The organism is Paenibacillus oceani (assembly GCF_014705615.1).
GTDB lineage: Bacteria > Bacillota > Bacilli > Paenibacillales > NBRC-103111 > Paenibacillus_AB > Paenibacillus_AB oceani.
Map to the genome: position 1 here is coordinate 1 of NZ_JACXJA010000057.1, position 54,169 is coordinate 54,169.

Genomic DNA, 54,169 nt, shown 5'->3' on the forward strand with positions numbered 1-54,169 from the left:
TTAATAGGTTGCATCTATGGATTCCTCTTTTTGGCACAACTATACCATATTCATCCAACCTATACTATTAGATTTGAGAGAGTACTAGTTCCCGTTCGGCATATAACCACCTTGCATCGGCTGGTACGTGTGCAGAAACGTTTTGGCCGTGTGGTCCTGCATCGTCGGCACTTGATATTCGCCTTGCCGGTTCATGAAGAGGAACACTTCATACGCTTGGTTCGCACAGGCGACTGCACCGTTCACGAGCATTTGCCTAACGTTCGGGTCGGCGCATTCGAGCGAGCCGGCCATATGGTTTTTGGCTGAGTTTTTGTGACAGCTCAGCATCGCCGCAGCGATCTGGCGGTCATCGAACTGTCCTTGCATCGGCGTGTGAGGGGCTGGTTGACGAAGCCCGTACATCACTTGCTGAGGCTGAACCTGCGGCATTCCGTACGGCTGCATCCGGCCGGAGGCGGTGCTGTAATCGTGCGTATACGCAACCAGCTGGTCGTAAGCTTGCGCAGCCGACTGCAGATGCCGCTCCAGCATCGTACGCAGCTCCGGGTTCTGGACTTGCATGGTGTAATACGAAAAATGATTGATCATGTTCATCGTTCCGTTAAGGATCTCATGGACTTCCATCGTTTCGTGCGCGCCGAATGGCATCGGTTCGTTCATCTCCTTCGAATTCGGTTCGGTAAGCCAGTAGTAGCAGCTTCTACCTCTGTTACTGTTCCCGCTTCAAAGGAAATTATGTGAAGCAGCATGGCTTGCACGCAGCCTCCTTCAGACTGCTTGTCCGATCCCTGTCCCGCTCCTGGTCCGCTCCTGTCCCGCTCCCGTTTCCGCTTCCCGCCTGCGCGGATCTACAAGCCGTCATGTCACCGGCTGAAACTGGGCCCGGTGCAGCCCCGCGAAAACGCCGCCGCCTTGAACCAGCTCCTCGTAACGCCCTTGCTCGGCGATCCCGTCTTCGGTGACGACCACGATGCGGTCGGCATGACGGATCGTCGCCAGACGGTGGGCGATGACGAGCGTCGTCCGGTTGACCGCCAGCTCCTCAAGCGCCTGCTGGATGACGGCTTCCGTCTCCGTATCCAGAGCCGAGGTCGCCTCATCCAAAATTAAAATCGGCGGATTTTTCAGGAACATCCGCGCGATCGCCAGACGCTGCTTTTGCCCGCCCGACAGCTTAATGCCGCGCTCGCCGATCTGTGTGTCATAGCCGGCCGGCAGCGCGCCGATGAACGACTCCAGATGCGCCCGTCTCGCGGCGTCCCGGATATCCGCCTCCGTCGCATCCAGCTTGCCGTAAGCGATATTTTCGCGGATCGTGCCGGTGAACAGAAAAACGTCCTGCTGCACAATCCCGATATTTTGGCGGAGCGAGCGCTGCGTCATCGAGCGGATATCGGTTCCGTCGATCTCGATCGTTCCCCCGTCAACCTCATAAAACCGCGGGATCAGGCTGCACAGCGTCGTTTTGCCCGCCCCCGACGGACCGACGAAGGCGACCGTTTCTCCGGCGCGAATCCGCAAATCGATATGCTGCAGCACCTTGGCGTGTCCCTCGTAGCCGAAAGTCACGTCGCGGAACTCGATATTCCCGCGCAACTTGCCGGCGTCGACCGCATGCGGCGAATCGGCCACGTCGGGAGCCGTATCGAGCAGCTCGGTCAGCCTTTTGAAGCCGGCCATTCCTTTCGGATACATCTCCAGCAGGGCGTTGATTTTCTCGATCGGCTTGAAAAACAGGTTGACATACAGCAGAAATCCGATCAGCTCCCCATAAGTCAGCTCACCCTGGAAGCTGAACCATGCACCGAACATAAGCACGAGAAGCGAGAAGAGTCGCGTCATAAAATAAATGCCGGACGAACTGAACGAAATGATCCAATACGACCGCAGTTTCGCCTTGCGGAAGTTGGCGTTGTCGCGCTTGAATTTCGTCGTCTCGAACGCTTCGTTTGTAAACGATTTGACGACGCGGATGCCGGACATGCTGTCCTCGACGCGGGCGTTCACTTCCGCAATCTCCGCATACATCCGATTCGCCGCCGTGTGCAGCTTTTTGTTGCAGACGCCGATCAGCCAGACGAGCAGCGGTACCGCGACGAACGTAATAAGCGCCAGCTCCGGATTAATCGACAGCATAATAACGAAGGCGGCGACGAAGGTCATGCAGGCTATAAACAGATCCTCCGGCCCGTGATGCGCCATCTCCCCGATATCGAACAGATCGTTGGTCATCCTCGACATCAGATAGCCGGTTTTCGTATTATCGAAAAAACGAAACGAAAGCTTCTGCACATGCTGGAACAACTGCTGCCTCATATCGGTTTCGATATTGATCCCGAGCTTATGTCCCCAATAGTTGACGATAAATTGCAGTCCCGTACTGACGACATACAGCGCAAAAAGCCCGGTTCCCGCCAGCACGATCGTTCTCCATTCGCCCTGCGGCAGCAGCGAGTCGACGAACCATTGCACGGCAAGCGGAAAGCCGAGCTCCAGGACGGCAACGACGCACGCGCTGCCGAAATCGAGCATAAACAGCCGCTTATGAGGCTTGTAGTACGAAAAAAAACGTTTGTATACGTTCATCTCTCTCTAGTTCTCCTATCGGTCGGATATCGTGCCCATTATAAAGGTTCCGGACCGCTCCGACAAGGGAAAAAACAGCTATATCGCCGTCTTTCCCGCATCCGGTTGCCTAAATCCCGGCCTCTTCCTCGGGAGCCGGCTGTTTGTAGATGCGCTGCAAAATCCACTTGACCTCTTCGATCCTGTCGCCCAGCTCCGGCTCCGACTCCGGCGCAACCCGGCTCGCGCACAGGTCAAGCGCGTACAGGTAACCGTCCAATTGCCGCTCGTTCATCCGAAGTTTCATCCTTTCGCCATCCTTTCGCCCGCCCCCTTTATCTGGAGGCTTCTCTAGAACTACATTTTGCAATTTCAAGGGATTCCATACTTGGCCTGGTTCATCCGTTCCGCCGCCTGCTTGCGGTATTCGCTTGCGGTCAGACCCTTCGTATCCCGGAACACCCGGCTGAAGCTGCGGAACGATTCGAAGCCGGTTTCGAACGTAATGTCGGTAATCGGCATATTCGTATGGGCAAGCAGACTGCAAGCGCTGTCAATTCGGATTTTCTGCAAATATTCCAGAAAACTGAGACCCGTCTGTTTTTTGAACGTTCGGCTAATGTGGGTGACGCTGATATTAAATTGCCGGGAAATCGATTCGAGCGTGACACATTCGGCGTAATGGACGTGGATGTAAATTAAAACATGCCAAAACCAGTTGTCCTTCTGTTCATACACAGGCCCCGAAGTAGCGGAGCCGTTGCCGGCGCGGACGAATAGCAGCAAAATTTCGGTCAGAATCGACCGGATCATATCCCGGTAACCCGCTTGACCGGGAACGTTGTATTCGACTTGAAGCTCCTGGAACAACCGCCTGATCCGCTCGTTGCGCTCTCCTTCCACTTGAACGAAAGAGGAGCTGCTTGTGCCTACTCCGTACAAAAGCCTCGACAGCTCGGAATCGTCACGGCCGCCCAGAAGAAGCTGCAGATCGAACATACAACAGATCCGGGCGCTGGGCTCATCCGATACGCGGCGCATCTCATGCATATGATGGGGCAGCACGAACGATAAAGTGCCTGGCCTAAGCTGTCCGGCGATTCCGTTAATCATCTGAATCCCGCTTCCCTCCAGCACATAGTTCAGCTCCACGTAGTCGTGATGATGGAGCCGGACATCCTTGACGACCGTCCCGGCCATAAAGAACCGGTGCTTGCCCGTAGTTTCCCCAAGTCCTCCGATGTGCAGCTGATACTCCGGATACACGATTTTACTCACCGAAAGTCCTCCCGCATGTTAAAAATTAACTTGTTTTGGATACGATCCGTCCTAACGTTTTCGCCTGGTTCTGTATGATTATAATCATATTCGAGACGCCGCCGCTCCAGCAAGTGCCTAAGGAGATTGTTCTCCCGCACCGTTGTAAGCGGATACAGAAAGATTCGCTCTCGGCATATATTCCTTGAGGAGGTCATTATCCCTATGAAAACCAAAAATGCATGGAACTTGATCTGGCTCCCCTTGCTGGCCGTATCTTTAACAGCCTGCGGCAGCGGGCCGAGCGGCAAGGACGCGGACACGAGCCAGAGCGCGTCTTCGCCGCTTCAGGGAGCGGCTCCCAAGCAGCCCGAGCCGGTGACGCTTACGTTTTTCGAGCCGTCGAGCGGCCGCTCCGTGGAATGGTTCATGGATCTGTACGGGAATGCGATCCAGAAAAAATTTCCGCACGTCAAAGTCGAATTCAAATATACGCAAAAGATCAACGACAAAAATGTCGGCCTGCAGGAAATGATCGCAAGCGGCTCCAACGACATCGACGTCATCGTAACGTCCGTAGGGTCGTTTATTCCCGCGATTATCGATAACGGCCTCACCTTCGATCACAGCGAGCTGATCAAAACGAACAAATACGACCTGTCGCTGCTTGATCCGACGCCCATCCAGCTGCTGCAGGAGCTATCCGGCGGCGGTCTGCTCGGGTTGCCTGTCGGTACGACGGCCAACGCTCTCGTCTATAACAAGGATCTGTTCGATAAATTCGGCGTCAGTTACCCAAAGGACGGCATGACTTGGGACGAAGTGTACGATCTTGCCGTCAAGCTGACCCGCAAAGACGGCGAGATCCAATACCGGGGATTCGTCGCCTCCCATTCCCATGTTGCGCTCGTAAACCAGTTCTCCGCCAGTTACGTAGACCCCCTCACGAAAAAAGCGCTGATGAATTCTAATCCGAACTGGGCCAAACATTCGCAAAATTTAAAGCGGTTCCATCAAATTCCCGGCAACGAGGTTACCGCCGCCACGGTCGGTTTGGCTCACGCCCAGTTTACGGTCGAGAAAACGGCCGCGATGTATGTCAATTCGCTCGACGCGACTTTTCTGAATCCGCAGACGTACGGGATCAACATGGACGCCGTCTCGATGCCCGAATACAAGGAGCTTCCCGGTATCGGCTCCCAGCTGTACCCGACCTACTTCAGCATCATCAATACGAGCAAAAAGAAAGAAGCGGCGTTTCAGGTGCTGGCTTATCTCACGAGCGAGGAATGGCAGCTGGAGCGGGCGAAGCAAGGATTCACGCCGATTGTCAAAAGCCAGGCCGTACGCAACGCCGTCGGTCAGGATATCCCCTACCTGCAGGGGAAAAATGCCAAAGCGTTTACGCCGGCCAAACCCGCCAAGCCGAGCAAGCTGACCGAATTCAACGCGACCGCCAACTCCCTGTTTCTCACCGAGCTCAGAAAGTATATCATCGGCGATATCGACCTGAACACGATGCTGCGCAATACGGACGAACAAATTAACGCCAAAATCGCCGAGGCCAGCGCCGCCAAAAAGTAAAAACCTATAGGGTATGGGCAAGCCCGGTCGGGATACGTCCGCGAGGCTGCCGCCGAACAGGAAGTCATTTTCATCTCTTCATTGATCCTATCTATCCTCTGTAAGACGTCATTCGTATATGGATACAAGGAAGCTTCCTGTCCCGCTTTTGGCGGCTGGAAGCTTTTTTCGCCTCCGGTTATGATAATGATTACGATTAAGAAACGGTTTGCCCCGCGTTTCCTGTAGTGCGCTCCTCTTGATTTTCATTTCTCCGCTAATGACAAGCCGGGCTTTTCCTTGGTACGATAGAAGCAACACTGCCGCAAGGCTTAAGGATGTGTCACCATGATCTTGGCCCAATATCCGATCACGCGTAAAACAGCGCTTGCCACCCTTCTCTCTTTCGGCCTTCTGGCCGGCTCAGGGTCTCCGCTGCACGCTGCGGAGGAACACCCCTGGAATTTGCATCTGAAGGCCGAAGCTTACCGGGACGCCGGACAATCTGCGCTGGCCGTGCCGATCTGGGATTCGCTAATGCGCAGAGCCGAAGCGGAAGCCGACTGGAACACCGCAGCGTTATACGCCGGGAGCCTCAACGAGTATTACGATTCGGTGCGTGATTACGACAAGGCGATCGAATATTACGAACTGGAGAACCTGTTCTGGCTGAACGACGGCAAGGACTGGGGCTCGAACGACTGGGAGCGCGCTTATCAGCTTCGCACCACGATCGAACTGTACGCCTCCGCACGTCCGGATTCCGCACAGCTGGAGCCGTACAAGCCGAAGTCCGGGAAGCTCGCCAAGTTCGAACCGGAATACGGCATGTACGTGGGCATCTACTCGGAGCAGGATGAGCAGATGGGCAACCATTTCGACCGATCCGCTTCGATCTATGGCAAAAATCACGCAATGTACCTCGCTTATGCTACCTATGGAGAATCGTTTCCGTCGCGGTATGTCTCCAATGCGAAGGAGGCGGACGGCGCCCTGCAGATCGCCTGGCAGCCGCTGAACGGACTCGACCCCGTGTTGGATGACAGCTATTTGCGTAAATGGGCGCGGGACGCCAAAACGGCCGGCATTCCGATCTTCCTGCGCTTCGCCGGCGAGATGAACGGCGACTGGACCCCGTGGGCGGTCGATCCGGCAACGTATATCGAGAAATTCCGCACCGTAGCGAACGTGATGCACAGCGAAGCGCCCAACGTGGCGATGGTATGGAGTCCGGGAGACGTGCCGAGATATAACATGGACCGTTATTATCCCGGCGACGAATATGTCGATTGGGTCGGCGTCAGCTTGTATACCGAGCCGTATTCGCACGGAAATCCGGAAGTCAGCATGGAAGCGACTACGCCGATCGAACGGCTCGACGAGCTGTACAGGCTGTACGCCGACCGCAAGCCGGTCATGCTAAGCGAATCGGCGGTCGCCCACTACACGAACAGCGACGGCAAATCGCATACGGAATTCGCTCTCATGAACCTGGACCGGCTGTACCGCGTGATGCCCAAAAAATATCCGCGTCTGAAAGCCATTACTTATTTCAACGTGGACTTGTTGCATAAAGAATCCCGTAACGACTACCTGCTGCGCGACAATCCGGATATGCTGGAACTGTACAAGACGGTGATCGCCGATCCGTATATGCTGTCGAAGGTGGAGACGGGCGCCAAGCCTGCGGACTCGATCGGGTATGTGGACGCCTTGACTCCGTTCGTGCGGGAAACGGAAATCGTGCCATTCGTCCGCATCCCGGACATCTGGATCGGCAGGCTCGATTATGTGCTGAACGGACGGACGATCGCGAAGCAGACGAAGCCGCCCTACGGCATCCGGCTGAACGCCGGCGAAGTTCCCGAGGGCTCGGTGCTGGAGCTGCAAGTATTCAACCGCGCGGGCGACAAGGTCGCCTCCAAATCAATTCCCGTGTCGTCGCAGGTTGCGGTCCGGATCGACGGCGAGCAGCAGCAGTTCGAACAGCCGCCGGTTATTCAGGACGGCTCCACGCTTGCTCCGCTTCGCGCCATCTTCGAGCGGCTCGGCGCGGAAGTAAAGTGGGACGCCGCCACGAGCGTCGCTACCGGCAGCAGGAACGGGACAACCGTCTCGCTGAAGATCGGCGACGATACCGCCTATGTGAACGGCAAAGCCGTCAAGCTGGAAGTTGCCGCCCAACTGGTGAACGGGTATACGATGGCTCCCGCCCGCTTCGTCGGCGAGACGTTCGGAGGCACCGTAACCTGGGAAGGTGATTTCCGGACCGTCCAGATCAAGACGAAATAAACCGGGCAGCCACGTTCGGAAATAAATCGATAAATCCCCGGGAAAAAGTCTGCTGAGGCTTTTGCCCGGGGTTCTTTCGTCTTTCTGCAAACCGCCCGGCCGGCCGCTGCGTCAAGCCGTTTTAAAATATTATCGGGCACCGCTATGGTTGTCCCCTTCCGGAGACATGCTATAATGAAAGTTATGTGAATGGTACGTTTTTGCATTCGGGGGAAGACAGAGGAGTGAAACGATTGTGAGCAACTGGAAGCTTAACCTGGGTGTGCTCTGGTTCGGTAACTTCCTGGTGATGGCCGGAATGACGATGATCATTCCGTTTTTGCCGTTGTACATCCAAGAGCTCGGCATTACCGACCCGAACCGGGTCGCTTTTTGGTCCGGCATCATCTTTGCGGGCAACTTCGTCACCGCCTTTCTGTTTCAGCCGCTGTGGGGCAAGCTTGCGGACCGGTACGGACGGAAAATGATGCTGCTGCGGTCAGGGTTCGGCATGGCTGCCGTGATGATCCTGATGGGATTTGCCGGAGACGTGTGGCATCTGCTTCTGCTGCGCGTATTAAACGGAACGATCTCCGGGTTCGTCCCGGCGGCGGTCGCTCTGATGTCCGCCAGCACGCCCCGCGAGAAGATGGGCTTCTCCATGGGGACGCTCCAATCGGGAGGAACGGCCGGCAGCATACTCGGCCCTTTCATCGGAGGTTTGCTCGCCGACTGGATCGGCTTCCGGCCGATCTTCTACATAACCGGCGGTTTGCTGTTCGCCGCCTCGATGCTCGCCATGTTCGTCGTCAAAGAAAAGTTCGACGCCGGCAAAGCGGCGGTCCAGCCCAACGTATCGGTCGTCGCCGGACTGAAGGAACTGGGCAAAATTCCTCAGCTGTCGTCACTGTTTACCGTTACGTTTCTGATTCAGTTCGCCATGCTCAGCTCGATGCCGCTAATTCCGCTATTCGTGCAGCATCTTCATCCGAGCGGAGAAAACCTCGCCTTTTTCTCCGGGCTGGTCGGCTCGATTACCGGCTTCTCGAACATGATCGCTTCGCCGCTGCTCGGCAAGCTCGGGGACAAGATCGGGCAGGAGCGGGTGCTCGCCGTATCCTTGATCGGATCGGCGATTATGTTTATCCCGCAGGCGCTCGTCCAGAACGTCTGGCAGCTGTTCGCGGCCCGGTTTATGCTCGGCATGTTTATGGGCGGCTTGCTCCCGTCCGTCAACGCCTTGATCCGCAAATATACGCCTGACGGGATGGAGAGCCGCTCTTACAGCTTCAATAGCAGCTTCCTGTCCTTGGGCAATATGATCGGTCCGACGGTAGGCGGCGCCTTGTCCGGCTTGATCACGATTCGCGGTATTTTCCTGATCGCCACAGTGATGCTGTTCGCCAACGCAGCCTGGGTCAACCGGACGCTGATCTCCCGGAAAAACCGGGAGGTGCAGTCCTGAACAGGCTCCGCTCTCCGGTCCGACGAACAAAAACTCTAACGGACACAGCGGTCATTATTACGGTGAATTCAGATCCATCTGATTTCTAACGGACATGGATGCAACTATTTGGTGAGAAATGTTACTTTTAGAGGTAGTTCGGAGTAAATAAGCGCTGTGGTGACCGTTACATTTTAAAAAACTGTTATTTAGCGAAAATAGCGTCACCATGTCCGTTAGAGTATAGTTTAGCTTAAATTCCGGGCTTATCTACGCCCTTAATACGCTGAAGAACATAAACATTCTATTCTGATCTCTCAAGGACAAACGCCTACAGGCGTCTTTTGACGCTGGCGCTCACCGAGATTTAGAGCCACTCCCACGATATACTTTCTGCTAAATTAATAAAGACGCCTCGTTCTCTCTTCCAAGAGAGTGGAGGCGTCTTTACTTAGGTATGCGGACAGTGAGAATACGGCGATTAACGCGCGGAAAGCTGAACCGTTTGACCGCCGGGAATTTCTACTACATGATTCTCTGCGCTAACCCATACCGAAATCGCCGACGGATTATGAACCCACTCGCAGGAAGCGGACCAGCGCAGCCGGCCTAGAGCCGTCATATATTCGACGATCTCCGCGTTCGTCGCGTACCAGATGTCCTCCCGTCCTCCGGCGATTTCGCCAAACCGGTCGACCAGCTCCCAGTTGTTGTCGTTATCGAATTCGTAGCTGTGGCCCCATACATACAGCAGCAGCATTTTCGAATGCCTCGGCTCCAATGCGACAAACTTCTCGGCATGCTCCACCATCTGCTTATGGTGGCAAGTCGGGTGCCACTCCAGGAAATTGGCCGGCGTCTCATAGGTGCCGTGGCTTCGGGTCGTGCGCGCATATTCGATCCCGAGCGACGGCAGCATCGCCGTGACCTTCTCGTTCCACGTGCCGAACGGATAGCTCATTCCTCGGACCGGGTAACCCGCAAGAGCTTCCAATGCCTCGCGGTCTTTCGTAATCTCGCGGACGATCTGCTCGGGCGGCGCCTGCTCCAGGAACGGATGGCTCACCGTATGAACGGATATTTCATGCCCCGCATACAAGGACGCAATCTCCGCGCTGTCCAGCTTGCCCTTGTTGTCCAGAAATCCGGAATTGATATGAAACGTGCCGCGGAGCCCATACTTGTTCATACTCGCTACCAGCCGGCGGTCATGGACGACGCCATCATCATAGCTCAACGTTACCGCTTTGATTTTGCCGCCCGGAAAACGGTCATACCGGATACGCATCCCACTTCTCTCCTATTCAGCGGACGATCTATGAATTCTAACTAACCTCTATGAAATTGAACGATGATTTGGAGGCCCATCCATCCGTATCGGATGATTTTCTGTAAAGGCCTTCTATTCGGTTCGCTTATTCTTAGGAGTAATGGGTTCAATTCCTATAACGAAACCTTACTGCATTCCCCAGGTGAGGTCAACCCTTCACTCTCGCTATACACAACCCGTCATACGCAGGGAGAATCGTCCCTTCCAGACGCGGATCGGTCGCCATCCGTTTATTGAACTCGCGCACGACCTGGACCGAGTTGCCTTTGGCGGCCGGGTCCATCGTCTTGCCGTGCAGCAGGGCGTTGTCGCCGACGATCAGAGCGCCGGGATTCGCCAGCCGGATCGCCCACTCGAGGTAGTTGACATAATTTCCTTTATCCGCATCGATAAAGAAGAAATCGAACTTCTCGCCCTCCTCGCCGAGCTTCTCCAGAGTTGGCAGCGCCTCTCCGATCCGGTATTCGACGATCGTTCCGAGACCCGCCGCCTCTACGTTGGCCCGGGCGACAGCCGCGAACTCCTCCTTCAGCTCGAGCGAAACCAGCTTGCCTTCCCCGTTCAGACCGCGCGCCAGACAAATTCCACTGTATCCCCCGAGCGCGCCGATCTCCAGCAGCCGCTTGGCACCGGTCATTCCGACGAGCAGCGTCAGCAGCCTGCCGTACCCGGGCGCAACCGATATTTCGGGCATGCCGTTATCGGCGATCGACTGCCTCACCCGCTCGAGATCGGCATCCTTCTCATACAAAGATTCGACGTACAAATCCGCCGTCTGAAAATATCGTTCCTCCATAACCGTTCCTCCCGTTCCCGCCCGAAAGCGCGTTTGTGTACTTCCGGCGTTTCGCCTATACTTAATTCTGAATCCGTTACATGGTCCGGGCTCGTTTACTGAATCCGTGTTCTTTTTTACGGTTTCATGATTATTGTAAGATTTTACGGGAATGGCTGCAATCGAAATGCGGAACTACCGGGAAAATGGAGTGAACCTATAAGTGGATACGAAAATTGAACTGATTGCAACCTCTCCGATGGGGCTGGAAGCGGTCGTCGCCCGCGAAGTCCGGGAGCTTGGGTACAACGAAGTCAAGGTAGAGAACGGGAAAGTACTATTTCTGGCGGACAAGTCGGCGATCGCGAGAGCGAATCTGTGGCTGCGCACAGCCGACCGGGTGCTGGTAAAGATGGGAGAATTCCCGGCCACCACGTTTGACGAGCTGTTCGAGGGCGTCAAAGCGTTGCCTTGGCCGGACTGGATTCCGGAGGACGCCGAGTTCCCCGTCGAAGGCCGCTCCCACAAATCGCAATTGTCGAGCGTTCCCGCCTGCCAAGGTATCGTCAAAAAAGCAGTTGTAGAAAAAATGAAGCAGCGCTATGCGACCGAATGGTTCCGGGAAGAAGGTCCGCGTTACGTGATCGAAGTAGCGCTGCTTAACGATATGGCAACCATCACGATCGATACGACCGGACCGGGGCTGCATAAACGGGGATACCGCAAGCTCATCACCGAAGCGCCTCTGAAGGAAACGATGGCCGCTGCCATGGTGCTGCTTAGCCGCTGGCGGGCGGAACGGCCGCTGATCGATCCGTTCTGCGGCTCGGGGACGATCCCGATCGAAGCCGCCATGATCGCCTGGAATATCGCTCCGGGACTTCGGCGCGAATTCCCAGCCGAAGCGTGGCCGACGCTGGACCCGGCGATCTGGGAACAGGCGCGTGAAGAGGCGTACGATCTGGTGCGCGACGACGAACCGCTCGATATTATCGGCTCCGACATCGATCCGGCCGCCATCGAGGTCGCGAAAGCCAACGCCAAAAAAGCCGGGCTGTCCGGGGAGCTGAAATTCCACGAAGAGCCGGTCGCCAAGCTATGGCCGCAGAGCGACTACGGCTGTATCATTACGAATCCGCCGTATGGGGAGCGGATCGGCACGAGCGATGAGGTGGAGAAGGCGATTCGTCAGCTCGGTACCGTTTTCGAAAAACTGCCGACTTGGTCGTTATTCGCCCTTAGTCCGAGCAAGCAGTTCGAGCATTACTTCGGACGAGCCTCCGATAAGAAACGGAAGCTGTTTAACGGCCGGATCGAGTGTCAGCTGCTGCAATATTTGGGTCCTCTGCCTCCGAGGCGCTAGCTGCCGGAAGCGTACCGGGCGAGTGCCCTCTTCCCTGCTTGTTGCATATGATGGATCATATCGCTATAAGTGCGAGTTCAAAAAGTCCGGTTTTCAGCACCGAGAAGATGGGATGAAACCTGGAAATGAGGAGCGGAGCGTAGTGGGTGCTTTTGCGAGCACCGGAAGTTCCGGCTGAATTCCGTATTCGATGTCGGAGTGGGCTTTTTGAACAACCTCTACAAGAAGGGAAGAGAGGCATGAGTCAGGTAGAGCAGCAAGCCACGAATGCGGCGGTTCATGGAACCGGCAGCGGAACGCCGGATTCCAGACCGCCTGCCGTGAACCCTCACGGCGGATATCACGGCGGATATCACGGGGGATACCACGGCGGGTATCCTGGCGGTTACCACGGAGGATACCACCCTTGGAACTTTACACCGGTCGTCCTGCCCGTTCCATACCCATATCCTTATCAGCCTTATCCGTACCCGCCTACCCCGTATTCGCCCTATCCGTACAACGGATATCCGTATCCCGGCTACCCGTACATCCCGAATCCGATCCAGGTGTACCGGATTCCTTGCGATCCGCCGGCTGACCCGAACGGATCATTGCACCGAATCGGCTGATGCCCAAAGAAGCGGTCCCCTTGTTGACAAGGAGCCGCTTTTTTTGTGGATTCCGGGCAGCGGTGCGGCGACACAAAACATACGTCCATGCCCCATCTATGGAGCAAACGACTCCCGCGTCCGCTCTTCCGCAAACCGTTCCAGCAAGCCCAGCTGGTCCGCCAGCTGCAGCACCGTATAGCGGCTGCGTACTTCCTTGGCAACCCGCAGCGCGTCAGACAACTCCTGCCGGGCAACTCCGATCTCGCGCGGCCCCGCAGGGGCGCCGGCATCGCGAAGCAGCGCTTTGAGGTCGGGTACGAGTCCGAGCAGCGTCCGAAGCTTCGGCTTCAGCTCCGGCCAGCCCCGGACAAGCCTGTTCATGCGGACGTCCAGCTCTGGCTGGCTCAAAAGCAGGCTGCGGTTCTCAGTGATCATTTCCTCGGCCAGAGGACCGTAACAGCGCCGCAGGTTCGTTTCCCACTCGGCGATTTGGACCGCGTCCTTTTCAGTCATGTTCCACTCGCCCATATCCGCTTCCAGAAGCTCGGCGTACAGCCGGGCGATCAGCGGCGTGGCGGCGCCTACCTTGATCCCGTGCAGCTCCGGGCGGTGACCGGCGGCAAAGTGAAGCATCTCCCAATAGTGGGAGATATGATGCTCCGCACCCGAGGCCGGGCGGGAATTGCCAATCATCTGCATGGCGATGCCCGACAGGACAAGCCCTTCCATCAGTTTCTTGATCCCAGGCACCCCGCCGGTGCGAATCGCGGTCACCTCGCTCGCCACGTTCGTCAAGGCGCGAGTCATTAATTCCGCCGTCACTTCGCAGTAATGCTCTTCCTCGACGACCGCGGCCAGCAGCCAGTCGCACAGAGCGGTTATTTTCGCCGCCATGTCCCCGACTCCGGCCGCGATCATCGCCGGGGGCGCGCACCGGATCACGTCCAGATCGCCGATGATCGCCAGCGGAGATTGCAAGCTATACGTTTTCTTGTATCCGTTCACCAGAATCGGCGACCCGGTCGAGGCGTATCCGTCCATCGAAGGCGCCGTGGCGACGACCAGATACGGAATTCCGGCTTTGCAGCTGACGAATCTGGCAATGTCGTTAATCGTGCCCGACCCGACGGCGATCATAAATTCCGTGTCCTTCTCAAGCTCGATCAACGCCCGTACCAGTGCGGTCTCATCGGCATACAACTGGTCCTCCGGAAATACGCAAAGCGAAACGTCAAATCCGCTGCTGCCCAATTGTCCGGCCAGCTCATCGCCCGCTGCTGCGAAGGAAGCCGGATCGGCGATCAGGAGCGCCTTCGTGCCGAGCCCCATTTGACGGATCGTATCCGGGACTTTGCGCAGCGCCCCTTGCTCGAGAATAAGCCGTTCGATCTCGACGCGGTGAGTCCGGCCGCACGTACAGGCGAACTCGATTCCGGTCAGCCGTTCGACATCGCTCTGCAGAACCGACTCGGCCGTTACGGTTGTTATAGATCTCCGCTCTATCATATCCAGGTAAACGCCTCTTTTCGTTGATGTTGGGTGATCCAGGTCCAAATAGGTTTCCTTCCATTATGTGCGGTTGCGGCTCCGGTTACAAGTCCTCGTCCAAACAGGCGGTGGCCGTGCCGGCAGCTTCCACGAGTATCCGTTCCCCAGCCCTCTTCGTCTGCCGGAAGCCGCTCATCAAAGAAACAAAAGAGCCCGCCGCCCCACAACCGTGGTTTGGTGAGCTCCGACTCTTTACTCTATCCTTTACCCTACCCGTCTCTTTACTGCTCCTACCCGTCCCGATTCATCGCGGCAACGAGCTGTTCGAGCACTGCATCCGCCGTAGCGTACTCGACTTGACAAGTCCCCGCAGCCGCATGCCCTCCGCCGCCATAGGTCAGCATCAGCGATCCGACGTCGGTCTTCGCCCCGCGGTTTACGATGCTGTGGCCGCAGGCAAAGACGCAGTTTTGCTTATTTTTCCCGTCAACGATCCAGATCGAGATGTTCTGCTCCGGATAAAGCGCATAAATCATGAAACGGTTGCCCGGATATATGGTCTCCACGCCGCGCAGATCGGTGATGATCACATTCCCTTCCGTGTGCGTATGAGCGGCCAGCATCGTCCGATACGGGGCATTCAGCTCGAAATACCGCTTCACGCGCTCCTGAACGTCGGGGAGCTGCATCACTTCGTCCACCGTCTTCGTCATGCAATGCTCGACCAGATCCTCCATCAGCTGGTAGTTGCTGATCCGGTAATCGCGGTAACGGCCGAGGCCGGTACGGGCGTCCATAAGGAAGGATAGCAGATCCCAGCCGCGCGGGTTCAAGATGTCGTCCTTGCTGAATTGGGCGGAGTCGGCCTTGTCCACGCCCTTCATAATATCGTCAAGCTCCGGCCCGAACTTCTCGCGCCCTCCGAAATAATCGTAAACGACGCGGGCCGCGCTTGGAGCGATACGGGTTTCCCCCTGATATACGATGTCCTGTCCGTTGCGCTTCAGCTCGCTGGAATGGTGGTCGAACCACAACCCGCATCCTGGCACATAAGGCACATTTGCCAAAATATCGTTCTCGTTTACCTCGATCAAGCCGTCCTGCATATCTTTCGGATGGACAAACTTCATTCCGTCGATCATTCCGAGCTTCCGGAACAACATGGCGCATACGAGTCCGTCAAAATCCGACCTGGTTATGAGTCTCATCGTGTTCTCCCTCTCCTATGTATAGTTCTTATGGACTACTACATTCGCGAAAGCATGTCTTTTTTCCTTCAACGCACATGCTTGTTTTCCGGGTTTTACGAGAATAACAAAAAAGACGCCCCATCCCCATAAGGACAGAGCGCCTTGCATCATGTGCTGCTGTATAGCTTTACTTCACGATCATATGGATCGGATGGCCAAGCGCGCCCTCCGAAGCATCCATTACGATCTCGCCCAGCGTCGGGTGAGCGTGGATCGTTAGCGAGATGTCTTCGATCGTGGCGCCCATCTCGATGGCGAGCGCCAGCTCGGCAATCAGGTTGGACGCTTCCGCGCCCACGATTTGAGCTCCGATCAAGAGCCCCGTGTCTTTGTCGCCGACCAGCTTGACGAAGCCTTCGTTAGCGCCGATCGATTGCGCGCGTCCGTTCGCGCCGTAGCTGAAGCGTCCGGAGAAGACGTTGACGCCTTTCTCTTTCGCTTCGGTTTCGCTGAGGCCTACGCTGGCGATCTCCGGCTCGGAGAAGACGACTGCAGGAATCGCTTTGTAGTCGACTGCGCTCGCTTGTCCGGCGATCGCTTCCGCCGCTACTTTCGCTTCGTAGCTCGCTTTGTGAGCCAGCGCCGGACCCGGCACGACGTCGCCGATCGCGAAGATCGCAGGAACGCTCGTACGGCCCTGGCTGTCGACCTCGATAATGCCGCGGTCGCTCATCTTCACGCCGATCGCCTGCAAGCCGAGCTCGTCGGTATTCGGCGTGCGGCCCACCGTTACGAGAACGTAATCTGCCGTAACCTGCTTCTCTTCGCCGCCAACCGTATACGTAACCGTTACGTCCGAGTCCGTCTGCTTCGCTTCTTTGGCGAGCGCCTCGTTCACAACATCCACGTTCGACTTCTTCAGGCTGCGTCCCACATAACGGGACAGCTCCTTCTCGAAGCCCGGCAGGATCGTATCCGAGCCTTCCAGTACGGTGACTTTCGTGCCAAGCTTGGCGAACGTCTGACCGAGCTCGATCCCGATATAGCCGCCGCCGATAACGATCAGGCTGTTCGGAATTTCGCTGAGGTTCAGAGCTTCCGTCGAGGACATAATCCGTTTGCCGAACGGGAAAGCTTTCAGCTCGACCGGACGGGAACCTGTCGCGATAATGCAGTTGTTGAACTTATATTGCGTCGAGTCGCTTTCGGTAGCGACACTGACAACCGAATCGCTGACGAAAAACGCTTCGCCGGTTACAAATTGCACTTTGTTGCCTTTCAGCAAGGAACCGACTCCGCCGCTTTGCTTTTTGACGATGCCGTTTTTCCATTCCTGCACCTTCGCCCAATCGACTTTTACGTCGCCGACGTTAATGCCGTATTCGGACCCTTGCAGCGCCGACTCGTAGCGGTGAGCCGCGGAGATCAACGCTTTCGAAGGGATACAGCCGCGGTTGAGGCAGACGCCGCCGATTTCGGCTTTGTCCACGCATACGACCGATTTGCCCAATTGTGCCGCTCGGATGGCTGCTACGTAACCGCCCGGGCCGGAACCGATAACCAGCACGTCAATATCTACAGTAAGCGTTCCGACTACCATGCGCTTACACCTCCATAACCATTAATTGCGGATCTTCGAGCAGGGACTTGATATAGTTCATTGCATTCTGAGCGGTCGCGCCGTCGATCAGACGGTGGTCGAAGCTCAGGGACAGCGCCATAAGGTTGCCGATGACGATCTGCCCGTCGCGGACGACCGGCTTCTCGGAGATCCGGCCGGTGCCGAGAATCGCAACTTCCGGATAATTGATAACCGGAGTAAAGAACATGCCGCCTGCCGATCCGATATTCGTGATCGAGATCGTGCTGCCTCTCATCTCGTGCGACTGCAGCTTGCCTTCGCGGCCGCGGGATGCGAGATCGCGAATCTCGTTGGCTACCTGCCATACGTTTTTACGGTCGGCGTCCGCCACGACCGGTACGATCAAGCCGTTGTCGGTATCGGTAGCGATCCCGATGTTGTAGTACTTTTTATAGACAATTTCGCTCTTCTCGTCGTCGATCGAAGCGTTAAGCGCCGGATATTGCTTCACAGCGGCTACGAGCGCCTTGACGATGAACGGCAGATAGGTCAGCTTGACGCCTTTTTTCTCGGCCAGCGGTTTTGCCTTCTGACGCAGCTCAACCAATGCCGTTACATCCACTTCGTCCATAATCGTAACGTGCGGAGCCGTGTAAACCGATTTGACCATCGCATTCGCGATCGCCTTGCGGATGCCTTTCAGCGGTACGCGCTCTTCGACGCGATCGCCTGTCGGTGCGACAGCTGCGGAGCCGCCTGCTTGCGGGGCCGATGCGCCTTCGCCTTGAGCCGCTTCTGCAGGGGCTGCAGCCGCTTGGCCGCCGGCTTCGAAAGCAAGCACGTCGTCCTTGGTCACTTGGCCGTTGCGGCCCGTTCCTTTAATGGACGCCAGGTTGACGCCTTTCTCGCGGGCAAACTTGCGCACGCTCGGCGTTGCCAGCACTTGGCCGGATGCTGCGGCCTGCTCAGCCGCTTCCGCCGGCTTCGCTTGCTCTGCAGGCGCTGCTGCCGGAGCGGCAGCAGCAGGTTGCGCCGCCGGTGCCGGTGCCGCAGCAGGAGCCGCTTGGCCACCGCCGGTCTCGGATGCCGCAGCCTCGCCTCCGCCGTGATGAATCGACTCCGGCGGAATTTCGCCGACGACGTCGATAACGGCGAGCGGATCGCCTACGTGCGATACCGTTCCTTCTTTTACCTTCAGCTCGACAATTTTGCCGGTAACCGGAGAAGGTACTTCAACGACAGCCTTGTCGTTTTGAACGTCCATAATGATTTGATCTTCTTTAATCTCGTCGCCTGGCTTTACGTGCCATTTGACGATCTCGCCTTCATGAAGACCTTCGCCGAGCTCGGGGAGCCGGAATTGCCAGATCGCCATAGTATTACCTCCTGGGCGTTTTGCTTATGCAAATAAGTGGATACGTCTCGTCGAACCTCGTGCGCACCTGCTTCGTCATGTCTGGTTATGCTGAGTATGCTTGGGTATGTCATAACCGTTATTTCGTTACCGTTGTCCTTATCCCAAAGTGCGCCTGAGCCTGGTTGTTTAGTTCATGCAGCAGGACGGCAACCGGGTTCCTTTGAAAATAACGGTCTTTTGCAGCTTCTATTCACGGTCAAACCTGCTTCATCTCCGAAATAAGAGATGTTTAAGGCCGTTATTTCAACACGTTCGTTCCTTTTCGGACGATTCCAGCGAAATAAGAGCCTTGAACAGCCTTTATTTCATCCAATCCGGCTGTTTTTACAGAAATAAGAGCTTCCACAAGCTCTTATTTCCGCATCACTTCACTGCCATAATACCGGCCTCCGCCATTCGGTTCGGTTCCGTTTCGCTCCGTCCCGTCAAGCTGCGTCTATGCCATTCTTGAAGAAACGTCCTGCAGCTTCACTTGAAGGCCGGTGCCGGATGGACAGCCGTGAACTCATTTATTTAGAAGTTCAATACTTGATTAATTCCTTCGATAATCCGAGCTGGCGTAGGCAGCCATTCGTCTTCGACTTGTCCGAACGCGTATACCGTATCCGGAGCCGCTACGCGGAGGACCGGAGCTTCCAGATGCAGGATCGCTTTCTCGTTTACTTGAGCGATCACTTCGGCAGCGATGCCGGCTGTCTTCTGGGCTTCTTGTACGACGATCGCGCGGTTCGTCTTTTTGACCGATTCCACGATCGTTTCGATATCAAGCGGCATAAGCGTACGCAGGTCGATGACTTCGACGGACACGCCTTGCGACTTCTCGATCTCTTCGGCGGCTTTCATCGAAGTGTGAACCATCGCGCCGTAAGTGAGGATCGTCACGTCTTTCCCTTCGCGGACGATATTCGCTTTGCCGATCGGCACGGTATATTCGCCTTCCGGTACTTCCGCACGGAACGCACGGTACAGCTTCAGATGTTCCATGAAGAAGACCGGGTCGTTGTCACGGATTGCGGAGATCAGCAGTCCTTTGGCATCGTACGGGTTCGAAGGGATAACCACCTTGATCCCCGGAGTTTGCACGAGCATGCCTTCGAGGCTGTCCGTATGCAGCTCAGCCGCTTTTACGCCGCCGCCGAACGGAGTCCGGATAACCATCGGAGCCGTGTAGCTTCCCCCGGACCGCCAGCGCAGACGAGCCGCTTGCGCTACGATCGAGTCCATCACTTCAAAGACGAAGCCGATAAACTGTACTTCCATAATCGGGCGGAACCCTTGCACGCAAAGACCGACCGCCAAACCGCCGATACCGGACTCGGCCAGCGGCGTATCGAATACGCGCTCTTCGCCGAATTCTTTCTGAAGTCCTTCGGTAGCGCGGAACACGCCGCCGACATGACCAACGTCTTCGCCGAATATCATAACGTTCGGATCACGCTGAAGCTCCAGCTTCATCGCTTCATTAATCGCTTGAACCATCGTTAACTGTGCCATCGCTTACTTGCCCCCCTTGCCCGCAAACCAAGCTTTTTGCTCTTCCAGATGCGCCGGCGTCGTTTCGAACATCGAATCAATCAGGCCCGGAATCGTCATCTTCTCCGTCTCTTCCGCCTTTTTGATTTGCGCGTTGACGTGCTCCTTCGCTTCTTCGATCACTTTGTTTTCTTCCTCTTCGCTCCACAGCCCTTTCGCTGTCAAGTACGTGCGGAAACGGACGAGCGGATCGCGTGTTTCCCAGTCGCCGGATTCTTCTTTCGTTCTATATTTGGACGGATCGTCGCCGGACATCGAGTGCGGGCCGAACCGGTACGTAATCGCTTCTATCAGAGTCGGTACGCCTTCGAGCGCATGCTGGCGAGCTTCGGATACGGCTTTGTATACGGCAAGTACGTCCATACCGTCGATTTGTACGCCGCGAATCCCGGCAGCGACCGATTTTTGGGCGATCGTAGCAGCCATCGTTTGTTTCGCGCGCGGGGTCGAAATTGCATAACCGTTGTTTTGGACGAAGAAAATGCAAGGAAGCTTAAACGCTCCCGCAAAGTTCATTCCTTCGTAGAAGTCGCCCTGGGAGCTGCCGCCGTCGCCCGTATAAGCGATCGCTACGTTCTGCTTGCCGCGGCGCTTAAGACCCATCGCAATGCCGGGAGCTTGTACGATCTGAGCCCCGATAATGATTTGCGGGAGCAGCACATTGACGCCTTCCGGAATTTGTCCGCCATGCTGATGTCCGCGGGAATAAAGGAATGCCTGATAGAGCGGAAGACCGTGCCAGACGAGCTGCGGCATATCGCGGTAGCCCGGGCATACCCAATCTTCTTTATCGAGCGCAAATTCGCTCCCGATCATGGACGCTTCCTGACCGGATACCGGCGCGAAAAACCCGAGCCTGCCTTGACGGCTAAGCGATACGGCGCGCTGATCCCACGTGCGGGTAAATACCATGCGGCGCATCAGTTCTTTCAATTGATCGTCGGACAAATTCGGAGCGGCTTCCGGGTTCACGATCTCGCCGTTCGGAGACAGGATCGAGAGCGGCTGGATCTCGTCGATCCGAACTTCGGACAATGGCTTGCTCATCGCTTTCACCTCTGAAATGGTTTTAAGTATTGGGTTATACAGAACAGCAAACTGTTATAGTATATTGAGCACCCTGTTTCATAACAATGTCAGCTATTCAAGCCTGAAACTACTTGATTTTAGCGGAAACTCGTATGTAACAGAGTACCACCATTATATAGTACAGTTCGACAAAAATCTATAGCATTCGATCAAAACTTTTTCTATTCCGCCCCTCGCTGTTATAATGATTGGATTGCGGCCAGTCGTTTTCGGCGGCAGCCGCATCTCCAATTAGTTTACACTTAACGAACCATTTTCAATCGGAAAGGAACATGCCGCAATGAACGATGACCGTTACACCAAACGCACGATCGTTAAGGAAGAAGTGCGCTCCGCTTTTTTGCCGGAAGCCAGAAGCGTCAAAATATACATGCCTCCGGGCTACAATGAGCTGATGTCTTACCCGGTCCTGTATTGCCAGGACGGCGAGGACTTCTTCAACTTCGGCCGCACCGCAACGACCATCACCCGGCTCATCCTGGACGAAGGGCTGGAGCCTGCGCTCGTCGTCGGCGTCGATGTGGACAAACGGGTTCGCACTGATGAATATTCCCCGGACGGCTCCCGGTTCGAAGCGTACTGCCGTTTTTTCGCGGAGGAGCTCGTTCCTTATATCGAGGAGCGTTATCCTGCAAGACGGGAACGGGCAGAACGCGTCATCGCAGGGGATTCGCTGGGCGGCACGGTATCGCTACATCTCGCCCTGGAGTACCCCGAGCTGTTCAACCGGGTGCTGTCGCTGTCCGGCGCTTTCCTGGAAAGCACCCGTAGCCGCCTCGCCACCGAAAGCGACTTGTCGTGGCTGGAGCTGTACATGCTGATCGGCTTGCAGGAGACCGCCGTCGAAACGTCTTCGGGCACGTTCGACTTCCTGAACGAAAACCGGCTGACCCGGACGATGCTGGAAGCGAAGGGGACCAAGCTGGTCTACGAAGAGAAGGACGGCAAACATATTTGGGGCTTTTGGCAAAAAGAGCTGCCCGGAGCGCTAACCCGTTTCTTCGGATAATTTCCTTCCTGCTCAAAACTTGTCATTCATGCAGCGCTGCAAACATGAAACATCCTGCGATGCAGCAACGTCTATTTTTATGTGCAACACCGACACCGATTATACGCATTGGAGGAAAGCTACTGATCATGAAGCGAAAACGTTCCAAATCCACGGCCGCTCTGCTGCTGACCGGCCTAGTATTCATTGTCGCGGCTTGCGGTGACAAACAGGCCACTCCTCCCGAGGACAGCGCCGGATCGGATAAACCTGCCGTTGCGGCGCCAGGCGGCGCGGGCACGGACCCGAATCCGACCCAGAGTCCAAAGGTGCCCGAATTAACCGGCTCCCCGAATCCGCCCAAAACTACGGACCCTGCGACGTCAACCGGCAACGGGACCGGAACGGGCACAGGTAATGGTACAGATAAACCTGGCGGGAATAACGCCGCAGGAGACAAAGGCTCCGCCGGCAACGGCGATCCGAAAGCGGTTCTGGTCGTCGCGAAGCCGGCGGATGTCGCGGTGCTCGTCAACAAGACGTACCGGTTGCCGGACAATTACAAACCGACCGATCTGGTCGAACCGGACATCCCGTTTATCTTCAAGGAGAAAAGCGATAAGCGATTGATGCGCAAGGAAGCGGCAGGAGCGCTGGAGAAGCTCGTCGCCGCCGCGAAGAAGGACTCGGTCTCCCTTGCTGGCGTATCCGGATTCCGGACGCAGGCGACGCAGAAGACACTATTCGACAATTACGTGAAAAAGGACGGCGAGGAAGCCGCCCGCAAATACAGCGCCGTACCCGGACACAGCGAGCACCAGACCGGTCTTGCCATGGACATATCCGGCAGCGACGGCAAATGCGCCGCCTCCGACTGTTTCGCCAATACGAAGGAAGCGAAGTGGCTGGCCAAAAACGCGGCCGAACACGGTTTTATCATCCGTTATCCGAAAGGCAAGGAGAGCATCACCGGCTATCAGTACGAGCCGTGGCATCTCCGTTACGTGGGCACGAAGATCGCCAAGGAAATAACCGACAAAGGGATCACCCTCGAGGAGTATATGCAAAGCGCAAATGCCGTGCAGGCTGCCAAGTAAATGGGCTGGGTACGGCAAATCGGATGATCAGCCTTGTCATGAAATCACACATGCGACATATCCGACCGATTCCTGCGCAGGCAGAGTATTTTCCGGGGAGTAATCGCGGTTTGACTCATAGGAGTAAAGTGAAACTCGCCAACCAGCGGAGTAAAGCCCGGTTCGACCCAAACCTGCCCCAGCGGCAGGTTTTTTCTTATATCGAGCAGAAAGCCGAAATGCGAACCTTTCATGAATTTTCCTGCTCGTCTGCAGGAATGTGCCCTATTCTCGCCCATTCTCTGCTTCCAACCGGCCAAAAAATCTGCTCTTGCGCGCCTACTCAGGAATTTCCCGACAACAAAACCCTCATACGCGTGCGAGCTCTGGACAAAATAAGAGTTTTTTGCACCCTCTATTATCATCATTTCCCCTAAACCGCAACAAATAAAGGCGGTCTGCCCCCCTTATTTCAGCCAACTCGTCGCGTCTGTGCCTTTTTCGCCGATTTTAACAGCTTCAAACCGCTCTTATTCCCCGTCCAAGCGGGTTTTCGGACAGAATAAAGAATGCAAATCGCTCTTATTCGGCTCCTCTCCCGCTTGTAGCACGGCATAAAGCTAAATCGCCGCCACCTATGAGAAGCGAGTTGCTATCCTTGTTACCTGGCCGCTCTCGATCAATTGTCTGAATTGCAGGTAATCCAGCAGAATGAGATCTGCCGACGCCTGGCAAATGCACTTTACGAGGATGGGGCATACTGGTGGCCTAAAGCGAAAGGGTTTCTTGCGGCACATGCTCGTTCTAAGGAGCTCCCTTATCCGTTTTAGCACGGTGAAGAACATAAACATGCCTGTCTAATAAAAAGCCTAAAAAAACGCCCCATTCCGGCTTCAACCCGAAAGGAGCGTTCTAATTGGTCTCAGCAGCCCCCACAGCCCGGCTGCCGCATCAGCCGATCTTCCGCCACCGGGTGACGCTGCTTAAGGCGTTTTCGCAGTATCGCATCGCGCGAATAAGGGGGGCAACCCGTCATCCAGCCGCTCACCCGGCATACTCGGCGCATTTGGCACACATGACACACTCAGCACACTTGGCACCCGGCTCATCCGTCCCTTATTCCGCAGGCTCCCGGCTGTCGTAACGGCTGCGCAGCAGTCCAGCCATCCGTTCCAGCTCCTGCATCGAAGGCTTGTCCGGATGACGGCCGATCGTCCCGCCCCATTCCTGCAGCGTCTGCACGAGCGCTTGGACGAACGTTTTCCCGGTGACGCCGTAACCGCCCAGTTCGGCCAGGGTGGCCATCGTTTCCGGTTCTACGACCGGCACGTCCTTCTCTAGGTTGCCTCCGGTCGCAAGCTCATAGAAGGAGCGGATCAATTCGCCGCGCCGCACGGCATGCCCTTCGGCGGCTACGAACGCATTCACGATAAACGCCTTCGTCTGGCGCCGCTGCGAGATGCCGCACAGCTTGCGTCCGTTGACGCTGACGTCGTACTCGCCCGGACAATAGGAGCCACACACTTCGCCCTTGTCGGCGTCCAGACCGAGCTTGCGGAAGCTTTCACGGATGAGCGAGTACATCAGCTCGAAGTCTTCCTTGAACTCCAGCTTGCCGCCCGGATTCGGCATGACGATGGACAGATTGACGATACCCGGATCGAGCGATACGGCCGCTCCACCCGAATTTCGCACACCTACCTGGTAGCCATGCAGCCTGAGCCATTCCATCGCTTGTTCCACATGCGGCAATCTGCGGTCGCGCAAACCCAGCACAACCGCCTTCTCGTGCCTCCAGATGTGCACGAATGCAGGCGCGCCTTCGCCGATTTTTTGACAGAGCAGCTCGTCATAGGCGAATGGGAACAAGATGTCGCCGAGCAGCGTATTATCGCTTGTATTTTGAATGTAAAATGGAGACGGTATCCGTCCGCTCATATCCACTACTCCCCGATCCTGACAGGATTTAAAAGAAAACCAGTTAGAGAATAGCATGAAACAGCGAAATGTTCAATGTCAAACAGCTCGTTGTCTCATACAGATTGCTGATTGTGAAGGCGCTGTGTAATGAAAATATCTCCACGATCCGAGGAAGGATAGATTGTGCTTACGAATAAAAAACAGACGCCCCGCATACAAAGGAACGCCTGCTTTTTTTTATCCTAAAGGTTCGAGCCCGTCATAAGAACCTGCGAGATGTTATGGTCTTCATGATGAAGCCAAGTATCGAAGCGACGTTCATTTTCATGCAGGACGATGACCCGTCCTCCGCGTTTGAAAGCGGGATCGTTGTGGGGATAACCGTTATAGCCGGTTTTTAAGCCGTAGCAAAGCCGAATCCTGCGATATTCGCCGCAGTAATCGTTGACATGATCGTGTCCGACAAACGTAGCCATTACGTCCCCTTGCTCCACCATCGCTGTGAAAAAACCCGAATTAAGCTTGGGAGAGCAAACCTTCTCCCCCTTCCGGCCAACACAGTTCCCCGTCTCCCATACGGTATCGTACTCGGGAAGCGGGATATGGAAGAAAGCAAGCGCAGGAATCGTCCGGCCCCAACGATGCCGCATCGCCTCGGATGTCTTCACATACCACTGAATTTGATCGGTATGGATCCACTCATAATCGTCGCCGTCATACTGCCCGGAATCGAGCATGAACAGCGCCCCTCCCGCACTGCCGTCCCTAGCTGTCACAGTAAGGGCATGATTGCCCAAACCGTGAAGTTCCGACGGCCCTGCTTTGGCAAAACAATGTTGGCGCGTCAGAACGGCCTCCATCAGCTCTTCCTTATCGAAATCCTTCTTATCGGCGTCGTGGTTGCCGAATACGACAGTCCACGGGACCCCGAGCCGTTCAGGCGCTTCCGTAGCCTGCAGAAAAGAGACCGGCGGATGAACGCTCTGCATGCTTCCAATGACATCGCCGGTATAAACGACCAGATCAGGCTGCTCCTTCGCAATGATCTTTTCTGTTAACTGCAAGGTGCTCTGGTCCTTCTCGTCACCGTTATGCCAATGCAAATCAGTAAACTGTACAATTTTAAACGTGCCGTCCTCGCGAAAACGCAGCTTCTTCTCATGCTCCATTACACTCACCGCCTGTCTTCCAGAAAGACCGCGGCAACAACGGCCGTATTCATATCTTCACGTTCGGGCCGAAACTGTTCGATGCGCATCTTATACCGTTCCTGCAGGGAACTGACGCCGTTGAAGGCGACAATTTTCTCCCCCCGAATCGTGCCATTTACGACAATTTCAGCTCCAAGCGGGTCATGAACGCGCTCATTCTTGACGGAAGTTACAGCTCCCTGGTAGGAAGCGTACTCTCCCGTACAGCCGCAATGCGGGCACTCGTCCACATAGGGATGAAGCGGGCGCGGACGATCGACCTCATAGTGAACGCTCGCGGCATACTGATAATATTGGATCCCGTCTAATTCAACGAGCTGGCAGGACTTCAACGCTTCATAATAAAACCGCAAATGGACACAATGATCATGGCTGCGAGCTCCGTCTTCTCCCAGATGGATTGGCTGCAGCCCTCTTCTCCTTGCGAATGCGTCGCAGCCTTCGGCATTGTGGCTATAACCAAAGTCATTGGCCATATCGATGCATGTCTCCAGCTCCCGCATGACAAGATCTCTTGCGGCTCCGTAGGAAGGACAGAGCGTGGTGTTGACATAAAACCAGACATTCGGATAACGCGGGCAGGTGCTTGGAAACTGCGAAGCATGCGGCATCATAGCTTGAATCGTTGTGGACATATTTATTCCTCCTCAGATCACGGTTCAACCCGTTTGGTTTGTTCAATTGCATCGATCACTTCAACCAGCGCATCTTCGTCATTGTTTCGCAATGTGACCCAGCTTGCCGATTTTTTCAAATCCGGATGAGCATTATTCATTGCAATGCCGTGAAATGCTGAAACCATCTCCATATCGTTCAAGCCGTCGCCGACCGTAACAAGCCGCTCTTCCGTCCCTTCAGTCATTTCAAGCAGCCGGCGGCATGCCGTTCCCTTGTTGATGCCCGGCGGCAGCACTTCAAGCATACCAGGCTCCGATATAACTGAATTCAGCTCACCAGGCTCTAGATCGAGAAACACCCGCTTGCAGTAATTTCTAAACTGCTCAATTTGTTGATGTCCGCCCAGAAACATCATTTTGTTGATCCGCTTCCAATCGCCGCATATGCTCGTATACGGCAGTTGCTCTACATGTACGCCGTCTTTCAAGCTGATTTGACTGATTCGATCTGTCATCTCCGGCGTAAAAATGCGTTCATTCACAAAAACCAGAAGATCCAGGCCAAAACGTACGCTCGTCATACTGTACAGATTCATAATCATTTCCGTATACGGCAGCGGCAGAAAGTGCTCCTCCCAATATACTTTTTGCAAGGGATCGTATATCTTGGCTCCGTTAAACAAAATGACCGGCATCGTAATTTTTAATTGCTCAATATACGGCTTCGCGCTAATCAGCGTGCGCCCGGTCGCAATCGTAATATCTCCGCCGTTCTGACGAAAGAGCTCGATGCGCCGCACCGTACTATCGCCAATCCGCTGTCTTGAATTGAGCAGTGTTCCGTCTAAATCCGCGATGATCCATTTACCGCGCAACCGCCATCCGTCCTTCCTCCTGAATGGCGAGGGCTTCATGAGTATCTTCCTTTACCATCAGATTTTGCTCGGATTCGGCATCGAATAAATAACGGAAATGAGCTACTTCCAGCCGGACTTCGTCCCCTTCGCTGACCGCATCGGACAGATCGGCATACATCTTGATCTCCTGCTCTCCCGCGACAAGATGAAGCAGCTTTTCCCGGCCCGTAAATTCAATCATGCTTATTTTTGCGCCTAGGGATGGCTTGGCCCCTCCCTTTCCGTTGCTCGCAAGTTTTGCCTGATGAGGACGAAATCCAAGCAGCAACCGCTGGTTAGCGACGATGTTCCCGCTCACCGCCAGCTCCGCAGGGAGGGTAAGCACATCCGGCGTTCCCGCAACATGAATGCTGCAGCCGGGACGTTCCCAGTGACACTCCAGCCTGTTCATCGCCGGCATGCCCAGAAACTGTGCGACGAACCAGTTGACCGGGTTATTATATAACTCGTCCGGTGTTCCAAACTGCTGCAGCACGCCGTTATTCATCACAGCAATCCGGTCGGACATGGACATTGCTTCCTCCTGGTCGTGTGTCACCATTATGGTTGTAATCCCCAGACTCTTTTGAATGCGGCGAATTTCTTCCCGCAAGCTCATCCGCAGACGTGCGTCCAGGCTGGACAGCGGTTCGTCGAGCAGAAGCAGCCTCGGCCGCTTCACCAGCGCTCGCGCGAGCGCCACACGCTGCTGCTGTCCGCCAGACAATTGTCGCGGCTTTCGCTTCAGAAAATCGGACATCTGAACGATTTCAGCGGCATCTTTGGCCCGTTGTTCCGCCTCTTTTTTCGGAACTTTAAGGTTGCGAAGCGGAAACGATATATTTTGAAGCACATTCATATTCGGGTACAAGGCCGGATTTTGAAACACCATTCCGATATTCCGGTCTTTCGGGTGCACATAATTCATCAGATCATCGTCAAAATAAATGCTGCCCTTGGACACTTCATGAATGCCCGCGATCATCAACATCGTCGTACTTTTTCCGCAGCCGCTTGGGCCAAGCATTGTCACGAACTCCCCATCCTCGGCCCGCAAATTGAAATCGTGCACGGCCGCCTTGCTCTCTTCAAATGATTTATACAAATGCTCGATTTGGACACGCACGACAAACACCTCCGTTCCCGATTTGGGCAACCTCTGTCGCCCGATTTACAGCTTCATTCTCATTAACGCCTTCTGCGAGAAGAAATAGAGCACCACACACGGCAGCATATAAAATGTGGCCAATGCCATAACCTGACCGTAGCTTGCGGAAGATGTCTCGTTGTACAGCGACTTGATGACAACCGACAACGTACTGATGCTGTCATCGAACAGAAACACCGATATCATGACATACTCGCCCCATCCGCTCAAAAAGGCGAATAACGAGATCGCCGCAACGCCCGGCCAGATATGAGGGAGGAAGACGGTCATAAATGTTTTCAGACGTCCGCATCCGTCCGCTTGCGAGGCCCATGTCAATTCTCTGGGCACTTCATCGAAGAAGCCTTTAATAATCCAAGTCGACATCGGAATACCGCCCAGAACCTTCAAGATCATAATGCCTGTAAGCGTATTGAGCAGTCCGACTGTATTTAAAATATAAAATGCCGCGATCAGTCCTGTAATAGCGGGGAAGGCATGCGTCAGCAGGGTGGATTGGAGTAAAATCGTCCTGCCCGGGAAGCGGGTCTGCGAAATGACATAACCCGCAAGCAAAGCAAACAAAACCTCAAAAATGGATGTACCTGTCGCAATAAAGAGCGTATTCAGAAAGATCGTCCAAACGCTTGGATAGATATAGCCGTCAATGTTCAGTTCAGACCATAAAAAACTCCAGTTCTCAAGCGTCAGATTTTTAGGTATCAGACCAGAGTCGCTGAAAGAGACCAGCACCATCCAGACATAAATAGCCATCAGAGGCAGCGAACCGGCCGCCATGAGTGCAATCGAGAACACGTTCGGCATGGACTGCAGCCATTTTCGTCTGCGGTTGATCCAACTCCCGTGATCGGCTTTGCGGCGGTTTTCGTCCCGTTGTCCCATTTCCGCCTGCATCATTTTCATTTCCACGAAACCTCTTCCTTTCGCAATAGGCTTATGAAAAAAGGCTGTCAAACTGATTTCATAAGCTTGCTGAACCCGAACAGCCGATATGAAATGACCATCACCAAAATGACAATCGGCAAAATGAACAGCGAGATCGCCGAGCCGTAGCCGAAATCAAGCGTAAAAAACGCGGTGTGAAAAGCATACAGAGCCCAGGTTTCCGACCGATGCATCGGTCCGCCGTCAGTGAGCAGAAGAATCGATTCATAGCTGGTAAACAGAGAGAGCCCCTGCCAAATTAGGATGAAGGTGAGCGGCCATTTGAGAAAAGGAATGATTAATTTTCTCAGAATGGTCATTTCATTCGCCCCGTCTACCTTGGCCACATAAAAATACGATTTGTCAATGGACTGAATGGCCGATGAGAATACAACCATCGACAATGACGAACCCATAACGCCGGACAGGGCGATATTAATCAGCAGCGGATAACGGTCCAGCCAATCCACCGCTTCCCAACCGTAAAGATGAAACATGAGCGTGTTCAGAATTCCGTAGGAGCTGGAACTGAAAATCCACGTCCACAACAGCGCCTCAACAACTCCCGGTGATACCCGGGGCAGCAGCCAAATCATCCGAAAAAAGGTGCCTAAACGTTCCGAACGGATGTAATAAGTGGTGGTGAGAGCGATAATCAGCCCCCACACCACCTTAATGAACAGCGTTACAGCAACAAATAACACGGTATTGAGGACAATCAGCCCGATTGCAGGATCAAGCAGCGCTTTCTGGAAATTGATCAGACCGTTAAACTCCCAGCGAAGCGCCGAGTCCATCGAAGTAAAGGAAATGAGCACAACCATCATGGCGGTTATAGTAAACAGTACGTATTGATTAAACATGAAGGGCGAAAGCATCATACCGAATACGGTATTTTCCCTGAATTTACGCCAGCGTGTTTCTTTCTTTCCGGGGATTTGGCTCATCTTTGCTGAGTCTTCCAATTCCAAAGCACCTCGCTTGCCTTTTGTTGGAGCGAACCCCGATTCCTTACTTGAACGCATCGCCAAGGTTCAGCTTCATCTGCTTTTCCATCCAGGAAACAGCCTGCTCCGGTGACATGTCTCCGTTTACGATGTTTTGCGTCGCATCCTTCAATATTTTTTCGAACTTCGGCTGATCCGGATGATTCGGCATGAACCGGGAATAGCTGGTCAAATATCCGACATAATTGAGCCATGCATTTTGCTTCACCGTATCGTACTCCTGACCTTCCTTCGTAAACGGGATATGCGACGTTTGCACGCCATGCTCAGCTTGAAGCTTCGGCGAACTGACTTCCACCAGCAGCCGGGTGACCAATTCGGGATGTTTCGTTTTTTTCGGAACTACGTAAACCCACGGATTGGACACGGTGACCGGCTTCATCCCCTTTTTCGCCGTCGGCATCACCATGACGCCGATATTGTCCATGACATATTCGGAGGTGACATTACCCAGCTTGTTATGCATACCGCGCGTCCGCCACTTTGCCTCGTCCCAGATGCCTGCCTGCAAAAACAATACATCATCGTTGATCATAGCCTTGAGCATGTCGTCCTTCCCGGTGGACAGGAACGACCGTTCCATGGTACCGTTGTTTACCGCCTTGGACAAAAACGTAAAGGTATCCGTCAATCCGGCTTTGTCGAGCACGTATTTTCCCGCCTGCGCATCATACACTTCGGTACCATGATTGAGGAAAATGATCGGCAGATCCTTGCCCCCCGCCGTCAGCAGCAGACCGCCGCCTGCCGCTTTCTGATCGACAGCTTTTTGGGCCAATTCAGCCATTTCGGCCAGCGTAAACTCGCCATTTTCCGCTTTTTGCGGAAGCGATTTGATCTGATCATCCGTCCAGCCGAGTTTCTTCAATACATTCTTATTGAAAAAGATCGGCCGTGCTTCCGTATCTTGAATAACACCCCAAATCCGGTTGTCCCATTTCACTGCATCCCAATAACCGGGCATCAAGTTTTCAAATACTTTTTGCTGATCGATCCCCTCGAGCGGCAACAAATAGTCTCCATCGGCCATCCAGCCGACTTTTGAATATCCGGTCGCATAAATATCAGCTGTGTTTCCCGATTTGGAAGCAAAGATGAAATGTTGGTCGAACTCCTCTTCTCCCATCGATTTCACAATTTGTTCGACTTTAACGCGCTGCTTCGATCCTTCTTCCTCCAGCTTCTTGTTCAAGCTTTCTGCGGCTTCGACAAAGTTGGTTACCCGGGTTGGAGCGGAAGCGTCGCGTGTCATCACCTCTATGGTAACGATCTCGACTCCTCCCTCACCCTTCTCCGCTGCTGTACCGGACGGCTCCGCTTTGGAACAAGCAGCCACCAACAGCATCAAAATACATACGGCAGCCCAAATAGAAGTTCGCTTCTTCATTCCTGTATCCACCTCTGGGAATTGATTATTTTATAAATGACTTTCTTACATAACTCGGCGTATAAAAAAACGAATAACATCGTTGCGCATAATATCATAAGACAGAAAAATAGGTAACGCTTTGGCGTCATAATGCACCTGCTTGAATTTCAGCAATGGGGCGCCGGTTTCTTTCAGCCGGTACGGGAGAAGATCCTCCGCTCTGACCGCCAATACTTCGGTCATCGCTTCCGCAATGTCGATGCGATATCTGGTGCGAAGACAGTTGAGCAGAGAGCCTTTTTCATAACGGAGCGGAAAATCTTCCCCGACGACACTTTGCGGAAGCACATTTTGATTGAATATGAGCGGCTCGCCCCCGGCCGTCCGAATCCGGTCCACAACAAACACCGGATCAAGCGGATGAATCTGCAGCAGTTCCGCCTCATCCTTAGTAGGTACGCGCTTGAAGAAATGAACCTCCATCTCTCCTTCAACCAACTGAGATTGCTTAATCAACTCGGTAATGCTGGTAAGCCGGTTCAGAGTGCTCTCCATTTGCGGGACCCAATGTCTAACGTAATGACCGGAACCTCGTATACTATACACCCTTCCCAACTGGGTCAAATGCTTGAGCGCTTTGCGGATGGTTTCACGGCTCACTCCGTACGTTTCGGCCAATTCCTTCTCGCTGGGCAGTTTCTTGCCGTCGGCGTACCCGTCCTCCCCGATGAGTCTAGACATGCTTTCGCTTATCTCCAGAAACTTGTTATTCATTCAGTTAAGGGTTAAAGCCTCCTTTCCACTTTGAGCTCGGGTCATTAAACCGTCGAACCCGCTTAAGTGCTTGTCTCTAGAATAAATCTGATTTGTCATCGTACCATCAAACCAAGATCAATTTTTGACATAGTTTTGTTATAAAAAGAACAATTTGTCTAGTTAGCCTTATGATTTGTCTAGGTTGATTCGGATAGGCGCGTAGCACGTTTCCCCGCATTCATGCTTATATGAAAACTCCATTTCATAGTTAAAAACATTGTGGTTACTTGATATTTTGGCATACAAAAAAGGAGTGCTCCCCGTCCCAAACACAGAAGAGGATACTCCAATTTCTCATATTAACAAGAAGAACTATTGAAAACGGATAGGTCCAAACAAAACGTTATTTGGCCACGACGCTCGCAGGATTGGAAGCCGTGTATCGGCTTAGAAAGTAGATGGCCACTCCGGGCTGAATACCGATGTGTATAGCTCTTACGATGAAAGGCCGCCAACCGGACGATGAACGCCCGGCCTGACGGCCCTTTTCGCTATATTTATTCAGAATCAGGAAGCAAAGGAAGCACTCTATTATTTAATTTCAATCGAAGCTACAACTTGATTGCGGCCTTTGACCACGATGTTGCGATCATAGGTAAGCAGTGCCGCATTGCCGATAACCGAGTAGTTCGGATCTACGTTGTAATAGCTCAAGATCGGCGTATCCGAGCCGTATACCGCTGTATTTACAACGATTTTGCTGATTTTTCCATCGCTCCACTCCAGAGAGTACAAGCGGCCGTTAACGGTAAAGTCAACTGCCGGATTCGTCGTCGTCGATTTGGTCACTTCCAAATAAATCCCGATGCCGTTGATCACTTTCGCACGGACTTCATCGCCTACTTGAATGGCAGCGATCGGAGCGCGTACGCCGTCGCGGAAGACGAAAGCGTTAGGGTCGAGGCCCACAGCGGTCGAAACGCCGCCCTTCAGCACGGTCAGCACGTTGCCGTTAATCGCCGTTACTTGGCCCGACACGACGTCCTTCTCCTGTCCCGGCATCTGCTCGCCTGTCCGGTCAAGCAATGCGGCCAGCTGGGCGCGTGTTACCGGATCGTTCGGACGGAACGTATTGTTCTCGAACCCGTTGACCAATCCTTTTTCGACGGCAACCGCTACGTAACCTACGGAACCGGCCGGGATTTTGTCGGCGTCCTTGAAGGTAAGCTTTGTATTCATTTTAGCCTTGGCTTCCCCGTCCAGCTTCAACGCTTTGACGAGCAGCGTCGTCGCCCACAGGCGGTCCGCCGTTTTCTCCGGCTGTACGGATGTCTCCAGCTCGGTGAACAGGTCGTTCTTGACCGCAAGCGACACGTATCCGATCGCCCACGGATATTGCTTCGCCAATTTGTCCGCATCCTTAAAGTTCAGGCTGGTGCTTTTCTCGGCAGCCGATTCGGCCTGATCGCGAAGCCCCATCAGACGGACAGCCGCCGTGATCGCTTCGATGCGGGTGATGTGGTTGTTCGGCTTAAACGTTCCGTCCTCATACCCCTCGAATACCCGCTTTGACGCCAGGCTCGCTATATGCTGAACCGCCCATTCCACGCCTTCCATATCGTTAAAGTTAACGAAGATGTTGACGTCTCCGCCGATATGAATGGAGTTGCTTTTATTTTTATCGTTCCAGCCGTTGTTTCCGTTACCAGCGTTCCAGCCTTTATTACCAGGTGTAGTCCAGCTGCTGCGGCGATCGTCGTCTCTGTCTTTATCTTTTCCTTTGTCCGCAAAAGCCGAAGATGCCCCTCCAACAACCATCGCAAAAGTCATTGTCGTAATAACAGCCTTTTTAAAAACTCGCTTCATAAGTTATTTTCCTCCCCAGAATCGTTAAGATGGTCAGGCGGTTTCTTGCTGTCACGCAACCCAAGGCGCAAACCGTAGCAATAAGATCTCCTGTGATGGCATCGAGGACATCCTATCCGGTGCAGCCTGCTCCTGAGTCCCGAACCTTCGCGAAGGGTTCCCGGTACTGATAAATCCATTCGGCGGTCCAAAATGGTTTGTGGGGGTGAGTTAAAAAATGATAGACTTGTAACAGAAATCGCAAGTAGAGAAAGGAGTTCATCATGCGTTTGAACCGCACCACAATTACAGTCGTATCCGTTCTGATCCTGCTTGTGCTGGCTGTCGCTATATGGGCCACATACGGGAAAAAGGGCGCCACCGATCTTGCCGGAGGCGACACCTCCCTGATCGAACAGCCCACTTCTCCCGAAAACAACACAGGTACCCCGGTAACCGGACAAAAACCGGCTCCGCCTCCGGAACCGGTCGTCCCGGTCGAGAAAGTCGATATCGTCGTATTCGGCTCCGAGCTGGAAGGATTATATTTGGCCCGCGCCGCGGCGGACGAAGGATTAAACGTCAAAGTGCTCGATCCCCAGGAGAAAGTCGGTGGACAAGTGCTGGAGGCAGAAATGCTGTTTCTCGACGAAACGAAAGACGATCAGGGGCGCAGCCTAGTGCAAGGAAGAATCAAGAAGCTGTTCGACGGCTTCAAAAGCGCGAAAATACGCAAAAAGGATGAATACGTCCGTTACTTCGAAGAACTGATGGCAGGTCTTCCGATCGAATCCGGCATTACGATCGCCAGCGTCAAATCCGCGCCGGGCGTCGGCACGGCCGACGGCTCCGTCACCTCGGTCGATTACAAGACGAAGGATGGCGAGATCAAACGGATCGAGGCTGCCTATTGGGTGGAGAACACCGACTTCGCCGCCCTCGTCTCGAAGCTCGACGCCACCCGGATGCCGGGTCTCGAAGTGTTTTACGGACATCCCGAGAAGATCGAGTACATGAGCGCCGGCATGATGATGAAGTTCAAAAACGTCGACTGGAAAACGTTTAATACTCACTTTAACGGCTTATCCGCCGCCGAACGCAAAAGCAAATACGGCACCGGTTATGTAAACGAGAGCTTTGCCATTGGGCTTCAAGGCATGACGGACGCTTACAAGGCGACGAACGACAGAGTGTTCCTCCGCGGGCTGAACGCCGTTAATCAGCGCGACGGCGAAGTGCTGATCAATGCATTCCTGATCTACACGATCGATCCGTCGGACCCGAAATCAGTCGAAGAAGGACTCGAGCTCGGCCGCAAAGAAATCCCGCTCATCCTGAACCATTTCCGCAAATCGATCGTCGGTTGGGAGAAGGCGGAGCTGAACGGATTCCCGGATTATTTGTACATACGCGAATATAACCACTACGAGACGGATTACGTGCTGAAGCCGTCGGACATGCTCGGTGCCAAAATGTTCTGGGACAACGTCAGTATCGCCGGTTATCCGCTCGATCTGCAAGGAACGAGCGTCAACAAATGGGGCAACGAGATGGGCCGTCCGGACAAGTACGGCATGCCGCTCCGAAGCTTTTTGCTCAAGAAATACGACAACGTCATTATGGCCGGTAAAAACGTCGGAGCGTCCGCAATCGCGTTCGGCAGCGCGCGGATTCAGCCAAATACGGGCCTTGCTGCCGAGTCGATCGGGGTCATTCTCGGTCAAATCCACGGCAAGAAAAAGCTCAAAGAGCTGAAGGAAGCCGATATGACCGCTTTGCATCAATACTTGGAATCGAAGTACAAGATCAAGGTTACCGGCGTGCAAGGCAACAACAAGCTGAGCGGCTGGACGCAGGACGAGCTGAACAAGCTCGATACGGGTGAAATTATTTATACGGAATACCGGCGCAAGGCGGCCAAGTAGTTGGCTGTACAGACGCCCGGTTCAAGGCTGCCTTCTCCATTTCGGGTAGGCGGGAAGAAAACCAAAAACGCCCGGAGAATCCGGGCGTTCGCGGAAGTTGCAACGTATGGGAATGACCACCGGTCGGTAGTGTCGGATGTTGTCTATCACCGAGTCGGAGTCGGAGGGCGCAAGCCCTCCTTTTTTTGCGATTCAAGCTACAGCACAACCGACACATCCCCGTGATGCAGCCTGCTGTAGATGCCTCCCTTGGCAAGCAGGGCATCGTGCGTGCCTTCCTCGGCGATTCCTTCCCTCGTTACGACCAGGATGCGGTCGGCATGCCGGATCGTTCCCAGCCGGTGCGCGATGACCAGCGTCGTACGTCCTTGCGACAGATCGGACAGCGCCAGCTGAATCGCCGCTTCCGTCTCGGTATCCAGCGCGGAGGTCGCTTCATCCAGGATCAGAATCGGCGGATTTTTCAGGAATATCCGGGCGATCGACAGGCGCTGCTTTTGCCCGCCGGACAGCTTCACGCCGCGCTCCCCGATCATCGTATCCAGCCCTTCGGGCAGCGAGCGGATCAGCTCGGTTAATTGCGCGCGTTCCGCCGCCTCCAGAATCTCCCACTCGCCGGCATCCAGCTTGCCGTAGGCGATATTTTCACGGATCGTACCGTCGAATAAGAAGACGTCCTGCTGCACGATGCCGATCTGCTCGCGCAAGCTGCGCAAAGTCATCTCCCTGACGTCGATGCCGTCAATCCGGATCTCCCCCGCCTCCGCTTCATAAAATCTCGGAAGCATGCCGCACAGCGTCGTTTTGCCTCCGCCCGAAGGACCTACCAGCGCGACGGTTTCCCCGGCGCGGATGCTCAGGTTCAGATTGTCGAAAATCCGTTTGTCCGAATCGTAGCCGAACCGGACGTTCACGTACGTAATATCTCCGTTAAGCTTGGCTTCTTTACTCCCTTTGTCCTGTACGTCCGGCTCCGTTTCCAGCAGATCCAGGTATCGCTGAAACCCTGCCAGTCCTTTCGGAACGGTCTCAATCATCGAGTTAATCGTACGGATCGGCCCCAGGAATACGTTCGACAGCATCACAAAAGCGATAAACTCCCCGAAGGTCATCTGCTTCTGGATGACAAACCAGGTGCCGCATACGATAACGAACAGTGAAACGAATTTCATCATAATAAAACTGATGAACGAATGCCAGGCCATGATCCGGTACGTCGACAGCTTCGTCTGGCGGAACTGCTCGTTGTTGCGGGCGAAACGCTCGATTTCGAATTGCTCGTTGGCAAACGCTTGAACGACGCGCATTCCGCTGACATTGTTTTCCACCCGGGCGTTGTAATCGGCCACGTCGCTGAACATTTTGCTGAAAGCGGCGTTCATTTTCCGCGAGAAGTACAAAGAAACCCAAATCATCAGCGGTACGATAATAAATGTAAGGACGGCCAGCTTCCAGTTGATCGCGACCATAATGCCGAACGCGCCGGCCAGCGTCATCACGGCAATGAACAGATCCTCCGGAGCATGATGCGCGATCTCCCCGATATCCATCAGGTCGTTCGTCATGCGCGAGACCAGATGCCCTGTCTTGTTATTGTCGAAAAACCGGAACGACAGGCGCTGAATCCGGTCGAACAGCTTTTTGCGCATATCGGTCTCGATATTGATGCCGAGCTTATGACCGTAATAGGTGACCACATAGTGCATGACTGAGCTGATGACGAAAATTCCCAGCAGCACCAGACAGCCGTATACAATCTGCATCCAGTCCCCGCCCGGCAGCATGTCGTCGATAACCACATTCAGCGCCAGCGGGAACACCAGCTCTAGCAAAGCGGCTAACACCGCGCACGTAAAATCGAGCACAAACAGCCCCTTGTAGGGACGATAATACGAATAAAACTGATATAACAGCTTCTTGTTATACATCTTCCTCCGACGCTCCCCATACCCGATTTGGTTCCATGGATTTCCTTGTTAGCGAGGCATCCTTTATTTGTGAAAAAGATTATCATTCTCAATTGTTACTGTCAATTGCTCCCGCTTCACTTTCAGGGAACCCGGTTTCTTGATCCGGTTACGGGTTCTCCCAGGCCACTACTGCTTTCCTGTCATTTTCCGCATCATTCGGCTTGAAATTTTCGCATAGTATTATCCCGCTTTCGCATATTTTTCACTTGTGGGCCAGGCGGTTCTGATATAGGATAACGATAACGAAACGAACCAAGCCTAAACGGCACTACCTAGTATGAGGTGACTCCCATGACCGCCCATCCGGCAAACGAGTACGAACACGGCTTCGAGGAAATGGCGTTTCATTTCGGCATGCACAAAAAGCGGTACGGAACGGGCTTTCAGTACCGGCTCCCCGACGAAGCGGGAGAAGGCTGGATCGTCCAAATGCCGGCAGCCGAAGGACTGTCCTGCACGAGCGTCTGGTTTACCTCGAAGCGGCCGCTGACCTATACGTTTCGGGTTGACAAGCCCTGCATGTGGATGTTCAATGTGAGCGCCGGCGATATCGTCTTTTCGCACAAAGGGACCGCGGCCCGGCTGAAGCCGATGAACCAGATTGTCGTGAATCCGCAAAAACCGCTGACGGTAACGTTTCCCGCCAATGAGCTGATTTGCTACACGTGCGTATGGATGTTCGAGGATTACATTCAACAGCTGCTGGGAGGAAAGCTGGAGGGGGAGTCGCTCCGGTTGAGCCATGTCGCTACATGGGCGGAGCAGGACTATAACACGCCGGATCTCGCGCTCGCTATGGACGAGATCAAGTGGGCCGTCCGCAAGGCGGTGCTGCCTATGTTTTATTACGAATGCAAAGCCGGGGAGCTTCTAATGATGATCTACCGCAACATCAACCATCAATGGATCGTGAACCGGAAACGGGCGTATCATGTCACCTGGGAAAATCAGCAGTTGGTCCGCGACATCAAAAAGCAGCTCGACTACGATATTTTAAACGCCCCCTCCCTAAGCGAGCTGGCTGCCGCCGCGACGATGAGTGTGAGCAAGTTCAGCCGCTGTTTCCTGAATCTGTACGGCATGACGGTCGCCCATTACATTCAGACGGAGAAAATGAAAAAAGCGATGCAGATGCTCGCCCGCGACGAGCTGGCGATCAAGGATATCGCCAAAGCGTGCGGTTACAAGTGCGCCAGCCGGTTTACCGAGGCGTTTAAGGCGTCGAACCGGATAACGCCGAGGGAGTATCGCAAAGCGTTTTATTTGTAGATTGGGGTGATCTAAGTCTCGCTCTCTGTAGGACCTCGTAAAAATTAGATTGCTTGAGACGCCAGCGTATAAACTTCTTTCTGCAGAAGATCATCCTACCTTGGCATAGTAGTTCCTCCATCCAATGATTTTTGGGTTAGTTGATGTCCCGGAGTATCGAAACCTTAAGTTTGCGGGCAAAAAAAGACGCCTGTCGGTAGACAGACGCCAGGCTGTGACACTTAAGCTTGTTGGTACACATTGCTGGGATAAATGTGCGGGTTTTGGCGGCGGCATTCTTCCATAACCGCCATTTGCAGCCGCACCTGCTGCGGCGTGATCGCCAGCGGCGTCCCCTCAGTCATCGAGGCGTACAGCATCGCATAAAGCGACGCTGTATTCTGGTCGGTCATCGCCATGCCCTCTACAGACTCATACTGCCAGGAATCCTCATGCCAGATCAGCTTTTCGCTGCAATAGGCAGGCTCTCCGTTCTGCTTGATCAGCGGCGTGCGGATCAGTTGCTGCTGGGGCGCTTCCTCGGGCTTGAAATATTTCCATTGCAGCTTGCGCAGATCGCCTGTCAGACCGCCGTTGGCAGCATGGACCGTGAAGACCGGACGCGGATACAATGAGCAGGAGGAGATTTCCAGATCGATCGTCGGACGTCCGGGACCCCTCATGACAATTTTCACATAATCCTCCGCGTCTCCGAACGTATTGGCCCGATCCATAATGCAGGTAATATCCGGCATCTCGTCTGCGCCATACAGTTGAAGCGCCTGATCGACCGGATGGGGGCCGGTGTTCAGCAGATTGCCTCCGTTATTCGCTTGGATCGTCTGCCAGTCCCATCTTCGGGAAAAGTTGCTGCTCGTAAAATCGACCTGGATGACCCGGCCAAGCACGCCGGAATCAATCACCTCGCGCAATTTCACAAAAGCCGGCATATAGCGGGATTGCTGGAATACCGCAAGCACCGCTCCGCTCTCCTTGGCGGCCGCGATCAGCTGATCGACCTCGCCCGGCGTTTTGGCCAGCGGTTTCTCGCACAGCACGTTAATCCCCTGCCGGAGCAGCTCCAGCGTAATCGGAAAGTGCAGCTCGCTTGGCGAAGCGTTGACGACCAGATCGAGCTTTTCGTTTGCCGTCATTTCTTGGTATGTCGCGTAGGCCTTGCACCCATATTCCTGCGCTGCGCGCTGGCGGCGCTCTTCCAGTCCGTCGCACACGGCGGCGATCCGATACGTATCTGTCAGTTTGCTTAGCGCATTTCCGTGAATGTTCCGGCCGCTGCGGCCTTGTCCGATAATTCCTGCCTTGATGATGCTCATGGGTCAAGCTCCTTTCGACGCATAAATGTGATGGGTTCAGGGCTGCGGGGCGCCCGCTTCGGTTCCATAAATCGCCTGCATCAATTGAGTTTCGTTCAGGCTCATGCCATAGACGGCTTGCAGCGCTTTGACGGCATACCGGATGCCGAGCAGACGCTCGGATTCGGCGTCGAAGTGCGTGCCGTCGATCGTCGAGGTGCCTGCGCTGCTGATCCAGTCCGAGTTCGGGACGTACTCCCCAATCCGCTGGATTCTCTCGTTGTTCACATCATAGCCTGGCGGATTTTGGCTGGCGATGAACGGCACGTCGGGCGCATAGATGCCAAGCTCGCTGCGGATGCCGGTGGCGACGCGCTCCAGCAGCTCCAGATAATTGCTCGTACCGGCATCGCCTTCGCCTTGCAGCCAAAAGATTGCCTTCAGCGTCCCTTGCTGCATCGCTTCCTGCGTTCTTCTTACAGCTTCTTCGTACAGTTGCTCCCCGGATGCCTTTTGCCACTGCCGGACGCTGGTGCCGCCCCGGGCGTTCGAGACAATCCCGATGCTTGCGCCGCTTGTGGCGTAGACGCTTTCCGTCACCGCCCTGGCGAAGGACAGGGACGGATTCATGCCATTATACGTTCCGGTATCCACGGAGGAATATCGGTTGAAGCCCTGCACGTCGGCCTTCGATCCCGGCAGCGCGTACGGCTGGGCATACTCCCACTGGTCGGCGGCATTCAGCAGGTAAGCGTGATCGATGACGACCTGGTCTGCGAACGGAATCAAGTCTCTGCCGTTCATGTTCGATTGGCCGATGAACAAGTAAATATGGAAATCTTCTTTTGAATACGTAACGGATGCTACCGTTTGCGGCGCCGGCAGAACCGGAATCGCCTGCAGCGGGGGCGGCGGCCCGTCGGGATAAGTGACCAGATCACTCTCGTTGAACGCCTGAATTTCCCTGATCCGGATGCCCGGCTCCGCTTCCGCCAGCTCCAGCCGGATGTAGCGGGCCGTCACCGGTGCGAACAGCAGTTCTTTTTGATTCCCGATTCCTTCTCCGGCTGCTACTGCCATCCAGTTGGTCGAGTCGAGCGAAACGAGGACGCGATACTTCTTGATGCGCTGCAATTCTTGGAATACCACCACTTTGTTAAAGGTTGCAGCAGCCTGCAAGTCGATCTGCACGCAGCTCTCGGTCTCGTTTTCGGACGCAGGATTTGCCAACTTTGTGGTGAGATCGCCGTCCGTCACTTTGGTTACGCCCATATCTCCAGCGGCGAACGCAAAACTGGTGGAAGCCGGCCTGCGATAAGCCACATTCCCATGCGACTCGTCCTCCCCGTCCCCGGCCGGTCGGTTGTACACCTCGACTTCCTCAATATAGCCCACAATCTTGGAGGGGTCTGGATCTACGATACTTTGCACCGTCAGCCGAATGTAACGGGCATTCACCGTCTGGAAGCGGATCGTGCCGGAGTAATGGTTTTTCGACTCCATATCGGGACTGAGCAGTTCGCTCGCGGGAGCGTTCTTCAGCAGCGTCCAGCTTGCTCCGTCCAACGAGTATTCCAGGATCGCTCCGCGTGCCCTCTGGAAGCTGTACTCGTAGGCCTTGAACGTATTGAAAGCGACCGCTTGGCCCAAGTCGAGCGCGAGGGAATAGCCCGCCCTGACATTCCATGTTTCGGCAATTTTGCTTACGGTTTTGACGCCGTCGGTAAGCACCGCCGTATTGGCTGACGGCGGATTGCTGACCGTTGCCAGCTTGCCCAGCGCCAGATTGATCTTCGACGGGTCTCGCTGCGTCTTCACAAGTACACTCAGACTGTCGTCGCTCCATTCCACCAGCAGTCGCGCAGCAGCCGCATAGCCTTGGAGCGGCACTTCCACGCGTCCGTTCCGCACGGCGGTCGGAGCTGCGAGCGCAATGGGGTTTCCGTCCGCAATGAGACTTGAGCTCCCGACAGCAAGCCCGATCGTCCGGTCGCCCCGGGTTAGTGTGATCGTCTGTCCTCCGTTATCCTGGGCAAACGTCCACCCCGTGGCCCTTGCAACCTTCTCGACAGGCACGTACAGGTCCGCGCTTCCGATAAAATCGTCCTCTCCCGGCCTCAGGATCGCGCCGTCGATCACCGAACCGCTGATCAAGACCGTATAGGCTTGCGGCGCGCGCTCCACCGGATTCTCACCGTCGAGAACGCGGATTTCGAACAAGGCAACGGCGCCGGGGTTGGCGGACTTCGTCAGCTCGAGCAAAACATACCGGCCGCTAGCCGCGCCAAGCGTAATCTCCTGCGTCCAGCCCTCGACTTCGGACAAAGGCGCCGCTTCGGTGTAGCTGATGTCGTCGTCCGATACGAGCACGCGGACTTGCTCGGCTTCCTGGCCGTACACCCAATCCAGCTTGACCTTATGGAAAGCTTGGATATTGCCGAGATCAAGCTTCAGCCAATGGGCGGCTCCGTAATCGCTCGTCCAGGCGGTGGAAGGATTTCCGTCCGTCAGCAGGGAAGCGCCGCTTTCCTGCGAAGATGCCGATACCGTTTGGCCGCCAGCCGCGTTCACCGCTTCATGGTACAGCTCGATTTCCTTTACTATCGCCGTCGGTTCAGGAAAATCATGGTAAATCAGCAGACGCACATATCTGCCGGTCACAGCCGAGCTGAGCGCGATATCGTCCGTCCCTCCGTCTCCTGCCGTCTGAGTGTAAATATCCGCAAACTGCGAACCGTCGTCCGATATCCGAACCTTATAGCTGGCGGCATATGCGCTGCCCCACTTCAGTACGAGACGATTGAACGTCTTGTTCGCGCCGAGGTCAATCTCTAGCCAATCCTCCGCCGAAGATGCTCCTTGCCAGCCCCCGTTCATATCCCCATCGACAGCGAGGCCTGCATGCAAAACATCCGTCGAGGCGCTGATCGGTCTGCGCAACGCCAGGTTAGTTTGGTCCCGGATCGTTTTGGCTGCGGTGACCATATTGCTCGCCTCATAGATGTACCATGTCCATTGGTGCCCGTTGTCGATATAGTTGGTCTGGGCGTTCGTCAGCGCCTCGTCGACTCTGAATTTATCCCCCATCATGGCAGCCACGCTCGCGACTTGCGTCCAGGGAAACTCGTTCCGCTCATGCCGGTACATCCAGGCGGGCTGAGCTGCATTGAAGTGCGCGTACAGCTCACGCGACCGCTCGGCTTGAGGTGAGATGACCCCGTAACGCGTCGGGAACAGCTCGCTCACTGCATCGCCGTAAAAGACAGACCAGTCCGCCGCTCGTATACGGTTTGGCGTAAAATAAAAGTAGTACTCTCTCTCGGCCTGCCTGTACATGCTCTCAACGCCGGCGAACGACAAGTTCATCAAATATCGGTAGCGCGCTGCCGCCTCTTCGTCCTGGAACACTTGCTCCTCCAGCCACACCATCGTCTCCAGGCTTTGGTAGACAAGCGCGTTGTCCTGCAAATATTTCGTAAAATGACCTTCCTGGTTTTTGGCAAAGCTCAGGCCGTCCGGCTGCATCGTAAACAGCGCCGACTCCAAAGCCAGCTCGATATCTGCCTTGTGCTGCTGCAAATAGGCGGTGTCCTGGCTAACCTCGACATATTTCTTGAGCGCCAGCACGAAGGAGGACCCGCGGGAATCCGAGGCGGAATAGTCGTTGAACGTCCATTGCTCATCCAGATTCGCACTGTTGACATAATAGACGTAAACCGTGCCCGTGACGCCGTGCGTGTCGGGCGTCCGGTTCAAGTGGCGGAAGTACCAGTCGAACCATTTCTTCGCCGCCGCCATATGGTCCGCGGACGGGTGCTCCAGCATGCCGATCACGGATAGATTGGAGAAATACGGATCGATCTTATGGCCTTTTTGGCCGGTATCGGGATTCGTGGTGAGCTGGTTTTTGTTCATCACGATGGCGCCGTCGGACGGTTTGCCTTCGTTTTGGATCTGTTGGTCGGCAATCCAGCTCGCTTCCGTTTCGATAATGCCGGAATAGTCGATGGCCGCTTCAGACCTGAGCGCAAAAACGAACAAACACAGCACAGGCAGCGACAGCGCCGCAATCCATTTTTTCATCCGCATCTTTCACTCCTCGTCGGACTTTATTTGCCATCCGCCTCGATTTTTTTGATCAGGTTTTCTTCCGCTTCCCGCAGCGCCGTATTGACATCCTTTTTGCCTGTCGCCACCTGGGCGAATACGCCGGTGTTCAGGATGGAGGAGGCGTCTGCGTAATATTTGCTCTGCGGGGAAGGTGCCGCAGTCCTGACGGGAATCATCGCAGCGACGTTTTTCCCCGTATACATCGGTGCATCCTGACCGAACGCCTTGCGCACCGCATCGCTTTGCAAGAGAGATACGAAGCTTCCTTCTCGAGATTTCTGCATATGAAACGGTTCCGACGACAGGAAGGAGAGAACCTCGAACGCCTGATCCCTCACCTTGCTGTTGACGGAAATAAACAGGTAAACCGGATACACTTGCGGCTCTACGCCCGGCAGCTGTGACAACGACGGGAATTTGGCGATGTTCCAGTTCATTCCTGCAAGCTCCGTTTCGGTGTGCATCGTGCTGACCGGCAACCACATCGCCGCCGACCGTTCCTTGATGAACAGATCCCGCTGCCCGCCGACAGATAATTGCTTCGTATCGAGATCGTATCCGGGAAGCTGATAAAACCGGATCATATTATCCATCATCGTTTTGACCTGGCTCGTATTGATCGTTGCTTTCTTCGTCGACGGATCGACCAGATTAAGCGACAGCTGATTGCGCAGCATGTAGTGGTTGGGCGACATCGTCAGGCCGTAATACTGGCGGTCGCCGTCTCGCCGGGCCAGTTTTTTTGCCGTCTCGTATAGTTCGTCCCATGTCATCTTGTCGGTCGGATAAGGTACGCCGAACTTGTCGAACAAATCGGCGTTGTAATAAAGCGGGGCCGGAAGCGTGTACATCGGAAGCCCGTAGATGGCGCCATTGCCCATCTGCTTGATCATGTCGATGCTTGAACCCTCGAAGCGGCCCAAATCGAATTTGTTTTTGTCGATCAAGGGAGTCAAATCCGTCTGATAAGCGCTGTTCAGAATCGTAAATGTCCGGCCGACAGAGCTGACAATCACATCGATTCTTTGATTTGCCGCCGCCAGCTTCTCCAGCGATCCGGCGGAAGTTGGTACAAATACGGGCGTAACATGCGGAAACTTCTTCTGAATGTGCTGCCCGTATTCCTTCATAAAATAATCGTCCTTGTCCCAATCTGCGCTTGTGTTGTAAAAGTAAAGCTCAACCGGATCCTTCGCCTGCTCCTGCGGCTTGCCCCCGGCTTCGGATTCGCTGCCCGCGTCCCTTCCCCACGGGCCTCCCGCACACCCGGTCAACGCCAAAATCAGCGCCGCCCCCAATAAAGCACGCTTCTTCATCTCTCCGCGCACACGTTGCACTGCGTACCCCTCCTGTCGATAATAGCCTTCTACAACAACTTATCACGAATCGAAAAGTGCCTCCCCTGCGTGCTTGGTTTGCTGGTGCTCCGATTTATCTGCAATTGGTTTCTTGTGCATAATCGACTTCAAATACAAAAGAACCTTCAAAACCACCAAACAAGAAACAGCAACGAAATAACGGACGTGCCGTTTCGTTGAAGCTCCTAAGCGGTAGAAGAAGGTTCTTTTCGGTAAAGAGTCCTTTCATTGAAACAATCTGCGGAAATGCTCCGGCGTGACGCCCACCATTTGTTTGAAATTGCGGGAAAAATGCGCGGGCTGATGAAATCCGACCTCATAGCATACATCGGTTACGGAGCGGTTTCCGTCCATCAAAAACAGCAGCTTTGCTTTATTGATCCGGCATTTATTGACATATTCAAATATGGTCAAGCCTGTCGCTTCCTTAAACAATTTGACCAAATAAAATTTGTTGATGTACAGATGATCCGCTATCCGGTCAAGCGTAAGCTCATTCATATAGTTCGTCTCGATATACTGGATGAGCTGATGAACCCGCTGCGCTTTCAAGTCAGTCGCATCCACCAGTCTTCCGGGCCCTTCCGCCCAGCAGTCGTAGATGAACAGCAGCAAATCCTGAAACGCCGTCCGCAGCCGATGAAAGGGCACAAGACCCGGCTTTCCGTGGAACCGGCTCATGCGCAGCAGGATATCCTCCGCATCCGCTCTCTGGCTTTCGGACAAGCTCCAGCGGCAATAATTCGAGTCGCGAAACGGCTTCAGCCAATCGATCGCATCCTCCTGCTGGAGCAGGGGGCGCACATACGCGCCGTCGAACCGGACCATCGTTCTCGAGCACGCCTCCTTCATCAGCGAGCCGTGGCGGCTAAGCCCGTTCACAATAATCAGATCGCCCGGAGACAGTTCCATCGATTCGCCCTCGACGTAATACTCGCAGCTCCCGCCATGAAAATAAAAAATTTCATATTCGGTATGACTGTGCAAATATGGCTTGCGCCTGTAATTGCAGCGTTGATATACGAAATAATCCATTAGCGTTTCTGCGGAGCTCATCGTCCACCTCCTTGCCTTATTCCGTACATTTTACTCCGGTTTCCCTCGTTTGTAAACGCTTCAGAATTGGTGTAAAAATTGCCGACCGGGGAAAAGACCGGCTTTGCCCACCACTCCAATAGGCTCGGCGTCGAGGTGCGGCGACGGCTCCGCTTCGGCATATACGGCCAGCTTGTCTTCGAAACGCGCCTTGGCGGTAGCCGCGTGCGGTCCTCACGGATGGTTCATCAGCTAGCTATGCCTAGCTTGGCTAGGCGCGCAACGAACACAGCGGACGTTTTTGTGGTGAATTTCGATCCATTTCATTTCTAACGGACATGGATGCAACGATTTGATGAGAAGTGTCACTTGTGGAGGTGGTTCGAAGCAAATAAGCGCTGTGGTGACCGTTACAATTTAAAAAAACTGTTTTTTAGCAAAATAACATCCGCCATGTCCGTTAGATCAAGCAAGGTTTAGCGTAGATTCCGGATTCATCTTCGCTTTAACACGGTGTAGAACTTATACACTCTGATCTGTTAAAAAAGAGGCTTTCTCCCCCGGTCTCTCAAGACCTAGGGAGAAAGCCCCTTCGTAATATCTATACAGCCGGCCGTCTTCCGCCATCTAGGACTTCTCGTCAATCCGCTGATTGATCCGTTCATCGATACGGCGGGCTACGTTCTCCGCTGTCTCCATATTCGCCCACAACATATGTAGCTCTTCATGGAAGATCACGTTCGACTCGTTCGACAGCCCCACCTCGTAGTGGGAATAGCTGTATTTCAGCGAGTCGATGAACACATTGTAATGCTCCGGATGAATGGCCGGGTCGAGCAGCGTGTCGTCTTCCGCCACCGAACGGAGCACCGGAATCGTGCAGCCGGTCTGCTTCAGCAGCGTCTGCGCTTCTTCGCCGACGAAAAAGTCGACAAAGCTTTGCGCCACTTTGACCTTCTCGGAATATTTGTTAATGCCGAGCGATCCGGCGAGCAGAAGCGTTGCTTTCTCTTTATTTTTCGGTACGGGCAGCACGTCCCAATTCAGATCCATCCCGCGGAACTCGTTCATGAAATAATAAGTGGACAGCATCATCGCGCACTTCTCCCGCTTGAACAAATGCTCGGCGAGGTAGGAGCGGGACGTCGAGTAGATCGGCGACACTTGATGCTTGTAGATCAAATCGTTGCAATATTGCAGCGCTTCGATATTCGTTTCGGTCGCAAAGGCGGAACGTCCATCCGGCGATACGAACGCGCCTCCGTTTTGCAAAATGAAGGCAGGCCAGCGGTTCATCGACGAAGAGAAACAGAATCCGTACTCGTCGACCATCCCGTCTTCATTAGGCTCGGCGGTGCATTTCTTCGCTACCTCCAGCAGGTCGTCCCAGGTGCTTACCGGATCTTCTCCCGTAATCCCGGATTCCTTAAACCGGTCTTTGTTATAACAAATAACGATCGGAGAGAAATGGATCGGCACCGCCATCAGCGTATCGTCGACCGTAAACAGCTCAAACAGCTTCGAATAACTGTCCTCGTCCGGCAGCAGCTTCGGAGGCTGGTAAGGCTCCATCACGTTCAGCTTGTCCTGTTCCATCAAGTGGCGGAAGTGGTGGTCGGAAATAAAGAACAGATCCGGACCTGTCCCTCTCTCGATCCGGTCGGCAAGCCGGGTCGGATAATCCTCGGCAGGCAGGATGACCAGGTCGACCTTGACGTACGGGTGGCTCTTCTCGTACCGCTCGATAATCGTATGCAGCACATCCTGCTCGTACGACTGCGAGAACCAGGTCAACGTGATCGTCTGACGGACGATCTCCTCGACCGGAGGTTTGACCCGGTTGCCTTTACCCGCTATTTTCTCGATCAGCCCTTCGTCCACCAGCTGAGCCAGCACCTTACGCACCGAGACCCGACTTATCTTGTACTTCTCGCTAAGCGTATTCTCGGGCAGAATAAATTCGCCCGGCTTCAGGCTGCCGCTCAATATTTCATTTTTCAACTCGGTCAAAAAATGATTGTAACGCTCTTGAAAGAGGTTTCTTCTTCGCAGCAATAGGTTCCGCTCCAATACATGTTCATTAGATCTATTTTACATGACGTTACATGGTTTGTAAATTATCGCGCTAGACGAAGTTCAGTCCCGAGGGAAGCGGGAGCGGAACCGGAAACAATCGGTTGGCGGCTTCCGCCGCCGGACCGTGAACCGCGCTTTCGATCCGGACCGGATCGAACAGCAGCGAGATCAGCTCTTCAGGCTGCAGCTCCATGGAGACTCCGTCCCACTCGGCAAAATGACGGCCATCCTCGTTCGTAGAAAGCTGGAGCCGGGACAGCGCCGCTTCGTCCTTGCGCTTCAAATAAGACGTCAACTGCCTAAGCAGTTCTCCCGCATCGACGATGGCAACGGTGCCCGTCAATTTGCCGGGTACCGCCGGGCATCCCGCTTCGGCGAGCACCGCCTCCATCCCGGCATCCTGCCACGGGACGGCGAATTGCAGCGACTCGGCGCCCTCGGCCCGCGCGCCGTACACGGCCAGTCTCACCGCCGCAGCGGCGTCGCCGGCCCACTCGATGACGCGAGGCTTGCCCAGCGGAGCGATGTCCCCGGCGACGGCCAGAACGACGAAGGCAACCGGCGCACCGTCCCGCTCAGCTACCCATACGCGATGCTTCAGCTTCGAATTGCTGGCCGTTGGCTCGGCGTAGATCGCCGCCGCCAAATCCCAGATGCTCTGCTCGTATCCTACGTTCCGCGAGCGGGAAAGCTTGCGGAGCGCGAACCAGTCCGCGCGGTCGAACGGGCGGTACGTCTCCTCCCCGTCCGTTGCTGCGGACAATTTGTCCAACGATTGCTGATCCGCGTTAAAAGAAGTGAGCGCCCCGAACTTCCGGCAGCCGAACCGCTCGTAGATGCCCCGGTTCCCGGATACGAGAATGAGCGGGGCTTGCGCGCGGCGGCTGTGCTCCCGTATCATATCCAAAATCGTACCCACGTAACCTCTGCCCCGGTATTCCGGATCGGTGCATACGGCTCCGATCGAATAGACGTTAAGCTCGGCTTCCCCGATCCGGATGACCGAAGGCACGAAGCCGACGAACGAGACGAGCTTGCCGTCTGCGAACGCTCCATAAGATTGCTGCAAGGCGGGCGAAAACGCATTCGGAAACGCGTCCCCCATTGATTTGTGCTCGGCATCGCGGAATACCCGATCGGCTAGCTCGGCCGCCGCTTCAAATTCGCCGGGACGGAGAAGTCGTATTTGTTCCTTGTTCATGTCCATTGTTCGGATCACCGTTCTTTTCTATCTAGTTTTTTGACTAGTATAGCAAAGAAACGGACGCTGCAGGTAGTAGTATATCGGTTTATTCGTTTTCGGAATCCGTTTCAATCCAGTCTCGCGCAAAAACGCCCCGCTCCTTTATAACAAACAAAGACGCCTCCAGCACCACTAATGAAGTGGAGCTGAGAGCGCCTTTCGTAAAAATCCGGATGGGAGCAGGGCTTGACCTTCCGCAATCGGCTTCGGCTGTGCTGCCGGCTTAGACCGCGGCCCTGCCGTTAGGCGCTCGCGCGCGCCTTTGCGAAGGCTCCGCTGCCGACGACGCCCGCGTCGTCGTTCATTTCCGCCAGACGGATGACGAAGCGGCTCCGGTACATCGGCAAAATAAGCGGCATCAGAGCTTCCCGCATCGGAGCAAGCAGACGCTCGCCGGCGTTGGCCGCGCCTCCGCCGATGACGATCACGTCGGGACTCCACAGCGTTATCGCCCAGGCGAGACCTTTGGCCAGGCTTTGTCCGACGAACCGGAGCACATCCTGGGCGAGCGCGTCGCCTTCATCGTAGGCGCGTGAGATGTCCGCCGCCGTAATCTCGCTGCGGCGTTCGCCCGGGAACCAGTCGTTTAACAGGCTCGGTTCGCCTTGGTCCAGCCGCTCTCTGGCGATTCGGGCGATTCCTGTCGCCGATGCGATCGTCTCCAGGCAGCCCCGCATGCCGCAGCCGCACAAGGCGCTCTCGCCTTCGAACGGCACGTGGCCGAGCTCTCCGGCCAAAAATCCGCTGCCGTAATACAGCTCGCCCTTGTTCACCATAGCCGCAGCGATTCCGGTCCCGAGCGTAATTCCCATCACATGGTCGAACCCTCGCCCCGCTCCTCTGGCCGCTTCCCCGTACGTATACATCCGCACATCGTTATCGATGAATACCGGGATGCCGCCGAGGATCACGCCGAGCTTGTCGCTGACCGGCACGTTCTCCCACTTCAGGTTGGCCGAAGACAGCGAGATGCCGCGGATCGGATCGACGAAGCCGGGATTTCCCATGCCTACCGCTCCCAGTTCGGAACGGCTTAGCCCTTGCTGACCGAGCAGTTCGTCGATCATCGAAGCGATCAGATTCAATACGTAGTCGGCTCCATTCGCCGCGCCCGTAGGCTTCTTGATTTTACGGAGCAAATTCAGTTGATCGTCCAGCAGTCCGCATACGATGTTCGTCCCGCCGATGTCGACTCCGATATAATGGCTCATAAGGACTCCTCCAGAGAAAATGAATGATTATGAATCTCCCGCCGAATTTCCGGCTACGAAGACGCGAATATTTCGTTTTAGCAGTTCCTCTTGCAGCGCGCCTTCCAGCGGAGCATCGGTGATGCAGGCGTGAACCGCTGCCACAGGCGCAATCGAGAACAATGATACGCGGCCCACCTTGGACTGGTCGAAGACGACGAAGGTCCGCTCGGACCGCTTGATCAAAATTTTGGCGATCTGCGCTTCCGACTCCGAATGCGTCGTTAAGCCCTGCCCCAGCGCAAACCCGTCGATGCCGAGAAACATTTTGCCGATGTTGAGACTTTCCACGACCTTCTCGGTCAACGGACCGCACATCTCGTAGCTTTTGTGTCTCAGAATCCCCCCGGCCACTACGACCTGGATGCCGTCGCTGTCGGCCAGTTCCATCGCGATATTAAGCGCGTTCGTCACGACCGTAATGCCACTGCGCGACTTCAACTCCCGCGCGATCAAATAAGTGGTCGTCCCGCCGGACAAGCCGATAATGTCGCCCTCTTCGACAAGCGAAGCCGCCTTCGCGGCGATCCGTTCTTTCTCCACCCAGGACAGCGACGTCTTCTCCTCGAACGACGCTTCCTTGGACGTGTGGAACGCATCGTAAATCGCGCCGCCGATCGTGCGGATGACGGAATCCGTCTGCTCCAGAACGTCCAGATCCCGCCGCGCGGTCGCTTCCGAGCAGTGCAGCGTATCGACGATGTCCTGCACGGACACCCGTCCCTTCTGCTTCAGCATGCCGAGAATCGCTTGACGGCGCTGCTCGCCTTTGGTTAGAAGCTGTTCCTGCATACCGCGCTCACTCCATTGGTTGTTTTAGAGGTTGTTCAAAAAGCCCACTTTTGATCACGAAGCAGCACCTTAAGTAAGAATGTGGTTCCCCGTTGTTCCATCATTTCATCCTGATTCAATTTCGTCGCGTCAGCCTTCCATTCCTTCTTACCGGGCGAAATGAACGAAGATCCCCCATGGAAATCGGCTTCCTCCGGCCCGGACGAAACACCCGTAGTTCTATATTTAGTATAAACAACAATTTTGATCGATTCAATCAGTATTATGATCGTTTCAATCACATCATTTCAGACTTGTTTGACTTTTGGACATTTTAATGTACCGCCGCCTGTGTCTATTTTTCAAAATGAGCATGTTAAGTCCGAAAATGATGTGATATAATATTCTTTGTGTTTTTTGGCAGTCGGGCAAGCAAGCCACTACGAAATGAAAACGTTTCATCGAATTCATCCATTCAGGAGGAACGTATTTATGGACAAGCAAGCGGACATCATCAAGGCAGTATCGACCGACGGAAACCTGAAAAACTACGAGGAAGCCCGTGTGTCGTTCGATTGGGCCGACGTAGAAAAGCAGTTCTCCTGGTATACGACCGGCAAAGTTAATATG

At 54.7% G+C, this 54,169-nt stretch carries 41 protein-coding genes; 9 read left to right on the plus strand and 32 right to left on the minus strand.

Going from position 1 to position 54,169, the window contains the following annotated elements:
* Positions 1-84: 84 nt before the first annotated feature.
* The 4 genes from IDH45_RS30730 to IDH45_RS30745 all read right to left on the minus strand — a co-directional run bounded on the left by IDH45_RS30730 (position 85) and on the right by IDH45_RS30745 (position 3,846).
* The gene (locus IDH45_RS30730; protein ID WP_190931977.1) at positions 85-651 is read right to left on the minus strand and encodes a spore coat protein; all 567 of its coding nucleotides are present in this window, start codon (positions 649-651) and stop codon (positions 85-87) included.
* 210 nt (positions 652-861) lie between these two features.
* The gene (locus IDH45_RS30735; RefSeq protein WP_190931978.1) at positions 862-2,589 is read right to left on the minus strand and encodes an ABC transporter ATP-binding protein; all 1,728 of its coding nucleotides are present in this window, start codon (positions 2,587-2,589) and stop codon (positions 862-864) included.
* A gap of 109 nt (positions 2,590-2,698) precedes the next feature.
* The gene (locus IDH45_RS30740; protein WP_190931979.1) at positions 2,699-2,875 is read right to left on the minus strand and encodes a hypothetical protein; all 177 of its coding nucleotides are present in this window, start codon (positions 2,873-2,875) and stop codon (positions 2,699-2,701) included.
* Between the two features lie 65 nt (positions 2,876-2,940).
* Positions 2,941-3,846 (minus strand): helix-turn-helix domain-containing protein, encoded by a 906-nt coding sequence (locus tag IDH45_RS30745; protein ID WP_190931980.1) that lies wholly within the window; start codon positions 3,844-3,846, stop codon positions 2,941-2,943.
* A gap of 204 nt (positions 3,847-4,050) precedes the next feature.
* Between IDH45_RS30745 and IDH45_RS30750 the strand changes: the two genes are divergently transcribed.
* From IDH45_RS30750 to IDH45_RS30760, 3 genes are all read left to right on the plus strand, one after another.
* Entirely contained in the window at positions 4,051-5,409 is a 1,359-nt protein-coding gene (locus IDH45_RS30750; RefSeq protein ID WP_190931981.1) for an ABC transporter substrate-binding protein, read from the plus strand.
* Between the two features lie 327 nt (positions 5,410-5,736).
* Positions 5,737-7,680: a stalk domain-containing protein gene (locus IDH45_RS30755; protein WP_190931982.1), complete on the plus strand. Its 1,944-nt coding sequence runs from the start codon at positions 5,737-5,739 to the stop codon at positions 7,678-7,680.
* A 235-nt stretch (positions 7,681-7,915) separates the two neighbouring features.
* On the plus strand, positions 7,916-9,124 hold the full coding sequence (locus IDH45_RS30760; protein WP_190931983.1) for an MFS transporter: 1,209 nt from the start codon (positions 7,916-7,918) through the stop codon (positions 9,122-9,124).
* Between the two features lie 460 nt (positions 9,125-9,584).
* Here IDH45_RS30760 and IDH45_RS30765 read toward each other — a convergent pair whose 3' ends face one another.
* Both IDH45_RS30765 and IDH45_RS30770 read right to left on the minus strand, forming a co-directional pair.
* On the minus strand, positions 9,585-10,391 hold the full coding sequence (locus tag IDH45_RS30765; protein ID WP_190931984.1) for a polysaccharide deacetylase family protein: 807 nt from the start codon (positions 10,389-10,391) through the stop codon (positions 9,585-9,587).
* Positions 10,392-10,581: 190 nt separating this feature from the next.
* Entirely contained in the window at positions 10,582-11,229 is a 648-nt protein-coding gene (locus tag IDH45_RS30770; RefSeq protein ID WP_190931985.1) for an O-methyltransferase, read from the minus strand.
* 202 nt (positions 11,230-11,431) lie between these two features.
* Between IDH45_RS30770 and IDH45_RS30775 the strand changes: the two genes are divergently transcribed.
* Both IDH45_RS30775 and IDH45_RS34455 read left to right on the plus strand, forming a co-directional pair.
* On the plus strand, positions 11,432-12,571 hold the full coding sequence (locus tag IDH45_RS30775) for a class I SAM-dependent RNA methyltransferase (RefSeq protein ID WP_397327117.1): 1,140 nt from the start codon (positions 11,432-11,434) through the stop codon (positions 12,569-12,571).
* Between the two features lie 239 nt (positions 12,572-12,810).
* Positions 12,811-13,182, plus strand: a complete 372-nt coding sequence (locus IDH45_RS34455; protein ID WP_223837165.1) for a hypothetical protein — start codon at positions 12,811-12,813, stop codon at positions 13,180-13,182.
* 96 nt (positions 13,183-13,278) lie between these two features.
* Here the strand turns inward: IDH45_RS34455 and IDH45_RS30785 are convergent, their stop codons facing one another.
* The 6 genes from IDH45_RS30785 to pdhA form a co-directional block, all read right to left on the minus strand.
* Positions 13,279-14,670, minus strand: a complete 1,392-nt coding sequence (locus IDH45_RS30785) for a sn-glycerol-1-phosphate dehydrogenase (protein ID WP_190931986.1) — start codon at positions 14,668-14,670, stop codon at positions 13,279-13,281.
* Positions 14,671-14,942: 272 nt separating this feature from the next.
* Complete coding sequence (locus IDH45_RS30790) at positions 14,943-15,860, minus strand: exopolyphosphatase (protein WP_190931987.1); 918 nt, start codon at positions 15,858-15,860, stop codon at positions 14,943-14,945.
* A 169-nt stretch (positions 15,861-16,029) separates the two neighbouring features.
* Positions 16,030-17,442: a dihydrolipoyl dehydrogenase gene (gene lpdA, locus IDH45_RS30795; protein WP_190931988.1), complete on the minus strand. Its 1,413-nt coding sequence runs from the start codon at positions 17,440-17,442 to the stop codon at positions 16,030-16,032.
* Between the two features lie 4 nt (positions 17,443-17,446).
* Positions 17,447-18,799 carry a dihydrolipoamide acetyltransferase family protein gene (locus IDH45_RS30800; protein WP_190931989.1) on the minus strand — a complete coding sequence of 451 codons (1,353 nt, stop codon included), beginning with the start codon at positions 18,797-18,799 and terminating at the stop codon, positions 17,447-17,449.
* 555 nt (positions 18,800-19,354) lie between these two features.
* Positions 19,355-20,335 carry an alpha-ketoacid dehydrogenase subunit beta gene (locus IDH45_RS30805; RefSeq protein WP_190931990.1) on the minus strand — a complete coding sequence of 327 codons (981 nt, stop codon included), beginning with the start codon at positions 20,333-20,335 and terminating at the stop codon, positions 19,355-19,357.
* A gap of 3 nt (positions 20,336-20,338) precedes the next feature.
* Entirely contained in the window at positions 20,339-21,421 is a 1,083-nt protein-coding gene (gene pdhA / locus IDH45_RS30810; RefSeq protein ID WP_190931991.1) for a pyruvate dehydrogenase (acetyl-transferring) E1 component subunit alpha, read from the minus strand.
* Between the two features lie 322 nt (positions 21,422-21,743).
* Between pdhA and IDH45_RS30815 the strand changes: the two genes are divergently transcribed.
* Entirely contained in the window at positions 21,744-22,472 is a 729-nt protein-coding gene (locus IDH45_RS30815) for an alpha/beta hydrolase (protein ID WP_190931992.1), read from the plus strand.
* 128 nt (positions 22,473-22,600) lie between these two features.
* Positions 22,601-23,548: a M15 family metallopeptidase gene (locus tag IDH45_RS30820; protein ID WP_190931993.1), complete on the plus strand. Its 948-nt coding sequence runs from the start codon at positions 22,601-22,603 to the stop codon at positions 23,546-23,548.
* A gap of 44 nt (positions 23,549-23,592) precedes the next feature.
* Here IDH45_RS30820 and IDH45_RS30825 read toward each other — a convergent pair whose 3' ends face one another.
* From IDH45_RS30825 to IDH45_RS30875, 11 genes are all read right to left on the minus strand, one after another.
* Positions 23,593-23,781 carry a hypothetical protein gene (locus IDH45_RS30825; protein ID WP_190931994.1) on the minus strand — a complete coding sequence of 63 codons (189 nt, stop codon included), beginning with the start codon at positions 23,779-23,781 and terminating at the stop codon, positions 23,593-23,595.
* Between the two features lie 862 nt (positions 23,782-24,643).
* Positions 24,644-25,465: a lipoate--protein ligase family protein gene (locus tag IDH45_RS30830; RefSeq protein ID WP_190931995.1), complete on the minus strand. Its 822-nt coding sequence runs from the start codon at positions 25,463-25,465 to the stop codon at positions 24,644-24,646.
* Positions 25,466-25,689: 224 nt separating this feature from the next.
* A complete protein-coding gene (locus IDH45_RS30835) occupies positions 25,690-26,616 on the minus strand; it encodes a metallophosphoesterase family protein (RefSeq protein WP_190931996.1) in 927 nt (308 codons plus the stop codon).
* A 5-nt stretch (positions 26,617-26,621) separates the two neighbouring features.
* A complete protein-coding gene (locus IDH45_RS30840) occupies positions 26,622-27,293 on the minus strand; it encodes a hypothetical protein (RefSeq protein ID WP_190931997.1) in 672 nt (223 codons plus the stop codon).
* A gap of 17 nt (positions 27,294-27,310) precedes the next feature.
* Entirely contained in the window at positions 27,311-28,150 is an 840-nt protein-coding gene (locus IDH45_RS30845) for an HAD family hydrolase (protein ID WP_190931998.1), read from the minus strand.
* Entirely contained in the window at positions 28,140-29,297 is a 1,158-nt protein-coding gene (locus IDH45_RS30850; RefSeq protein WP_190931999.1) for an ABC transporter ATP-binding protein, read from the minus strand. The genes IDH45_RS30845 and IDH45_RS30850 overlap by 11 nt, the downstream gene beginning before the upstream one ends.
* Positions 29,298-29,342: 45 nt before the next feature.
* Positions 29,343-30,242 (minus strand): carbohydrate ABC transporter permease, encoded by a 900-nt coding sequence (locus IDH45_RS30855; RefSeq protein WP_223837170.1) that lies wholly within the window; start codon positions 30,240-30,242, stop codon positions 29,343-29,345.
* 47 nt (positions 30,243-30,289) lie between these two features.
* Complete coding sequence (locus tag IDH45_RS30860) at positions 30,290-31,288, minus strand: carbohydrate ABC transporter permease (RefSeq protein ID WP_223837171.1); 999 nt, start codon at positions 31,286-31,288, stop codon at positions 30,290-30,292.
* Positions 31,275-32,657, minus strand: a complete 1,383-nt coding sequence (locus tag IDH45_RS30865; RefSeq protein WP_190932001.1) for an ABC transporter substrate-binding protein — start codon at positions 32,655-32,657, stop codon at positions 31,275-31,277. The genes IDH45_RS30860 and IDH45_RS30865 overlap by 14 nt, the downstream gene beginning before the upstream one ends.
* A 45-nt stretch (positions 32,658-32,702) precedes the next feature.
* On the minus strand, positions 32,703-33,380 hold the full coding sequence (locus tag IDH45_RS30870; protein WP_190932002.1) for a GntR family transcriptional regulator: 678 nt from the start codon (positions 33,378-33,380) through the stop codon (positions 32,703-32,705).
* A 606-nt stretch (positions 33,381-33,986) separates the two neighbouring features.
* Positions 33,987-35,261 (minus strand): S-layer homology domain-containing protein, encoded by a 1,275-nt coding sequence (locus IDH45_RS30875; protein ID WP_190932003.1) that lies wholly within the window; start codon positions 35,259-35,261, stop codon positions 33,987-33,989.
* 263 nt (positions 35,262-35,524) lie between these two features.
* Between IDH45_RS30875 and IDH45_RS30880 the strand changes: the two genes are divergently transcribed.
* Positions 35,525-37,165 (plus strand): FAD-dependent oxidoreductase, encoded by a 1,641-nt coding sequence (locus IDH45_RS30880; protein ID WP_190932004.1) that lies wholly within the window; start codon positions 35,525-35,527, stop codon positions 37,163-37,165.
* 197 nt (positions 37,166-37,362) lie between these two features.
* Here IDH45_RS30880 and IDH45_RS30885 read toward each other — a convergent pair whose 3' ends face one another.
* A complete protein-coding gene (locus IDH45_RS30885) occupies positions 37,363-39,078 on the minus strand; it encodes an ABC transporter ATP-binding protein (protein ID WP_190932017.1) in 1,716 nt (571 codons plus the stop codon).
* A 348-nt stretch (positions 39,079-39,426) separates the two neighbouring features.
* On the opposite strand from IDH45_RS30885, the gene IDH45_RS30890 reads away from it, so the two are divergent.
* Complete coding sequence (locus tag IDH45_RS30890; RefSeq protein WP_190932005.1) at positions 39,427-40,404, plus strand: helix-turn-helix domain-containing protein; 978 nt, start codon at positions 39,427-39,429, stop codon at positions 40,402-40,404.
* A 221-nt stretch (positions 40,405-40,625) separates the two neighbouring features.
* On the opposite strand, the gene IDH45_RS30895 is transcribed toward IDH45_RS30890, so the two are convergent.
* From IDH45_RS30895 to IDH45_RS30930, 8 genes are all read right to left on the minus strand, one after another.
* A complete protein-coding gene (locus IDH45_RS30895; RefSeq protein ID WP_190932006.1) occupies positions 40,626-41,717 on the minus strand; it encodes a Gfo/Idh/MocA family protein in 1,092 nt (363 codons plus the stop codon).
* A 36-nt stretch (positions 41,718-41,753) separates the two neighbouring features.
* Positions 41,754-45,779, minus strand: a complete 4,026-nt coding sequence (locus IDH45_RS30900) for a discoidin domain-containing protein (RefSeq protein ID WP_190932007.1) — start codon at positions 45,777-45,779, stop codon at positions 41,754-41,756.
* 26 nt (positions 45,780-45,805) lie between these two features.
* A complete protein-coding gene (locus tag IDH45_RS30905) occupies positions 45,806-47,143 on the minus strand; it encodes an extracellular solute-binding protein (protein WP_190932008.1) in 1,338 nt (445 codons plus the stop codon).
* Positions 47,144-47,389: 246 nt separating this feature from the next.
* On the minus strand, positions 47,390-48,220 hold the full coding sequence (locus IDH45_RS30910) for an AraC family transcriptional regulator (RefSeq protein WP_190932009.1): 831 nt from the start codon (positions 48,218-48,220) through the stop codon (positions 47,390-47,392).
* Between the two features lie 606 nt (positions 48,221-48,826).
* Positions 48,827-50,254, minus strand: a complete 1,428-nt coding sequence (locus IDH45_RS30915; RefSeq protein WP_190932010.1) for an extracellular solute-binding protein — start codon at positions 50,252-50,254, stop codon at positions 48,827-48,829.
* A 70-nt stretch (positions 50,255-50,324) separates the two neighbouring features.
* On the minus strand, positions 50,325-51,482 hold the full coding sequence (locus tag IDH45_RS30920; protein WP_190932011.1) for a GNAT family N-acetyltransferase: 1,158 nt from the start codon (positions 51,480-51,482) through the stop codon (positions 50,325-50,327).
* 278 nt (positions 51,483-51,760) lie between these two features.
* Positions 51,761-52,729: an ROK family protein gene (locus tag IDH45_RS30925; protein WP_190932012.1), complete on the minus strand. Its 969-nt coding sequence runs from the start codon at positions 52,727-52,729 to the stop codon at positions 51,761-51,763.
* Positions 52,730-52,756: 27 nt separating this feature from the next.
* Positions 52,757-53,560, minus strand: coding sequence for a DeoR/GlpR family DNA-binding transcription regulator (locus tag IDH45_RS30930; protein WP_190932013.1), 804 nt, complete (start codon positions 53,558-53,560; stop codon positions 52,757-52,759).
* Between the last annotated feature and the right edge of the window lie 609 nt (positions 53,561-54,169).

Excerpts from the sequence above, each read along its gene's own strand:
- IDH45_RS30730 (WP_190931977.1), bottom strand. The coding sequence starts at position 651 with ATGCCATTCGGCGCGCACGAAACGATGGAAGTCCATGAGATCCTTAAC.
- IDH45_RS30735 (WP_190931978.1), bottom strand. The coding sequence starts at position 2,589 with ATGAACGTATACAAACGTTTTTTTTCGTACTACAAGCCTCATAAGCGG.
- IDH45_RS30740 (WP_190931979.1), bottom strand. The coding sequence starts at position 2,875 with ATGAAACTTCGGATGAACGAGCGGCAATTGGACGGTTACCTGTACGCG.
- IDH45_RS30750 (WP_190931981.1), top strand. The coding sequence starts at position 4,051 with ATGAAAACCAAAAATGCATGGAACTTGATCTGGCTCCCCTTGCTGGCC.
- IDH45_RS30755 (WP_190931982.1), top strand. The coding sequence starts at position 5,737 with ATGATCTTGGCCCAATATCCGATCACGCGTAAAACAGCGCTTGCCACC.
- IDH45_RS30765 (WP_190931984.1), bottom strand. The coding sequence starts at position 10,391 with ATGCGTATCCGGTATGACCGTTTTCCGGGCGGCAAAATCAAAGCGGTA.
- IDH45_RS30770 (WP_190931985.1), bottom strand. The coding sequence starts at position 11,229 with ATGGAGGAACGATATTTTCAGACGGCGGATTTGTACGTCGAATCTTTG.
- IDH45_RS34455 (WP_223837165.1), top strand. The coding sequence starts at position 12,811 with ATGAGTCAGGTAGAGCAGCAAGCCACGAATGCGGCGGTTCATGGAACC.
- IDH45_RS30785 (WP_190931986.1), bottom strand. The coding sequence starts at position 14,670 with ATGATAGAGCGGAGATCTATAACAACCGTAACGGCCGAGTCGGTTCTG.
- IDH45_RS30790 (WP_190931987.1), bottom strand. The coding sequence starts at position 15,860 with ATGAGACTCATAACCAGGTCGGATTTTGACGGACTCGTATGCGCCATG.
- lpdA (WP_190931988.1), bottom strand. The coding sequence starts at position 17,442 with ATGGTAGTCGGAACGCTTACTGTAGATATTGACGTGCTGGTTATCGGT.
- IDH45_RS30800 (WP_190931989.1), bottom strand. The coding sequence starts at position 18,799 with ATGGCGATCTGGCAATTCCGGCTCCCCGAGCTCGGCGAAGGTCTTCAT.
- IDH45_RS30805 (WP_190931990.1), bottom strand. The coding sequence starts at position 20,335 with ATGGCACAGTTAACGATGGTTCAAGCGATTAATGAAGCGATGAAGCTG.
- pdhA (WP_190931991.1), bottom strand. The coding sequence starts at position 21,421 with ATGAGCAAGCCATTGTCCGAAGTTCGGATCGACGAGATCCAGCCGCTC.
- IDH45_RS30815 (WP_190931992.1), top strand. The coding sequence starts at position 21,744 with ATGAACGATGACCGTTACACCAAACGCACGATCGTTAAGGAAGAAGTG.
- IDH45_RS30820 (WP_190931993.1), top strand. The coding sequence starts at position 22,601 with ATGAAGCGAAAACGTTCCAAATCCACGGCCGCTCTGCTGCTGACCGGC.
- IDH45_RS30825 (WP_190931994.1), bottom strand. The coding sequence starts at position 23,781 with ATGAAAGGTTCGCATTTCGGCTTTCTGCTCGATATAAGAAAAAACCTG.
- IDH45_RS30830 (WP_190931995.1), bottom strand. The coding sequence starts at position 25,465 with ATGAGCGGACGGATACCGTCTCCATTTTACATTCAAAATACAAGCGAT.
- IDH45_RS30835 (WP_190931996.1), bottom strand. The coding sequence starts at position 26,616 with ATGGAGCATGAGAAGAAGCTGCGTTTTCGCGAGGACGGCACGTTTAAA.
- IDH45_RS30840 (WP_190931997.1), bottom strand. The coding sequence starts at position 27,293 with ATGTCCACAACGATTCAAGCTATGATGCCGCATGCTTCGCAGTTTCCA.
- IDH45_RS30855 (WP_223837170.1), bottom strand. The coding sequence starts at position 30,242 with ATGAAAATGATGCAGGCGGAAATGGGACAACGGGACGAAAACCGCCGC.
- IDH45_RS30860 (WP_223837171.1), bottom strand. The coding sequence starts at position 31,288 with ATGCGTTCAAGTAAGGAATCGGGGTTCGCTCCAACAAAAGGCAAGCGA.
- IDH45_RS30865 (WP_190932001.1), bottom strand. The coding sequence starts at position 32,657 with ATGAAGAAGCGAACTTCTATTTGGGCTGCCGTATGTATTTTGATGCTG.
- IDH45_RS30870 (WP_190932002.1), bottom strand. The coding sequence starts at position 33,380 with ATGTCTAGACTCATCGGGGAGGACGGGTACGCCGACGGCAAGAAACTG.
- IDH45_RS30875 (WP_190932003.1), bottom strand. The coding sequence starts at position 35,261 with ATGAAGCGAGTTTTTAAAAAGGCTGTTATTACGACAATGACTTTTGCG.
- IDH45_RS30880 (WP_190932004.1), top strand. The coding sequence starts at position 35,525 with ATGCGTTTGAACCGCACCACAATTACAGTCGTATCCGTTCTGATCCTG.
- IDH45_RS30890 (WP_190932005.1), top strand. The coding sequence starts at position 39,427 with ATGACCGCCCATCCGGCAAACGAGTACGAACACGGCTTCGAGGAAATG.
- IDH45_RS30895 (WP_190932006.1), bottom strand. The coding sequence starts at position 41,717 with ATGAGCATCATCAAGGCAGGAATTATCGGACAAGGCCGCAGCGGCCGG.
- IDH45_RS30900 (WP_190932007.1), bottom strand. The coding sequence starts at position 45,779 with ATGAAAAAATGGATTGCGGCGCTGTCGCTGCCTGTGCTGTGTTTGTTC.
- IDH45_RS30910 (WP_190932009.1), bottom strand. The coding sequence starts at position 48,220 with ATGAGCTCCGCAGAAACGCTAATGGATTATTTCGTATATCAACGCTGC.
- IDH45_RS30920 (WP_190932011.1), bottom strand. The coding sequence starts at position 51,482 with ATGGACATGAACAAGGAACAAATACGACTTCTCCGTCCCGGCGAATTT.
- IDH45_RS30925 (WP_190932012.1), bottom strand. The coding sequence starts at position 52,729 with ATGAGCCATTATATCGGAGTCGACATCGGCGGGACGAACATCGTATGC.
- IDH45_RS30930 (WP_190932013.1), bottom strand. The coding sequence starts at position 53,560 with ATGCAGGAACAGCTTCTAACCAAAGGCGAGCAGCGCCGTCAAGCGATT.